This window comes from Marinobacter sp. B-12 (genome assembly GCF_056857915.1).
The window spans coordinates 1-57,671 of record NZ_JBSXOB010000046.1; the positions used below are offsets into that span (position 1 = coordinate 1).

Genomic DNA, 57,671 nt, shown 5'->3' on the forward strand with positions numbered 1-57,671 from the left:
AGGCCCAGTGGACTTAGAAAAGATCATCTATCTGGACAAATACACCAAGGTCAGCTCATAAAAAAGGGCCGATGGAAATATCCATCGACCCTCTTGCTACCCGGTCCGGCCAACCCAGATCCACTTTAAGTGAACGGCTTGGGTTAGCCTTCGGTTTTTTTGTTTGAGCAGGCTCCATATTGAGCGAAAACTTCGTATAGTTGTCGAGTAGTTGCCAGACATCAGGAGAGGAGAAGAACAAAATGATTGGATACGTTACGATTGGCGTCAGTGATATGTCCCGAGCCAAGGCCTTTTACTCGGAACTGTTGGGAGATATCGGCGCTAAGGTCCTTCTGGATATGGGCCGCATTGCGTTTATTGGGGAGAGTATGAAGGCGCCGATGCTGGCCGTGTGCACCCCTTTCGATGGCGAACCCAATCAACCGGGCAATGGCAATATGGTCGCCATTCACCCAGGGTCCAAGGAGGCTGTAGATGCTCACTACAAGCGAGCGTTGGATTTGGGTGCGAGCTGTGACGGCGAGCCGGGCCAGCGGATCCCTGACCAGTTTTACGGGGCCTATGTAAGAGACCCCGATGGGAATAAACTGGCCTTTTTCCACTTTGGTTAGTCAAAGTCCCTGATGCACGTTGGTTTCATGTGTCCGTCATCATTCTTCCTGCAGTGATGCCCATTTATTAAGCATTTTCACTAAATTGTACTTTGTCACTGGTTTAGAGAGGTAGTCGTCCATGCCAGCCTCCAGGAATTTATCCTGGTCGCCAGGCATGGCATTCGCGGTGAGGGCGATAATGGCTTTATTGCTCATTCGTCCGTCACCACGAATGATTCTCGTAGCTTCCAGGCCATCCATTTCGGGCATGAAGATGTCCATCAGGACAATGTCGTAGTCCAGTCTCTTGATAGCCTCGACGGCTTCCAGCCCGTTGCCCACTACGTCCGTGATGTACCCGGTATCAGCAAGCATGGCCTTGAACACTATCTGGTTGGCGGGGGAGTCTTCTGCAATTAATACCCTGAGTGGCTCCCTATCGCATGGAATCGGCGATAGATCCTCCTGATGCAGCTCTTCGTTGCCAAGGTAAGACGGGGACTCTGAAATAACCGAGAGCGGTATTTCAAATCTGAAGACCGCACCTTTGTCAGGTCTGCCCCGGGCTGTAATGCTGCCTCCCATTGCAGCGACAAGGCGTTTACAGATTGCCAGTCCCAGCCCTGTGCCTTCATGCCGTCGAGATGCCGTAGAGTCCAATTGGCTGAATGGTTGGAACAGCGCCTCAGTCTGGCTATCACAAAAACCGACTCCGGTATCCGCAATGCTGAATATAAAATGATCGGGCGTCGATCTGAATGCGCTGAGAGAGATGGATCCCTGATCAGTAAACTTGATTCCGTTGCTTAGCAGGTTCATGAGGATCTGCTGAATCCGTCCTGCATCCCCCTCAACGATCACGTTAGCCTGGTCACTGATTTCATCAATGAACGTCAGACCTTTCTGATGGGCTTTCGTTTCAGAGATTTTCAGTGTTTTTCGGATTAATTCGGCGAGATTGAATTGGCTCATTTCCAGCTCAACCTTGCCAGCCTCCATTTTCGACAGGTCTAGAAGTTCGTTCAGCAGGCTTAATAAGTGTTCTGCGGATTCGTAGGTCGTATCAATAAACTCCTGGTTCTTTCGATTCAGGTTTCCGCTGGTCTGAACAAGGTGAAGAAGACCGAGAATGGCGTTCATCGGCGTGCGTAATTCGTGGCTGACGGTGGCAAGAAAACGGGTTTTTGCCTGGTTTGCATTTTCGGCCCGGCTTTTTTCTTTCGCCAGTTCGTGTTCCTTGTTCTTTAACTCAGAAATGTCGGTATAGGAGATAATGGTACCGCCGGAGGGGACCCTGGACTCCTCGGCACGTAACCACCGTCCTGAGCGGAGGTGGAGTTCGATAACGCCAGAGGCAGGCTGACGGTGTTGTTGCAGTCGTTTGCCTATGTACTGTTGTTTGCCGTGGGGTGTATCGTCTTCCAGAACATAGCGGTTGGCTTCCACGCTATCTTTGAGCAGGTCCTCGAAGCGTGTCCCAAGTGATATCAATTGCTCAGGTACGTCAAAGAACTCACGGTATTTCTGGTTGCAGCGAACAAGTCGGTCATCACCATCGAACACCGCAAAGCCATCCGGTAATGATTCAATGGCATCCTTGAAACGGGCATTGCTGCGATTAAGGTCTTCCTTGGCTTTATCGACGGCGCTGGCATAACGAAAAGGCAAACGAAGCACAAAGTAAACCAGGCAGGCAACGACGAGTGCCAGACTGGTTGCGAAGACCCAGCGGGCAGGTGCGATGTCGTTCAAAGTTGTGGTCTCTGCGGCTGCAATGGCCATCTGCCAGCTTCCTGATGGTAAGGCAACATCGGCGCTGAGATTGTAACCATTAAAGACTTCTGGAGAGCCATAAAACACCTCTCCGCTGGCGCCCAATCCGTTTCGGCCACGGATGGCGATATTTCGGTCTGGTGACAGGTCATTAAACCCAGCCTCTTCCAGCAGGGGAGGCAGGTCTACCAGTACGGTTGCGAAACCCCAGAAGCTATCCGATCCAGATCCGGAGTCCGTGACGAAAATAGGACGACGGCCGATTAGAGCAGTGCCCCCCTGAAGGAGCTCCAGAGGGCCTGCAACCCACAACTGTTTGGTTTCGATCGCTTTTAACGCGGCGTCCCTTCGGTTCGGGTCCGCCAAAAGGTTGTGTCCAACCGCAGCCCGATTGGTCGGTTCGGGCCACAGATACGTGACGATGCCATCTGGGGCCAGTTGCAGGCTGCGAATACCCGTCAAGCTATTGCCCAGGTCTGCAGCGAAATTCTGAAAGCTATCTCCATCTATACGGGGGTTACCTGACCGCACATAACCTGCGAGTCCGTGTGTCAGGTGAAGGCGTGCGTTCACTTCGGTTTCCAGGCGCCCGCGAACGTTAAACAAGGTTTCAGACAACGACGCCTGCTTCTGGAGTCGTTTATTTTCAAGTTCATTCAGGAATTCTGCCTGAGCAACCAGCATAATGATGGAAAAAACCAGTGCGGAAATGACTAGTGCCACCGAGCGTCGGGAAATGAAGGAGCCAATGCGCTGCAGGATGCGGCCGAACTGCTCGTCTTCGGTTGGCCCGTCTAAATTCTTTGGTGGTTGCTCGCGGATCTCCTTATCAACCATCTCAGCAAGTTGCTTCAGAAGAAGACGATGATTCTCGTTAAAACGCCTGGGGTGCTGGTCAATTATGCAAATCGCTCCTACCGCATGTCCGTCCGGTGAATGGATGGGATGGCCAGCATAGAAACGTAAGTGCATGTCACCCGTGACCAGAGGGTTGTCTAGAAACCTGGGATCCCTGGTGGCGTCCTCGACGACCAGCATCATATCCGCAGCAACAGCATGGGCGCAGAAAGACACGCTTCTGGGAGTCTCGATCTCATCGGTTCCAATACTGGACTTGAACCACTGTCGATCTTCATCCACGAGAGTGATAAGTGCAATTGGCACATCGAATAGCGCTCGGGCGATTGCCGTCAGGCGATCAAAGCGTTCTTCAGGAGGACTGTCCAGCAACTCCAGTTGGCGCAGTGCCATCAATCTTTCCCGTTCATTGCTGTATGGAGAAGTTTCAGTCATTGGACATTTCCTATAGTGGCGCAGCCTTCTCGCGGAGAAACGGTCGATTTCAAGTGTCTGTGCAAGAGCAATGCCATAGATCAATATCCTGTTGCGGCTGCCGCATGTGTACGGGAAACCACGCACTTGCATTGCAATGTGGTTTGCATTTTGCGAATTGAAATGCGCGTTGGCGCAAATTAGGGAGCAATTTGTGTCGGAAACTGCGGAATACGCCCGGTTTTCGAAAGTTGGATCGAAACGTGCTTAGCAAACTTCGTTGAGTTGGTGGCTACGCTGCCATGCCCCTGTTGGAGTCGAAGTTATGAAGCTAGGTGTAGGATGGGTGGCGCCAATGATATTTGGTCTGTGGCTATCGTGTAGTGAACGTGCCGTGGCCGAGTCTGGTGAATTGTCGGTATTAACATTCGGCATTGTTCCACAGCAGGCCAGCGAAAAACTGGCCAGAGACTGGGTTCCCTTAATGGGCCTGCTTTCGAATGCCGTCGGGCAGCAGATTCGCTTTGCAACGGCCCCAAACATACCTGAATTTGAGCGAAGGCTATCCCTGGGGACCTATGATATTGCCTACATGAACCCTTACCACTTCATTACTGTCGGCCAGGAGGCGGGTTATCGTGCGCTTGTCCGCCAGAAAAACCATCAGCTTCGTGGAATTATTGTCGTATCGAGTGATCTTCGCTTCGAGTCTGTGAGCGAGCTTGCGGAACATTCAATTGCCTTTCCGGCTCCGATGGCCTTCGCCGCTACCCTGATCACCCGCTCCCATCTGAATACTCAGGCTCCCGGCTACAAAACAACGTTCGTCAACTCACATGATTCTGTTTACCGCGGGGTGGCAGATGGATTGTTTGCAGCAGGTGGTGGCATCGTCAGGACGCTTCAGGACCTTGACTCTGATATTCAGTCAAAACTTGAAGTGCTCTGGCTATCACCGGGCTATACCAGTCACGCGATCGCAACACACCCGCGTGTGTCTGACGAAGCGCGAAGCCAGCTCGTCAGTGCGTTTCTGGCTGTTGGCGACAGCGAGTCGGGACGGAGTCTTCTGAGTGCTATAGGAATGAGTGGCTTCCAGCCGGCCGATGACTCGGACTGGGACGATGTGCGGCAGTTGGATATCGGAAAGCGGTAACTTACTGGTTTTTAGTATCTGTGGCGATTTGGTGGGAGGCCTCTCAACATGTCTTTCAGATGGAAGACTATTCTGGGCATCGGTCTGATTGAGTTGGTCTTTCTGTCCCTGCTGATCTGGCAAGCCTCAAGCTATCTTCGTGAGTCCAATGAAGAGACCATTCTGGCGCGTGCCCGTGACACGCTGATGCTTGCAAGTTCTGTCATGACGAAATCGATGATTGCCTATGATCTGGCTACTCTTGAAGAACAGGCAAAGCAGATTTTGAAACTGGAAGACGTCGAGTATGTCCGCATCAAGGGATTTGATCGGGTTCTGGTGTCGGTCGGCATAGATGAGAACAGCGATCGCAAGCTGGACGATACCCTGGCGGAGGCCGAGGATGGTATTTTTGATCAGATCCACGAACTGATTGTTGCGGACCAGGTGTTCGGCACGCTTGCAATAGGAATGTCAGTTCGCGGTTTGAAGCAAACGCTGACACAGGCTCAACTCAGGTTTTACGGCATTGCATTGGCGGAACTCATTCTTGTGGCTTTGTGCTCCTGGGTTTTTGCCAATTACCTGACGAGCAAGCTCAATCGGTTGAGACGTGCAGCGCAAGCACTGGCGAACGGAGGATTCCGGAAGGCCATCACCGTCAAAGGTGATGACGAACTTGCCGAAGCGTTGATCGCCTTCAATACGATGGCGGAGGCGTTGCAGGATCGGGAAAAAGCGTTAAAAACCATGAACGGTGAACTGGTTGAGTCGAATCAACAATTGATTGCGCGGGAAAAAGAGTTGCTGGATGCAAAACACATAGCCGAGCGGGCGTCTCTGGCGAAATCCCGTTTTCTAACACATATGAGCCATGAAATCCGATCACCACTTAATGCCGTTCTGGGTTCGCTTGCTGTGATGAACGACCGTATTCAGCCCAATGACCCGAACGACCGATTTATCCGGCTGGCGCTTGATTCTGGCGAGTCATTGCTGCAGGTGGTAAATGAGGTTCTGGATTTTTCGAGAATCGAAGCGGGGAATGTCAGTTTTGATCAACATCACTTCTATATCAGGCGTTTGCTGGAAGAGGTGCAACGTGCGGTAGGAGTTCATCGTAACGACACGGAGGTCGATGTGAATCTGGTAGTCAACGAGTATGTACCAGATTCCATCATTGCAGATCGTGACCACTTGAGACAGGTATTGACGATTTTATTGGACAACGCGCGCAAGTATACGGGGGCTGGGAATGTCCTTATTCGGGTAGACGTGGAGAGAGTGCCAATGGGGTCGGTGACTGGATTGCTGGCGTTTGAAGTCCGGGACACGGGGCCGGGTATCCCACCGGATCAGGTTGATACTGTGTTTCTGGAGTTCGAACAGGTTGACCCGGCCCGTGACTCTGGCTTGGGCGGGTCTGGGCTGGGACTGGCTATCGCGCGACAGCTTACTGAGGGTATGGGAGGCACCATCCGTATCGAGAGTGAGGTCTCGGTTGGCACATCCTTCTTCGTGACAGTCCCCTTTTCGACATCAGAAACGCCTCATTCAATCGATTTGGAGACAGCACGAACCAATGACGTATCCGGGACCATTACAAAGCAGGATAGGCATACTGTGACCCAACAGAAGTTGTCTGTGCTTGTCGTCGACGACGTGGAGGCGAATCTGCTGATTGCGTCGGAAATGCTAAAAAGTATGGGTATAGAGGTGCATGCGGCCCGGGATGGCGTTGAAGCGGTCGCTATGGCATTGATAAGTCAGTATGACATTATTTTTATGGACATCAGAATGCCACGACTCAACGGATTGGAGGCGACCCGGCGTATCCGTGAGGGCGGAGGGATAAATGCCGTAACACCGATAATTGCGTTGACGGCCAACGCTGAGAAAACTCAAATTGGCCGTTGTAAAGAGGCAGGAATGGACGACTTCATCAGCAAGCCATTTACCCAGGAGCGTCTCGTGCAATCAATCCATCAATGTACTCAGGTAGCCGGGGCAATCGATATGAAACAATCAGCATCAGGCAAGACGGCTGAGTTATTGTCAGCGACTGTTTTACAACAACTCGCCCGGGATACCTCCGGCGAAGCAATTCCCAAGATGATTACGGTATTTCAGGAGGAGGTACGTAAACGGGTCAGTCTGATCATTAGTGTTGCTGATGATAGCGACCCAAGCGAGTTGAGGGAGCAGGCTCATGCCCTGAAAAGCTGTGCTGGCACGTTTGGCGGTCTGCGTTTGCGGGAATTGGCAAGGCTTCTGGAAGACGCGGCCAGTGCTGGCAATACCCAGAAGTTACCTGTTTTGATTGAGGAACTCGGAATAGTGGCGGAGCAGACTTTGATTGAATACGCTCAGTATAAGGCGGATCTTGGGCGTGCGTCCTGACTTTTTGGATCAACTTCATGGAAAGGAAAGTGTAATGGTGGAAAACGGTCGGCCCAGAGTGTTACTTGTGGAAGACAGCCCTTCCAATTCATTAGTCTACCAGAGCTACCTGGAGGTCACTTACGACGTTGATGTTGCTCATACCGGGCGCGAAGCTTTTTTCTGCCTGGGTAAGCATCATTACCAGGCACTGATAACGGACGTTCGCCTGCCGGACACCACCGGGTTGGATATTCTTGATCGCGTGCAATCAGACACTCCGGATCTGCCAGTTGTTGTAATCACTGCCCACGGCTCGGTGGATATGGTGGTGGACGCGATGCAACGCGGAGCCGCCGACTTCATTACCAAGCCGTTTGACAAAGCGAGGCTTGAAGTCACGCTTGCAAACATTTTCAAGAAGCAGCAACTTGAAGATGTTGTTGCTGAGTATGAAAAGTCTTTTGTTCGTGAGCAGTTCCACAGAATGATTGGTTCCTCGCTGCCGATGCAGAGCGTCTATCGGATTATCGAAAGTTCGGCGCAAAGCAGGGCATCTGTATTCATTACGGGTGAGAGTGGCACGGGCAAGGAGCTGTGTGCAGAGGCGCTACACGCTGAAAGTGACCGGTCGGACAAGCCGTTCGTGGCTTTGAACTGCGCTGCCATTCCCCGCGATCTTATTGAAAGTGAGATTTTCGGGCATTTGAAAGGGGCCTTTACCGGTGCATCGTCGTCACGTGAAGGGGCGGCTCTTCGAGCAAATGGCGGAACTCTCTTTCTTGATGAGATCGGCGAAATGCCCCTGGATTTGCAAAGCAAATTACTTCGGCTTATTCAGTCCGGAACGTTTCAGCCGGTTGGCAGTAGCAAGGAAATCGCGGTTGATGTCCGCTTTATCTGTGCGACCAACCGTAACCCTTTGATCGAGGTTCAGGAAGGCCGTTTCCGGGAAGACCTTTATTACCGCCTGCATGTCATCCCGATACAGATGCCACCTCTCCGGGACCGGGGCAACGATATCTTACTCATCGCCCGTTCGCTGTTGATCCAATACTCAGACGATGAGGGCAAGTCTTTCCGATCCTTCAGTCGGGAAGTGGAATCGTTCCTGGAACGGAGCCGCTGGCCGGGGAATGTGCGCGAGCTCAGCAATATCATTCGCAATGTGGTGGTTCTGAACGAGGGTGAAACCGTGACCATGGCGATGCTGCCGTCGCCGATATCCGCCGCATGTAACCCGGTTCCGGGAGTACAACAGCATATCGATACAGGGTTGTCCGATTCGGTTCAGTTCGTTGGTCACTCCATGTTTCCGGTACAGGGTGGTAGTGGCGAAAATACCGGGAATAATAGTGGAATACTGCCGTTATGGCGGGAAGAAAAACGCATTATTGAGGCTGCAATTGCACAATGCGATGGTAATGTGCCTAAAGCGGCGGCGTTTCTTGAAATCAGTGCTTCCACCATCTACCGGAAACGCCTGCAATGGGAAAAGATGTAGGTTTCCGACATGCAATTTGGGTTGCATTTTGCGACGACCTGAAAGGAGGTGGTGCGAAGATGGTGTTGTGGCTCCTATCTTTCTGATAAATAATGATTTTAATAGCTGGCACGTAATCTGCTTAGGTTGTATCAGGCGCCAGAAGACAAGGCTTCTGGCAATTGATGATTCATCAGTGGAGCACTGACATGCAAACCGCCATTTCGAGTAGTGATCGCCTATCTTCACGAGGCCCGGAGCCTTCCCGCTTGCTGGTTGTCGACGATGATTCCGCTATTCGGACTGTTTCGCGTCTTGCGTTGGAATATTCTGGATTCAGCGTTACCGAAGCATGTGACGGCTACACGGCCTTGAGTTGGCTAAAGTCTCATCGTTTCGATGCGATTCTTCTGGACGCTCGAATGCCAGGCATCGATGGATTTGAAACCTGCCGACAAATGCGCGAAAGACTGGGTATGGACCCTGTTCCCATCGTGATCGCTACAGGGCTGGATGATGATGTATCTATCCAGACCGCTTTTGACTGTGGTGCCACTGATTTTGCGCCCAAGCCTCTTAACTGGCAGATAATCATCCAGCGCCTGCGTGCTTTGATCCGCGCCCGTGAAGCCAGCATTCACCTCAATGGGCGAAGCCTTCAGATTTCCTCCATGTTGAAAACGTCTTCCGAAGCTGTCCTGACTATGGACCGCAATGCCGTAATTCAGGAACGAAAGCACACCGAAAAACTTCCTGAAGCGGTGAAAGAAATGTTTCGACCAGGATGTGCGTTTTTCGATGTATTGCCGGTTGAGTGCTCAGGGCGTGTTGCAAAAGCCTGGGAAAATGCAGTGAACGGCGACAGCATTGATGAATTCATTCTTCAGTTTGGTGCGAACGGTTCCGATATGAACATTCAGGGACGTTTTATCGCCGGTGTTGAAAACGAAATGCTGTGTCTGCTCCAGGATCAAACGGAAGCTTTTGTCACCGAACGGAAAATGTATGAACTGGCCTATGTTGATCAGTGCACAGGCATCGCTAATGAAAAGCGTCTCATTTCTGAACTCACTCTGCGGCTGAAACAGGAGAGGGACAATGGCCCCAGCACGGTGCTGATTCGTTGTGCCACTTCTGATTTTCAGGAGTTTGAACCACGACTGGGACGTTCCGGGCTTAATAAACTTGCCTGCACCATCGTTAGTCGCATTAATAGCCGTGTAACAAAATTCGCTAAAGATACATCATTGGTTCTTAGTGAGCCGCCGCTCGTCGCCCGTATCTCGGAATCACACTATGCGATTGCCCTTTCCGGAGATGGCGTTAGGGGAGACAACATCGAGGAATTGGCGCAGAGCATTCTCAGCGTGCTCACTAATTGTGTCGAAATCGATGGTTTTTCATGTCCAATGGACTGGAAGATTGGCATTGCAACCAGCACCGGAACAACCTCACCAGATGCCTTGCTGAGCGCCACCGCGTATGCCATCCAATCCGGTTTGGCGGTCAATGGAAACGATCGTATCCGTTTCTATAATTCCGGTGTTCAGGAGAACATTGGCAGGGCGATGGAACTTGAGAGACTGCTTCGGAAAGACATTGCGACAGGGGCACTTGAAGTGTATTACCAGCCAAAATTTGCTTTGTCTGATCGCTCGTTGATCGGTATGGAGGCGTTGGTTCGCTGGAACAACCTGGAATTGGGGCCTGTCTCTCCAGCGCGCTTCATTCCGCTGGCTGAACAGACGGGTTTAATCATACCGCTGAGTCACTTCGTCATTGAAACGGTTCTTGATCAGATTGTGTGTTGGCGCGAAGAGGGGAGCCCTGCCGTTCCCGTATCCATCAACATCTCAGGGCATCACCTCAACAGCCAAACGATTGTTGAGGAACTGATGGCCGGTATTGAGCAGCGGGATATTCCCTGCCATCTTGTGGAACTGGAAGTGACCGAAAGCATCATGATTGAGGGCGCTGGCAGAGCGCTGGCCAATCTTCATGAACTCCGGGAAAACGGAGTTCGCATTTCAATTGATGATTTTGGCACCGGCTACTCGTCTCTCAGTTACTTGCGCGAGCTGCCGATTGACTGTCTCAAAATCGACCGTAGTTTCGTGAATAGCATTGCCAATGACCCAACCGCACACGCCATCGCGAAGGCCATTATCACCGTGGGACACGAGGTGGGCCTTCATGTCATTGCCGAAGGTGTGGAGACACCAGAACAACTGACCTGCCTTAAGGACGCGCAATGCGATTCTGTTCAGGGGTACCTGACCGGACGGCCCGTAGACAGGGATCACTTTGACGTCTTTTTTGGGGGATATGTTCCTCGTTCAACCCACTGATTGACGTAACCCTCGAAATCTTTGCGACGGCCAGGGAAGGGCTGTCGTCAACCATCTGAAACACCAATCTCGTCAAGTCTCCAGGTCCTGCCCGGTGGGGAATCTCCCATGGCCCCAACCTTCGAACGTTTTAATCTCTCATCGCTAGGCCGGGTGCTGCAAGTAGCTTTGCAATTTGCTACCCAATCGGCATGTGTCGGTTTTTATAGTATGTGGATGCGCCAAAAAAACATATTAAGTCATTGATTATTAACAAAATAAAAAGTTGGCACTGAATGTGCTTTAAGAAGATTGTGAGACATACGTCACACCCAACTTAAAACCAGAGCAAAGTTTGAGGTAAATACAATGAAAAACATACAAGTTAGCAAGCTGTCACGTAAGCAAGCGGGCTTTGTGATGACCACCGAGCTGGTCCTTCTTTCTACTGTCATGGTTGTCGGACTTGTTGCCGGGATGGTGACGATGCGGGATGCATTGACCGCAGAAATGGAGGATGTCGCTGAAGCCATTGGTCATCTCGATCAGACCTACGCCTTTAACGGCATCGTAAATGGTCAGAACACCGCAGCCATTGAAGGTTCTGTATACGGCGACGCGACTGACACCAACGCGGGTGATGATGTCGAGTTCACCTTTGTGGCCGCAACGCCGCTTGAGGGTGCTTCGACCGCAGCGAGCCTGGGTGCCAGCTCCTCAGCAAATACAGGCACTGTAAACACGCCGTAAGCTGAAGATAGATGACACGCCGCGGCGCTTGAGGGTCGCGGCTGCTTTAAGTTCGAATATCGGGGGTGGATCATGAAAAAGAAACTGACCGGAAGTACTACCGCCGCCATCAGCATGTTTCTGATTTCCGGAGTGTTTGCCAGTGTGCTTGGGGCAAGGCAGTTTGAGCGCTTCACTACTCATGAGGTACTTGGGCTCAATGGCGACTGGCCGGCAGGTGTATCTCTGCAACCGGCAATGCTGAAAAAAATCCGGGTTGATAAAGAGGTATCCGGAATTCCAGACCCACGGAAGGTTGTGGGGCTGACATTAAATGCTGCCAAGAAAGACGGCGAAATCCTTCGGCCTGGCGAACTCAAGCGTGCGAGGAAATCATGGCTGGCGCAACAGGTTCCTGACGGCAAAGTCCTTTACACGATGGTTCCACAGCCAGGATCCATACCCTATACCCAGCTAAGAAACGGCGACTCGTTCGATGTTATTGCCACGGGGCGGGGAGGCGTTCGAACGGTAGCGCGAGATGTAAGATTGATCGGAGTCTCCGGTGGCCGCACTACAGGTAAGAACCCAGCGCTCGATCAGGGCGGTCTTTTCGGGTTGGCAAGCTCGAAGCCTTCACCCGGAGAGAAAAGTGTCGCTTTGGTGGTGGCGGTTGCGCCAGAGTACGTTTATCCGCTGGCACATATTAATCCGCAGGAAAAAGTATCCATTGTGCTTCATGGAGAAACGTCGGAAGTCTCTAGTCAAAGAGCACATATTGATCCCCAGCCGACCCATCGACAGATTGAAGTAGTGTCCGGATTGAAAAGGAAGACCATTTCAGTGGCGATATCGGACCCATAAATAACATTGTAGAACCGGGCGTTCTCCCTCGTTCATTCTCAAGATTTGCGGCCGATGTATCAGGCCGCTTTTTTTAATTTTCTTATTCGCTTTGCATTATGCAAATGCCTTGTGCAAAACGCCAAGTCGTTTATTTAATGATTCTTATCTTTCTGATTTTTAACCATAAAAATGATTTCACAATGTGGCACGCAACCTGCTATTCCCATGGAAGATGAGAACAACCAATAATTTCGGAGCTGTATAAAGTGAGGAGTCGTCACATGATGAAGCTCGGCTGTTTATGCCTAATGCTCTTTAGTGCCGGATGCGGACATTTTCATCCCGCCTTAGTTGACCTTCCGGAACAGACCCGGATTGAGGTTACCCAAGCCCGAAACATCGCGACTCACAGAGTCCTGGCGCAAGATATTGACTATCCGGATCGGGGTGGTATGGGGCAGCCTGTAATGGCCCGTCAATGGGTTGCTCCTGGATGTCGGCTTCAGTTCTATACGTTGAACCATAGCCGGGCGATGGATCACGAACCACCACTGCAACGGTATCTCAATGATGGGATAGGTCCTGAAGTCGGTTACCTGTCGACCTATCAACGCCACGTTATTCGTTCCACCTTTGAACCTGGGACGTCCATGCTTTCAGAAGCCCTGAAAGCAGATCTGGAATGGTTCGCTCAATCGCTCAAAGCTAACGCGGTTCTACCTCATGTTGTTGTTATTGGTCACGCCAGCAGCAGGGGTTCGGAAGGCTTTAACAGCGCACTTTCTGAAGACAGGGCTCTCAATACAACTCGTTACCTGATCCTGAACGGTATCTCTCCGGAGCACATCCATGTTGTTGCTGCGGGTGAGTCAATTCCACCGGCCTATGACCACCCGGTTGCGTTGCATGAACGTAGTCGCCGGGTTGAACTCGCTACCTTTATTCGCGCTCCTGAACCCAGGGGAGGCAAGTCGGATTGTCGCTCTCAATATAACAGTACGGTTTCCATCGCTAACTCAAGGGACGCATCATGAAAAAACCGCCAGTTTTCGCTGCCTGGCCCGGACTTCTGCTCTTGGCGCTGGCTTTGGTGTCGGTGTCCGCACAGGGCCGCCTTGTCTATCTTGAAGATGCGACTGGTCGCCATGCGTCGGAGAATCGATCCCTTATCCAATGGACCCATTCCCGGCTTGTATTCGATAGGGAAATTGAGCGGGTTGCCGTGGGCCAGACTAAAACCCTCGAAGTCGAGGTGCTGGGAGGCAGGGAGCTGCTTCTTTTGGCCAAAGAGGTTGGGCGAACCACGTTGATCGTATGGTATCAGGGTGGCGAGACTGAAACGTTCCTGTTCAGTGTAACGGAAGACCTGTCAGTACTGAGAGGCGCTCTCAGGGACATTCACCCGGATATCCGGCTTGAACTTGCACCGGACCGTCCTGCTCTGACACTGCGTGGTCGAGTACCCAGTGTCGATTTCAAGATTGCTGCTGAGGCTGCAGCCACTCACTATCTTGGCGCCCGTACGGACTCCAGGCGCCAGCATGGTCGACTGCCGGGAGTTGGCGGGCAGACACTGGATAATAACCCGCTTCACATTCTAAGCCAGGTACAACAGTCACCGGGTGATGCCTTCCGGCTGAATGCGGAACATCTTTCTCAAAACAGCCGGGTTGCGATTATCAATCTGATTCAGATAGAAGAGCTCCCTGCCACCTTCGAAGCAAAGATCCTCGAGGCTATCAGGCCAATGGGGGCTGGTAATGTGAATATCCGCCGGGTGGTGCGTGGTGTGGTGCCCGATGATGCGCAGGACACGTTCATTCTGGAAGGAGAAGTCCGTGACCAGGTAACGCTCACGCGCGTACTCAATGTTGCCTCGAAGCTGCTCCTGAATACCAGGGATGGTGCCGCGGCCAACGGAGCACTGGTTGCACTGACTGATGAGGCTGGAGGGCTTATAGGGACAGGTGGAGGCAGTGTTTCCAGCTTGTCCAGTACGTTCGGTACTGGTCTGGGTTCCTCTGCCGGAGGCGGCCAGGGCAATCGGATCAAGTCGAACGTAGGGCGATCAAAGTTGATTTCAGTGGGTAATGGCCGTTTGTTGTCGGTCATTGAAGTCGGGGATTTACCGCAGGTGCGGGTTGCCGTTCAGATACACGAAATCAATCGTAACCGCATGTTTCGCTGGAGGCCTGATTTATCGCTGGTGACTGAGGGCTATAACACCAACGGACTGTTCTCGCTTGGTGGCTTATCTTCTCGCGCCGCTGATAGTTCGATGGTCGAAAATGCTCTCCAGATTCTGGGTGGCACCTTGACCAACAATCTGCAAGTCGGTGGAAGTGATGCAGCATTTGATCTGTTGTTTTCACTGATGGAACAGGATGGTATCTCCAGAACGTTGTCACGCCCCAACCTGACGGTGATGGCGGGAGAATCCGCAGTATTCAGTGTGGGTGGCGAAGTGCCGGTGCCAACGGCATTTGCTCCTAGCGGCCTGAAGTCTGGCGATGAGGTGGCGGCCAATACCCCGGGTGTCTTTAGTGGCACATCGTTCAAGTCTTTTGGTGTTGAACTCAGTGTGCGTGCCATGGTGGATGAAGACGACCGCATTACGCTTGACATTAATCCGACGATTTCCGCGCCTGATACCTTACTGACGCAGCAAATCAGCCAGAGCACAGGCAGCAGTTTGAATTCCACCGCTTTCAACACGCGCAGTATTCACACCACCACCCGTTTGAATGACGGTCAGCCATTGATTCTGGGTGGCCTGATATATCGAGAACAATCGGCCCAGAACGATCACACCCCCGGCTTGCAGGATATACCACTGATTGGCCATCTCGCCGAAGCGACGTCAAAAAGTGAGCAGGACCGTGAACTGGTCATCGTGGTTACACCGACACTGATTCGGGAACCGAACGGGCTGATTCATCAATGGGCCTTCCCCGCGGTCACTGATATCGCTGATCGAACACTATCGTTGTCTTCGCATGGTTACCAGGAGAACTGACACCATGAAAAACGTATCGATATTGATCTTGCTATTGGTGACGTTGGCTGGCTGTGCAGCGCAGCCGCAAAAATACGTTACCGATGTGGTGGACCCAGGGCTGGAGGTGGATCGCCTGCTGGGACTGTATCTGGAAAACATGAGCAAAGGCCGGTCGTGTACTGGTGATCTGGGCAACGACTCCTTTCAGGAATGTGATGGAGTCCTTCGTCGCCTTTCCCAGATCTACGTGGCTTATCCCGACAATGAACGGGTGAATATGGCGATGGCTATCGTGAGCTATCAGTCGGGGCAGGTTGAGAAGGCACGTTTTGTTCTCGACCAGTTGCTGGCGAAAGGTCTTCCACGTCCAGAGGCCGCCGTGTTAAGAGCGAGAATTGCGCTGGAAGAGGGCAGTGTCAATCGTGCCGGGACCCTGTTGGAGGTACAGATACGCCAGAATCCAATGCACTTCGAGCTGCATGAAATGCTTGCGGCCACCCATTATGCAAATCGGAAATTCCCGGAAAGCATGACCAGTCTTGCGTTGGCAGAGCGGCTGGGAGCACCTGAATGGCGTATTGCTTACCACCGGGGGCTGATATTCGAAGCGAGAAAGAACCAACCGGCCGCCTGTGAGCAATACGTGACGTCGTACAGCCGAAATCGTGATTTTCACGCCCCCAGGGGGCGGCTGATGGCTCTTGCCGGGCACAAGGTTTGTTTTGAGCTGGCAGCCTTTGTAGAAGGAGACGCCTGATGCATCAAAGCACCGTTATGACGGATGATTTGGTGATCCGGCTCAGGCAGCACCTTCATCAACGGCTTATCGCTTCCGTTGAATCAGAGCCTCTGGTAATTGGCAATCCGGAACGGCTTAAAAAGCGGTTGTGGCATTTGCTGGAGTCGATCAAGACCGCTACCGGCCTGCGACTGAGCTCCGAACAGGGTGACGTTATCTGTACAGAGGTCGCTAACGAGGTCATCGGTTTTGGCCCGTTGGCCAAACTTATGGCGGATCCGGACGTAACCGACATTCTGGTAAATGGTGCTGATGCCATCTGGGTAGATCGCTCTGGGCAGCTTGAGCTGACTGACGTCCAATTCGATAATGAGGCGCACGTTCGAAGGTTTGTTGACCGTTATGTGGGAGCCGAAGGTAAGCACCTTGATTCCACAACCCCGACTGTAGATACCCGCCTCCCGGATGGCAGCCGCATGAATATTGTGATTCCGCCCCTGAGCCGCACAGGAACGATTGTCAGTATTCGCCGCTTTCGGCCGTCCCATTCATCGGTGGATGATCTGATCCAGTCAGGCATGTTGTCTCGGGAGATGGCAGACCTCTTGATTCTTGCTGTAAAAGCCAGGGTCAATATTGTGTTTGCAGGTGGCGCTGGGGCAGGTAAAACGACGTTACTGAACGCTGTTTCGGAGTTCATTCCTGATAACGAGCGGATCATAACCATCGAGGAATCGTCGGAGCTCGCGTTGAGGCACCAGCATGTCATTACGTTGGAAGGTCGCCAGGGGAACAGCGAGGGCCGCGGTAAAGTCGATCTCAGACTGCTGGTACGGAACGCCCTGCGTATGCGAGCTGATCGGATCATTATCGGGGAAGTCAGGGGCGATGAGGTATTCGACATGCTCCAGGCCATGAACGTTGGTCATGACGGAAGCCTGACCACCATACACGCCAACAACCCCTATCAAGTACTGAGGCGAATGGAAACGCTTGCCATGCTTGCCGATGGCCAGATTGCCAGAGAGACCGTTCGTAATCTGATCGAATCGGCGGTCCAGATCGTTGTACAGATTTCCCGAACAGCGGATGGCCATCGTCATGTGACGAGCATCTGTGAAGTCGGGGCGGGCGAGACGGGGTATCAGTTGACCGAGCTTTTCTGCACAGGGCGGGATGTTGAATCTTGTCAGAGTGATACCGGTCGCCGGCAATTCGTGTTCGAGGCAGGCTCAGTCCGACCTGGCTTTTTCGAAGGTATTTGGGAGAAGGGGTTGGAGGTACCAGCGTCTTTGAATACTCTCTGGCCTGTCCGGGAGTCGGAATCATGCTGAATGTTCTGGGAATTGTGGTGTCCGTGATTGCGTTTCTATGTTCCGCCCGCCTGGTTTATGTAAATCTCGTCAAGGAAGATCGTGTTGGTTCTGTGGATTTTGATAGGTTTGCCAGGGTTCGCCTCTCACCGTTGCGAAGGGTACTCAAAGTACTCGAGATCAATTTGGAGCCATTGTTCTTTATCGCAGGTATCGTACTGACGGGGACGGCTGTCTCTCTTGCATTCTCGACAGTATTCCCCGAACACCCGGGGCTTTCTGCGTTGGCCGGTATCAGCTTCCTGCCGGTATCCTATTTCATTCTCAAGGATCTGCTTCTATGGCGGGCCCAGCGATTTGAGCATGCCCTGGTGGATGTGCTGGACCTTATGACGGCCCTCAGTGCCAGTGGGGCGTCACCTTTGTATGCCCTGGATACTGCGTCGAAAGGCTCTCCAAAGTTCGTAAGTAAGCCCCTACTGGACATTGTCTCTCGCCTGAAACTGGGGGATACCGTTGAAAACGCAACGAGACCGGTATTGCATGCCTATCGAAGTGAAGGGGTTCGCCTGTTCATCATGGCGCTCAGATCCAGGTGGCATGACGGGCCGCATTTTGAGTCGCTGTTACGGGCCCTGTCCTCAACCCTCCGCCAGCGCCGCCGATTTATGGTCCAGATGCGGGGTCAGTTGTCAGGTGCCCGGTATGCCTTGCTTTTCGCAGCCGGTTTTCCATATCTGCTGATTCCGTTTTTTATGTGGAAGGAACCGGACTGGTTACTGCCTCTTACAGAGGCTTCAGCGGGCCCAACCGTCCTTTATACGGCGATACTTTGCCAGATTGGCGGGTTGCTTTGGATGCGAACCATCATGAGGAAGCAGGCATGGTGACGTCACTGCTTATCGATATCGGTCTTTGTATTGGTGTTCTATGCGGGATGGGGGGCGTTTATCTTCTCAGCCGTACCGAGCTTCGCCCAGATGCTGATGCAATATTAAGATCTTCGGGGGAGTATCGATGGCTCTATCCCGCGAAGCTAATGAGGCACGCCGGGATTATGCCGGCGGATTTCAGGTTTGTGTACTGGCCACTGAAAATATCCCTGGCGGTAACAATGCCCCTGGTACTCGCGGAGTTAAACACCGAAGCGCCGGTCTGGACATTGCTGTTGAGCTCTCTCAGTGCCTTCTTCACCCTGGATTTTCTTTTGTGGCAACGTCGTAAGCAGCGCCGCCAAACTCTTCAGGGCAACCTCAGTTTCTTTGTCGATCTGGTGAATGCGTACTTGCACTCTGGTGCTTCCATGGCGCGCGCCTTTGAATTGGCGGGGGAATTCGGTTTCGAGCGACGACACCCTTTGGCAATGGAAGTGCAGTTGGTCGCGATGGAGATACGAGCAGGGGAATCTTACGCCAAGGCATTTGAGCGCCTGTATCTCAGAACAGGCGTGCGAGAACTTCAACGGTTGGCCGCGGTGGTTACGGTAGGGCGCCAGGCAGGTGCTGCAATGACCGACACCCTCGCCCAGCAGTCCGACGTTATAAGGGACCGCCAGGATGAACTGAATCGAAAACTTATAAGCCAGAAGAGCATACTGCTTCTGTTTGCCATGATGGTCGTGGGCCTCCCTGTGTTTACGGTTATTGTGATCTTTCCGGCAATGATAAAGCTGGCTGAAATCTTTCAGTTGCTTAAAGGCATTCTTTAGTGGATTGCATGCATTCAGGAGTGTCTTCTCATGACTGGAACCAATAAGACGCGTCCATCTTTGACGCTTTCGAATCAGAAAGGCTTTGTGGTGACGGTTGAACTGATTCTGATCATAACGATACTTGTGCTGGGCTCGCTGGTGGGACTTATTGCCATCCGTGATGCGCTGTTCAAGCACTATGTGAACAAGCAATCGACGGAGGCGATTGTTGCCGATGCAACTGGAAAGCTGTTGGGCAAGGCTGTTGACTTCGACGAACACGACGCCCCCCGTATTTTCCTGTTTGACCGGACCCTGGGTGATGGCCAGACCCGACGGACCTTGATTGGAGTGCGGGATGATCGCTTCACTTCCAGGGAGGCGATTTATTACTCGCAACAGAACTGCAGCGGCACGCCCTGTATCAAGACAACCAGTGACGAGACTACAGATAGCGTGGGTGCTGATGCTCAGGCGGGATCTGGAAACGTCAGCTACTTCAACGCATTGCAGGGCTTTCCAAATTACGCCGTCGGGCGGGGCAGCGACGGGCTACCGGGTGCATTGTTTCGGGAAACGACCGAGGTATGCCCAGTCGACATTCAATCCCGCTGGGTATCGCAAAAGGTGGTTGCTGGCGAGCCTTGCGAGGCATTCAATGTCGATAATCAACCCACAGACCCCGCATACGCTGGTTGTCTGGCCAACTCAGTCGAGTCGTGCGAGTGTCCTGGCAGTTATGAAGACGAGTCTGATGTGCTGGATAATTATGTGCCGGAAATTGAGCGCTCGCTGAAACAAACGGTTGCTCAGGTCAATGCCAGGATTGGTCCAGCTCGATCGCTGGAGGTCCCATCTGATTTTACAGTTGGAACGCTCTGTTGCCGGGAGGCCTATGATCTGGACCCCGAAGGCCTGGTGGATGCGGTTGTGTTTGTTGCCACGGAGAAACTGATTGAAGAGCAACTCGATCTGAGCGATAGCCCTCTGGTTGAAGAAGCTGTGCTGGCAGTAATAGCCCCTCTTGAAGGAGACATAAACTGCACTTCCTTCATAGAGTTTCGGGCGGCTGAATCGGTGCCGGCTGCCGATAATTCTGCAGAGAATGCGCTGGAGCAATTTGAAGCGCCATTCTGGGTAAACGCGCCGAGTGGGCAGGCAGAGGAGGAGTGGTTTTCTACCGAGCCAACAGGTAGTGAAGGGCGTTGAACTATACTTTCCCGGCTTGGAAATGAAAAAGGCCAGTTCGAAGAACTGGCCTTTTTCATTTCCGTAATTGGTCGGGACGGTAGGATTTGAACCTACGACCCCTTGCACCCCATAAAGGTTCATAGCCATCCAATAGGGTCTAATCCAATCTAGCATAAAAACCTTTACCCCTGATTTAATTGATTTTTCCGTTTTGTGTTTTCCAACGGAATCCAATACCATCCAGTTTAAGCGATCGAGAAACGGTGACCAAACGGTGACGAGAATCCGGCCTTAATTGAGTGGGTGGTAATGGGAACGATTACAGACAAGCAAATGAACTCTAAGCCAGCGAAATCGGTCTGGTTGACTGAGGATGCTCCGAGGGGGTGTGGGCGTTTTATGGCTCGCATAATGAAAAGCGGAGACAGGCTGTTTTACTTCCGATATACAAATTCCCAGGGTGAACGGGTTTTCCTCCCAGTCGGCAATTACGACCAGTCCGGTAAAGATGGCTTAACTCTGCGAGAGGCGAGAACGAAGGCAGGTGAGCTATCTCGCTTATATCAGACTGGCATTCGGGATTTGAGGGAGTATCAAGAAGCGGAGGAGGATGCACGTAAGGCCACACATGAGGCAGAGATGGCCAGGCTGCGGGCTGAGCGAGAGGCTGCAGAAGCAGAAAAAGCACGCCAGGCCGCCCGTAAGACGGTGAAGGAGCTTTTCGAGCATTGGGCGGATATTGATCTGAAGAATCGGAAAGATTGCGGTGCAGAGGTTCGTCGGCTTTTTGAGAAGGACGTGCTTCCTAAGATTGGCCAGCTTGCGGTTGAAGATGTCAAAAAAGGCCATGTCACAGAGGTCGTTGATGCGCAGCTGAATCGGGGTGTGACCCGCATGGCGAAGCTAACGCTGAGCCTAATCCGGCAGATGTTTCGTTTTGCAGTCGACCGGGATTTGATCGAGTACGACCCCACAGCCAGTATCCGGAAGTCAAAAATTGGCGGCAAAGACGTTGAACGCGACAGGGTATTGAGTGAGGATGAAATAAAGGAACTCGCCAACCAGATACCGGATGCCCAAATGCTACCCTCTACGTCAATCGCAATCTGGATTATGCTGGCTACCTGCTGCCGGATCGGTGAGTTGATCAGGACAAGGTGGATTGATGTCGATGTGGAGCAGGGCATTTGGAAAATCCCTGCAGAGAATAGCAAGAACGGAAAGCCTCACGAAATTGCCCTTTCCAGCTTTGCTATCGCTTGGTTCAGAGATTTAATAAAACTGACTGGAGATTCTCAGTGGTGTTATCCCAACTCAATGGATTCTGCTCCAGTCTGTCCGAAATCTATCACTAAGCAAATCCGGGATCGTCAGTTACCCGTTGGGAAAGAGCCGAATAAGGGTAGGAGTTCGAAAGGGCAAGCTTTGATATTAGCCGGTGGCAAGTGGACGCCTCATGATCTTCGCCGGACAGGAGCCACGATAATGACTGCCCAGGGAGTTATACCCGAGGTGGCTGAGCGTTGCCTTAACCATACCGAAGAGAACAAGGTAAAGAGAGTGTACCAGCGTCACAGCTATGGTCCTGAAAAGAGAGAAGCGTGGGATCTTTTGGGCGTGTACCTTCGAAAACTTTTCCACACTGGCATCGGCTAAACGGTATTTCTCGTGAGTAATGACCAAAAAAAGTTAATCAGACTGCAGTCCATATCGTTAGATAAAGATGAACATCGTAAGCCTCTCCAGGAACTCTACTTAAAGACGGGGAAAAGGATATGGTGCATAGTCCCACCCTCCCAAGAAGTTTTTCTTCAAGAATCCACGGTGGACCGTTATGGTATAGAAAGCGGAAGGTCCTATTTTCGATTCTCAAAAACTAATTTGGTTATTTATTTGACACTCGACGAATCAAGACAGCTTATCTCTTGGGGCGCCTGCGATGTACATGAAATAATTGATTTGTTTCAGATAGATGAGGATCTTAATATACGTCGAAAGACTATCAAAGAGGTTGTTCTCTTCGTAAATCCAATTAATAAAATATTTAAAAGGGATAGTAATATAGGAAGATTTAGTGCTAACCCATTTATTCGAATGCACAGTAAGAGGCATAAATTTGTTGGTGGCTTATCGAAAAATATTGAAGGTGACTGCCTTTTAAAAAGAGATATGGAAGCGGTAAGCATTGCTATCAATCTAGATCATGTATTAATTGAAAAATCTGATCTCGATACCTATATAAAAGAATTACAAAAGACTGATCCTGAGTATATCAGACCCTCAACTATACTGTGGATGGGGTTGGGGATTCGTATAGTAAATAAAGTAGCCGAAGTAGTAGCATTAGATATCAAGAATGGGGAAAATCACGATAGTGACTCAATAAGATCAGAAATAAAAAATTATTATCAAAAATATTCTGGATTGGAACCATTCTCGCCTCAAAAACTTAATGATATCGTTAAAATAATTTCTGACGACGCAATTGTTTTTGCAAAGGGTTTTATAAGGCTATACAGCAGTAAATTAACGATGACTTTGTTAGATGTAGTGAATTTTTTGGCGCGATTCGATTATGAAAGTCAGACCTTTATTCAGTGTCGGAGTAGCTCGAGAAATCTTTCAGGTGATCCAAGGGGGCAGCTTCAAAGATTTGAAAATGAGAAAGTGGAAGATGTGAAAGAGCGATTATTACCCCATAGCGTCGATAATAGTAAAATGCTGGTTGAACTTTCAAAAAAGTCTAAGTGTATTTACTTTGCAAAAAGATCGAGAAATGCACATAACCATGCCAAATGGATTGAAGATGAGCTTGAGTCTTTAGGTTACAAGTCAGTATGGCATCTTTCGAAGACAATAAGTCAGCTGATCAGAATAAAAGAAAAGAAGTAAATTATTTATCTAAGGATCTTCCTTGGTCTCCCCATATTTTTCTTTGGCTGAGGCATATTACCTCGAAAAAACGTTCGATTGTCACCAATTACTGCTTGTAAAGAATAGTCCGTCTTTGCCAAATAGCGGGCTGCCAACTTGAGATTGGAAATTTTAACAGTATTCCAGTGATCTACACGTCCGACACCATAGTACTTATATCCGTATGGGTCCTTTGCATTACAGTTGTGGTAACCGCCTCTACCATTTGTTATTTTATTCTTCCAGTGTTCACCGATTAGTTGAGCAATTCTTATGTCCCTCTGGTATTTTGAGCCATCATAGATTAGCAGTACGTGGAAATGAAACCCTCTGTAATGCCCGTGTTCAAGAGAACCGACGAAGCCGGCTGGATTCGGTATGGATTTAGATTCATTCAGGTCTCGTCTGAATTGACCCCAGAACATTGTCATATCGGCTAGCAAATCTCTAGTGAAGTTTACCTGTTGTGGTTCGAGCCTTAAATGAAGATCTAGTCTTATGATTGTTAGCCTGGCATGAATGTTAATAAATGCATCGATGTAATTCTCTAAGCTTGACTCTCGTTTATTTTGAGACTTTCTCATTGATTTGGTGATTTCCTTGATGTTGGGCGTAGACATGTAGTCTATTAAAGAATTTTCGAATCTCATGTATGTCTCGTTCGATCTAATGTTGCCATTAAATAATTCTTTAATGTCTGAGAAAAGTAGTAAAGGCGATAGTGTTATCGATTTTGCCCAGAAGAACGCTGAAACATAAGGATTGGTTGAATAAAGTGGTGCTGTATCGGAAAAATAGTCTTCTGGTATAGATAAAAGTCGAATTATATTTAGCTTTGAATGGTTGTGTTTATTTTTTGGTATACCACCACATATCTTTATTGACAACGCCTCTATCGATTCTAGATCTTTTATGTTATCAATGGATTCGTGAATATATTCAATATTTAGGTTCATTGTAGGTTCCTGCTGTCTATCTCATACCACATTCATCTGATACTGGTTTATAACGTATTGCAATATCTTCCTTTGATTGTACTGGTATATATTCATCATGCTTACCTATAATAGAATAAGTACCAGAACTAAAGCGATTGGTTTTACTTAGTAGGGGCCTGAAAATATTGGTTTTCAGGCCGTTAAGTTAGTGTCCTATACTATGGGCTCAGTTGCGGCATTGTATCGATGTAAGTGGTTTTACCATCGTTGACGACTTTTACGCTTCCATTGAATAAAAGGTATTCGAGAGCGTTTCTAAACCGTCCAGGTTGTCTGATAGCTGAAGGAGCATATTGCCTTGCATGCCGTTTCGAGATGTATTGTCGGTTCTGGCTCCTGGCATTGGCCGTGAGCCAGTCATAGAGGATCATGGAGTCGACAATATGTTGAGGTGTTGAGTCGAAAACCATCATGTACTCCTTCGAAAAGAAAACGCATATGTGAATTGCTGTATTTAGTGTCTCAAGGCTGATTTCTCCATGTTCTTTATTGAATACATGCAGTATTCCGGCTACTCGGGCGATGTTCTCCATAAGCTTTGAGGCATGGTCAGTTGCGTTATGGTAGAGCCCGCCTGGCTGCATATACCTTTCAATTTCGTTAGCTGTATTGATGAATAGATCATGTGCAGGGGGTTCGAACTTTAGCGTGTGCTTCATGTTTACGGTTTACCTCAGCGGTTTGCACTTTTTTTGATAAGCTTTCTCATCCGGTCCATAAATGGCGCCGGATCAAAGCTATACCCTTCGTTAGGTAATATCTCTCGGTAGCCAATGGTGGATAAGGGGCCACAGACAAGCATTCTTGCCCAAAGACCTGAGGCCTTGGCTAAATCAGATTTTCGTTGACGGTATTCCTGGAAGGGGCCCGGTTGAATGGATATGAGCAAGGCCAGCCGTTGGTCCTGTAGCAGAAATGACTCTGATGTTTTCCGTGCGACTTTCAATGGCATGTTGCTCCAGCTGGAGTTCAGCATTGATAGTCCAGGGGTAACCAAGCGATTGAGAGTCCCAGTGCCTTCATCAGCAGACACGCATACATTTTTGGTATTTTGATGCATCCCCTGGACTAATGCCGGGTAGGTTGTGTCGTCATATAAAAGTTGAAATAGTTTTGGTTTTTTAGGCTTAGCTTGAAGATGTGCGTCAAGAAGCGCTTGCGCTTTTTCGATCGTGGATTTACTCATCAGTTGGTCCTTCTGCCAGAATCTGGTTGATGTTCTGTTCAATTGTCTTGCTGAGCTTCTTCTGGAGTTCTTTTTGGTGAATTTCCCAGATATGAATGTCACGTTCCCACTGGCGCAATTGCCTCTGATACTCTTGCTCGGCAGCGATGTCAGCATTGCGAATTGGCTTGAAGAAATAGTTGATTAGGCTGGATTTCCTTTCACCAGAATCCGCAATTAAAAGCCCGAATAAGGAAAGGGATGTAATACCTCCTGCTGGGCGTTCAACATTGCATAAAGGCTGTGTCACTGTGGATGCGGCAATTAGGGCGGTGAGCAATGTAGTAGCGTAAGGCGCCTTGATTTTTTCGCCAGCATCGCAGATGGCTTCACCGAGCAGTCCTAATTGCAACGGGTCTGGTAGCCCGGTGTACCGATCAAATAGGTTTGGTTGGCTGTGCCACCTTGTTGGAAATGGTCTATTCTGTTGCACTGATAATCTCCTCAATCCCGGACATTTGTTGATTTCGTGACTTCTCAATCTGAAGTTCCATCCAGTCGTCGAGCTCATACTCGATCCAAGCCACTGCGCCACCCCCGATCCTAATTTGCTGCGGGAAATCTGCGTCGAAGTACTTTGAGCCTTTCTTGAGTCGGTTGTAGATTGATGCGCGAGACAATCCAGTTTTTTCCATCACGGTTCTTAGCCGGATGAAACGGATTTTTTGCTTAGGTGTGTCTTTCATGGTTTGCCTCCTCATCAATCTGAGTAAAGGCTAAACCTGCATCGGGTTGCGACGCTCTTTTATGCCGGGAATATTCCGGAATATCCCTAGACTCAGATTAACTTTCAGGCGGGATAGGCCTGAACCACTGCTACTTCTGCTACGCGTAGCGGACGTAGCAGCTAATTCGGCTACTCCAAAAGATTTCAAACCTATATCACCCCGGTGAACAAAGGCGCTGACCGTGCCTTCTCTCCCAATTCACAGAGGTGATTTCCGATGTCCGAACAATGTCCTAACTGCCTGTCCATTCGGATTGGCAAGAACAACTACGGCAAGAAAACGGCCGGCGTGGTCGGCGCGTCTGCTGGTACTTATGGCGGCTACGCGGCTGCAACAGCTGGAGCTCAAGCGGGTGCGTCCCTTGGGGTTGTTGCTGGCCCGGTAGGCGCAGCTGTAGGTGGTATCGGTGGTGCTCTAATCGGTGCGTTGCTGGGTGGCGCTACCGGTGCATCTGCTGGCGTGATTCTGGGCGATGTCTTGGATGACCGAGTTCTCGACAACTACCACTGTCTTGAATGCGGCTATTCCTTCAGTACTGATTCTGACTCTCACGACGACATCCGTTAATTCCCCTCGCACATTTCAAAGGAGAACAACCATGGCTCATCTTATCGAGCAAATGGCCTACGTTGGCCAAACCCCTTGGCATGGCCTGGGGAGCGAACTGACTTCAAATCAGCCCTTGGAAGTTTGGGCCAAACAGGCTGGCTTGGATTGGCAGATTGAAGAAAGCCCGGTGCGCTTCGTCACCAATGCCGGTGGCCCTCTCGGAGAGATTTTGGCTTATCCGGATAGCAAGGTGCTGTATCGTTCGGATACCAAAGCTCCCCTGTCTGTTGTTGGCAACCGGTTCAAGGTCGTTCAGCCAGAAGAGATTCTGGAGTTCTACCGGGATCTGACTGAAGTCTCTGGTTTTGAGCTGGAAACAGCAGGTGTTTTGAAAGGTGGTCGAAAAATGTGGGCACTGGCGCGTACCGGTCAATTTGGTGTGCTGAAGGGCAACGACCAAACCAATGGCTACGTGCTGCTAGCCACAGCTTGTGACGGCACTATGGCAACGACGGCTCAATTCACCAGTATTCGCGTGGTGTGCAACAACACTCTTGCGGTTGCGCTGAAAGATGCCACGGCTACGGCAGTTAGGGTAAAACACAACACGGCTTTCGATGCGGATCTTGTGAAGAAGCAGCTAGGCATATCGGTTACCGCCTGGGATGACTTTATGTATCGTCTCAAAACGCTGAGCGAGCGCAAGGTCAAAACTACGGAAGCACGAAACTACTTCCTGAAAGTGTTTACGGAGGATGTGAAGGAGGGCGTGGGCAAAACCAACGAACGATCCATGGCCCGCGCACTCGCGCTTTATGAAGGTGAGGGCATGGGTGCCGCTTTGGCGTCGTCGGATGGCACGGCTTATGGAATACTGAGTGCGGTCACTGAATTTATCGACCACCACCGCAGAGCCAAAACCATAGATCACCGGGTAGATTCTGCCTGGTTTGGAACCGGCGCCGCCGTTAAGAACCGGGCGCTAGAGCAGGCCATGTCACTTGTGGCTTAACACCGCTTACTAAAACCAAAACGTCATAAAGCCCCGCTTGAGCCTATTGCTCTTGCGGGGCTTTTTTATGTCTGGAGGAAACATCATGGGCATGAGTGCAAAAGCAATTCAAAAGCAGCGCCCAGCTTTGCGGCTGGTCTCCACTAAGGATCTCAGCCGAGACGAATGGCTGAAGGTGCGCAAAAAGGGTATTGGCAGTAGCGATGCCTCTGCAGCCATTGGCATGAACCCATATCAATCCCAGCTTGAGCTGTGGATGGTGAAAACCGGGCGGGATGCGAGCTTACCAAAGCCGGATTCAGGCAATCCCAGCTCACCGGTGTATTGGGGCCATGTTCTGGAGCCAATCGTAGCTGAGCAATACAGCCAGCAGACAGGCCGCAAAGTGCGCCGAGTGAATGCGGTGCTGCAGCATTCTGATCCCGACAAGCATTGGATGCTGGCGAACCTCGATTACTCCGTAGCAGCCGATGACGAAGTGCAAATCCTTGAGTGTAAAACGGCAGGAGAGTTTGGGTCACGCTTATGGAAGGAAGGTGTACCCGACTATATCCAGTGCCAGGTGCAGCATCAGTTGGCGGTGACCGGTAAGCAGGCAGCGGACGTGTGCGTTCTGTTGTGTGGTCAGGAGTTGAAGATCTACCGCGTTGAACGGAACGACGAGCTTATCGAGGCACTGTATGTGCTGGAGCGCCAGTTCTGGGATTTCGTGGAAACGGACACGCCGCCACCCGTTGACGGTACCGATTCTGCCGAACGTGCCTTACGCCACCTGTACCCGGTAGACCGAGGGGAGACCTTGGACTTCAGCCAAAGTAAGGAACTGTCGGATGCGTTCGACGAGCTATTGGCCATCCGCTCGGAAATGGAAAGCCTCAAATCCACTGAATCCCAGCTGAAACAGCGAATCGAGAGTCAGATGGGCGAAGCCTCAAAGGCAACATTCCCCAGTGGCAGCGTGAGCTGGAAGCGGAGCAAGGATTCCGTGGGGCTCAACGTGAAGCAACTGCTGAAGGATCAGCCAGAGCTTCTGGATCAATACCCACTCACCAAGCCGGGCAGTCGGCGGTTTCTCATTCAAGCATAAAACCCCATTGGCCATGCGGGCGTGACGAGTGCCCCGTGGCCCTTTTTCAGGAGAGACATCATGATTAAAGGCTTAGCGATTACGCCGCCCGTGTTGGGGCGCATCAGTATCGGTCGGGTAATTGAGAAGAACGGCATCCGCTTGCCACAAAAAGACAATCAATTCACCATCACCTCGCAGATCCAGGAGAAAGATGGATGGGTGCTGCATCCCATGGACGAAGAGCTGAGAAAGAATGCGCCAAACGGCAAGTTGCGCACCATTCCGGTACGCATGTTGTTCAACGAGGCGGATCTCAACCTGCGGGCTGAGTACACCATGTTCGACCGCAAAAACGGGCGGCCCATGTGTGTCGGTAATGGCGACACCTGTAAGCGTCTGACGCAATCAGGAGTCCAGTCGTTGCCATGCCCGGGGCCAACGTTGTGTGAGTTCGGTAAAGGTGGTCTGTGCAAGCCGTATGGCCGCCTGAACGTGAAGGTCGGTGATGACGATGATCTCGGTACCTTCATCTTCCGCACGACCGGTTACAACAGTATCCGGACGCTTGCCGCCAGGCTGAGCTATTACCGGGCCGTCTCTGGTGGTCTATTGGCGTACATGCCGCTGGAATTGAAGCTGCGAGGCAAAAGCACGACGCAGAGCCATCGAACGCCAATCTACTACGTGGATTTGGTGATCAAAGACGGGATGTCATTGCAAGAAGCGGTGGCCGAGGCAAGGGAAAAAGCCAGGCAGATGAAGGAGGAGGGCGTTGATCAGGCTGCGTTGGATGCTGCGGCTGCAAAGGGGTTCGGCAATGCGCTGTTTGAATATGATGAAGGTGAGATGAGTCAGGTGGTTGAGGAGTTTTATCCAGTGACTAAAGATGCAGACAAGGGGCTAGTAGACGGTTCCTCTGTCGTATCGAAGCTAAAAAGGGGCCTCGAACCTGCCACGTCAGCTTCCGGATGAAATTAAACGAGTGGTCCTACATTGGCCACTCATCTGGTCGCTGCATGGTAACCGTCCGGCTAACCCATCTTGAGCCCGATGCCGAAGCCTTCAAGATAGTGTCCACTTATTCTTTAGTGGACACTATCTATGAACAACGTAAGCGCAACCCGCCCTTACCGAAAACGTCGCTGGCACGCTCCGGAATTTAAAGCTCGGCTGGTGGCCGAGTGCCATAGCCCTGGTGCGTCTGTTTCTCGTATTGCCCTGTATAACGATCTTAACGCCAACCAGCTTCGGCGCTGGATCAGAGAGTCGAAGCAAGTAGAGGGAAGCCAACCCCCAGCCTTTGTACCGTTTCGTTTGCCGGCTGCGGGCGGGCATACGACGAAGCCGGCTGATAAGGGTCACACCATCCGCATCGAGATTCCACGAGCCGGCGGCTCGGTTGTGGTGGAGTGGCCCGTCGATCAAGCTCATCAATGCGCGGCGTTTCTACGCGAGCTGATGCCATGATCCGCATTGACGAGATTTGGCTGGCCACCGAACCCTTGAATATGCGGGCCGGGCCAGATACGGCGCTGGCGCGTGTCGTCCATGTGTTCGGTTCAGCCCGACCTCATTGTGCGTACCTGTTTGCCAATAAACGGGGCAACCGAATGAAAGTGTTGATCCATGATGGCTTAGGCATCTGGCTCTGTGCCCGTCGGTTGAATCGTGGCAAGTTCCACTGGGGCGAAACCTGGCGTGGCAAGCAGCTGCTGTTAACGGACGAACAGTTGGCCGCGCTGGTTCAAGGGCTACCGTGGCAACGTCTCGGTGCTGCCGGTGTGATCTCGGTTTTGTAACCACAAGCTTGCCACCCAGACCCTCATCAGAATGGCGCATCGTCACGGTGTCCGTGGCTTGGCATACTATTTTGTATGTCACAACGTCCCGATCTTAACCAACTCGCTGCCGATCAACTCCGTGCCCTGGCAACGGAGTTGATGGCGTCCCTGGACGCCAAAGAACAGGCACTGAAACTGAAAGATCGAACGCTGGTGCATTGCGATGCGGTCATCGAAAAGCTGACCCATGAGCTGGCGATACTGAAGCGCCACAAGTACGCCCAACGCAGCGAACAACTGGACGCTGTTCAGGGCAAGCTGCTGGACGAGCTGATCGACGGCGACCTGGCCGCCATTGAAGCGGAACTGGCTCAGCTTACCGAGGATGAAACATCGGCCAAACCGAAAAAGCAGCCCAAACGCGCAGCGTTGCCGCCCGAACTCCCCCGTACACTGATCCATCACGAACCTGAAAACACCCAATGCCGCTGCGGCTGCCAGCTCAAGCGCATAGGCGAAGACGTCAGTGAAAAGCTGGACTACGTGCCGGGCGAGTTTACGGTAGAGCGGCACATCCGTGGCAAATGGGCCTGTGAGCAGTGCGAAACCCTGATCCAGGCACCGGCGCCTCCACAGGTCATCAATAAAGGCATTCCCACCGCCGGATTACTCGCTCAGGTGCTGGTGGCCAAGTACTCGGATCATCTACCGCTATACCGTCAGGAGCGCATCTTCGGCTGTGCTGGCCTCGCCATCCCGCGCTCCACTCTGGCGGAGTGGGTAGGCGCTTGCGGTGTGCAGCTGCAACCACTGGTGAATGCTCTCCGAAATGCACTGCTGGAACACGGCGTTCTGCACGCCGATGAAACACCGGTCAGCATGCTGGCCCCGGGCAAGAAGAAAACTCACAAAGCCTACGTCTGGGCCTACTGCACCACACCATTCTCCGATCTGAAGGCCGTTGTTTACGACTTCGCTCCAACCTGGGCGGGAGAGCACACTCGAACCTTCCTGGAAGGCTGGCAAGGCAAACTGGTCTGTGACGATTACTCGGGCTACAAGGCGGGCTTCGGTAACGGCATTACTGAAATCGGTTGTCTGACTCATGCCCGGCGCAAGTTTTACGACCTGCATCAGGCGAACCAGAGTCAAATAGCGGAACAGGCCCTGGAGTATATTGGCCAGCTTTACCGGATCGAGCGAGAAGCCAAAGAGCTGCTGCCGGATAAACGACAATCCATCAGAAATGAAAAAGCCCGGCCCATTGCCGATGCCTTGCACCTATGGATGCTCGCGCACCGACAGAAAGTGCCGGATGGCTCCGGCACGGCCAGGGCCCTGGACTACAGTCTTAAACGCTGGACACGATCCGTATGCCTATCTGAAAGATGTTCTGACGAAACTGCCGACGCAGAAAAACAACGCCATTGATGAACTGCTACCGCACAACTGGAAGCCGGTGAGCATTGGCAAGATGTGATGGGCGGACGCTTACAGTTGGTTAGCCGAAGAGTCTCAGAATCAGTTCCAAAAATCAGCGATAAGACGGCCACCTGAAATCGCGTAAAAGTAGCAATTTCCATGAAAAGATATGTGTGCTTTAAAGCGGAGAGTCCGCCGTCAAAATAAGGGGTATTAGGCACTCTATGGAACTTCACTCTCTCTGGAGCAATATGGCATCTAGAATACTTGCTGTTTGTGGGGAGTGTAACTGTCTCTAGCCTTTTCCCGGACGTTTTTCAGACAGAAAGCACGATCTCAGAAACTAGCTCGGCAACATTCTTCACACCGAACTTATGCATCAGACTAGCACGATGTGCCTCTACGGTGCGATGGGAAATAGACAGTGTGGCTCCAATTTCGCGTGATGTAAGGCCATTGACAAGGTGATGTGCTACCTCGCGCTCTCGCGAGCTTATTTTTACGGAGCGATAGGATTTATTAATGATTTTTTCAAGACTCCAGACCATCAGGGAGAAAGGGTATTCCGGAGTGAGTGTCATCCCCTTTGCACGTGCCCAAAAAATCTCGCAACCTTTAGTCTGCATAAAGCGTTCATCCTCGTAATAATTATTGCCAGTTGCAAGCATTCGGGTTTCGCATTTTTCACCTATTTGTTTGAAATCTGCGATTGTTGGGTAAAGCCGCCGCACCGAATGGTTCAAGACTTCGTCCCGGCTATAACCGAACAAACGTTCCACTGCTTTGTTCACCTCAACGACACGCCGATGACGCACGATGATTTGTGCAACTGGCGACTCCTGAAACCCAAATACTGCCATCTTCTGCCCTACAGATGCGTTCATGAGTATGAAGTCCCTTTATCTAGAGAATTGGGTAAATATACGTATTAAATTACGTGTTTTGACCGATATTATCAAATTTCTAGTGTGGCATTCTGAGTATGAAACACTAAGGTGAAAAGAATGAGCACAGGAATATCCATTGTCGGCAGTGGCCACACAAAATTCGGACGTCTCCAAGATAACCTTGAAGAGCTAATCATTGCTGCGACGCGCGAGGCAGTCGAGGAGTCCGGCATCGATCCTGCCGATATCGATGCGGTTTTTTTGGGCCATTACAACTCAGGTTTGGTATCAGACGGATTTCCGTCTTCGTTGATTCATCAAGCATACCCACAGTTACGATTTAAGCCAGGAATGCGGGCAGAAAATGCCTGCGCATCTGGCTCAGCAGCAATTCATGCTGGGATCAACGCGATTCTGGCTGGTAAGGCACGTACCGTTTTGGTCGTCGGAGCTGAGAAGATGACCAGCCGCTCGACCTCCGAGGTGACGGCAGCTCTGGCTGGTGCGGGCTACCAAAATAATCCCGACGAGGCAGCTCTGAGTTTTCCGCAAGTGTTTGGCGTAGCAGTCCGCGAATACGAGGCGCGCTATACTAGCCCATTGGACGCGATGGCGCGAATCGCGGTCAAGAACCATGCAAATGCAATGGCCAACCCATTGGCACAGATGCACAAGGAATTTACCTTTGAGCATTGCAGCACAGTTTCCAGCTCCAACCCCGAGATTGCGAAGCCGCTGCGGCTGACAGACTGTTCGCTGATCACCGACGGCGCCGCTGCGTTGGTGTTGACAACCAACGAGAACTCCAAGAGCTTCCCGAGATCAGTCAGTATTCGCGCAGCTACGCACATTAGTGATTTTTTGCCGATGTCGAGTCGTGATTTCCTGGCCTTTGAGGGACCTGAGCAGGCATTAACTAAGGCGATTGGTTCCGCAGGCATTGCGCTGGAAAACATCGACTTCGCCGAAGTGCATGACTGTTTCACCATCGCTGAGCTATTGATCTACGAGGCGATGGGGTTGACGCCAAAAGGGCAAGGTGCACGTGCGCTTGAGGAGGGTATAGTTTATCGAGAAGGTGCCCTGCCAGTGAACCTGTCCGGAGGGCTCAAGGCTAAAGGTCATCCAGTGGGGGCTACGGGCGTCTCCATGTATGTGCAGGCCTATCGGCAGCTGACGGATCAGGCCGGAGACATACAGAAACCAGGTGCCAATCTGGGGCTGGTTTTCAACATGGGCGGGGCGGCAGTGGCCAACTATGCCTCAATACTAGAAGCGCAGAAGAGTTGAACCGAGATGAATATTTCACACTGGCTCTATCAAACAGCGTTGGCTCGTCCATCTACACCAGCGATTAGGTTCGGTACTGATCTGCACGCAACTTATGGTGAATTTGCACAGCGTAGTGCAGCTGTTGGGCATTATCTGGCCAACACGCTGAATATAGGTCGGGGTGATAGGGTCGCGTTATTTTTGCGCAACTGTCCAGAATATTTAGAAGTTTTGCACGCAGTTTTTTGGATCGGCGCTATCGCCGTGCCGATTAACTACAAACTGCATCCGCGTGAGGCCGCTTGGATTATTGGCAACGCTGACGCCAAGGCGGTGATAACTGAAACAGGCAAGGTTTATTCTGATGCAGATGAGTTGGACGGTGAGTGCATCGAACTGGGTATTATGGACGTTGAACTGGTAAATGTCTCGCAGAATGCACCGCCAGCGACTCCGCCGGTCGATGCGGACTCTGACGAAGTCGCTTGGTTGTTCTACACCTCCGGCACGACCGGCCGCCCCAAGGGCGTTATGTTGACCCACCGTAATCTCATAATGATGTCAATGTCCTATGCGCTCGACGTAGATACGGCATCACTAAAGGACAATTCACTTTACGCAGCACCTATGTCACACGGCGCAGGACTATACAATTTTCCAATCGTTCGCGCGGGGGGCTGCCATATCGTGCCAAAGTCCTGTGGGTTCAATCCTGCGGAAATAGCCGGGCTGGCGCGGGATTTGGGTAATCTGGTGTTCTTTGCCGCACCTACCATGGTCAAACGCCTGATCACTCATGCCATCGAAAGCGGGTATGACGGATCCGGCATCAAGACCATCATTTATGGTGGTGGCCCGATGTATCAGGCCGATATCGACGAGGCGCTGAGCCGGTTTGGGGGGCGTTTCGTCCATGCCTATGGTCAGGGTGAAAGTCCTATGACGATCACGGTGCTGCCCCGCGATCTTGTGGCTGATACCTCACATCCCAATGCCAGCGCTCGGCGCGCATCGGTCGGATTTGCGCAGGCCTGCGTACAGGTGCGGGTGGTGGACAAGGCTATGCAGGACATGGCGCCCGACGAGGTGGGCGAAGTTGTAGTCGCGGGCGATACGGTGATGAAAGGCTATTGGCGCAACGACGATGCAACCGCCAAGGCGATCGTGGACGGCTGGTTGTGTACCGGCGATCTTGGGGTGATGGATCGGGATGGGTTTCTGACCCTGACGGATCGCTCGAAGGACGTCATTATTTCTGGTGGTTCCAATATTTATCCCCGCGAGGTGGAAGAAACACTACTGGCCCATGACGCAGTTTTCGAAGCTTCGGTGATCGGGGTTCCGTGCGCTGAATGGGGTGAGGAAGTCGTCGCATTCGTGGTTCTGGGGGCTGGTGAAGTATGTGACACCGTCGAGCTTGACGCTTGGTGCAAGAGCCAGATGGCTTCGTTTAAGAAACCAAAGCAGTATCATTTTTTGCAAGAATTGCCCAAGAACAGTTACGGAAAAGTTCTAAAAACTAGCCTGCGAGAACGTGCAGAGCTACTCTCCAAAAAGAAACCGTCGGTGTGAGCTGGCAGGAAGAATCGAGCCTAAACAAACACAAGTATCGTCAAAGGGTAGGTATCTATATGAAGCGCAGGACATTTATACAATCAGGTGCAGCCGTCGCGGGTGCCTTGGCTATTGGGCAGCCATCTTTGTTGTGGGCGGCGAGATCTCTGAAATACGATAGTTATGTGTCCGAAACCTCCGGGCCGTCGTGGATAGCACGCTGGTATTTGGACGAACTTGAAAAGCGCACAAATGGCGAGATGAAAATCCGCCGCTACTGGTCGGGGTCGCTTAATAAGGTGGGCGAGCATCTTTCTGCAGTGCGTGCGGGGACGTCCGAAATTACTCTGATTTCTCCGGGCTATTATCAGTCTGAATTGCCGGTGACGCGCGGTCTGGATTGGTATTTCCGAATGAATCGTGCTGATGCGTTGCAAAAAGTTTGTCGTGACGTTTATGACCAGTTCGACCCACTGCGTGCCGAGTGGGAACAACGGCACAATTCAAAAGTTCTTTATTGGACGACCTGGAATTATGCGCCGATGGTTATGCGTGAGCCGATTGATTCCCTTGAAGAGCTCAAAGGGAAGCGAATCCGGGCCTATGGCGTTTCAGCTGACGTGATCGAGGCATTTGGCGGTACGGCGATTCCCATGATTGCGCCCGAGGTTTATCAGGCGCTTGAACGCGGCATAATCGATGGGGTCTGTGGGTTCGACTTCGTGTCGGCCGTTGCCTACAAGCTGCATGAAGCTGCGCCTTATTTCTACGATATCGGCGATGGCCCGCATGGGCCATCGCCGATAGTCATGAACAAGCGAGTTTATGACGGGCTGTCTGATGACGTACGCAAAGTGTCGGACGAAATCACGAAAGAAATTTATGATAGCAAGACCACTGCGATCTATGAGGAAGTATTGGCGGACTACGTCAAAATTGCAGAGTCCGAAGGTGCAATTTTGGGCACTATGTCGGACGACCAGAAAGCGCTGGCAAGAGAACGCGTGCAGCCTGCTCAGGTTAACCGCTGGCTAGAAGGTCCGGCGAAGAAAGCGGGTGTAGACGGTGAGAAAATGCAATCGCTGATTGACGAGGCGATTGCCAAACACGACCCCAAGGGTACGCTTCGGCGCCCCTACGAGATCAGTCAGGCATCCTAACGGATAGCGGAGACCACACAAAAAGAAGAATTGGATGATGCAGATTCTCAATAGGATTCTTAACCTCGTTTCCGACGTGCTTGGTGCGGTCTCCATGCTATTTTTGGCTTTTTTGATGCTCGGAATTACGCTGGATGTGATCGTGCGCGCGGTGATCGGCCGTCCGATTTCCGGTGTGTTTGAGTTCACTGAAATCGCTCTGGTGATGATGGTATTTCTGGGCGCTGGTTGGGCACAGCGAGGAGATTCACATATCCGCGTGACCGTGCTGATCGACAAGCTACCCAATACGACCCGAAGCCGGGTCGTTGGTATCGGCTGGGCGATGGGTGCGTTGGCCCTCCTTCTACTCGCAATCCCGTCAACGAGCGAAGCGATCTATTCCATTTCCATCTGGGAATTTCGCTGGGGTCAGGTAAAGATTCCGATTTGGTGGGTCAAAGCAAGTCTGGCGGCTGGCCTGTGGTTCGCCTTCATTCAGATGGCTGTCCAGTCCATCCAGTGCTTTTTCTTCGGCGAGCCGGAACAGCAAACGCGCGCAAAGGCCGGCATCACCTAACTCAAGGAAAAATGATGGATCTCTTCAGTCTTGCTCCGTATATCGCCGTGGCGCTGATCTTTCTTTTTATGGCATTTGGGGTGCCGGTTTTTGCCGCGCTGGCCTTAGCCGGGGCGGCAGGAATCATCATGGTCGAAGACCTGCCGGTTCTGATGTCCCGGCTCCAGTCGATATCCTATTCAACGACTGCTGTTTACACGCTAACGATCATTCCGCTGTTTATCCTTATGGGCAGTTTTGCGCAAGAGGCTGGGGTGGGGAGGAAACTGTTTGACGTCGCCAGACGATGGGTTGGTCACCTGCCCGGCGGCCTGGCCATGGCGGCGGTTCTGACCAGTGCGGGCTTTGCCGCGACATCGGGGTCCAGCGTAGCGACGGCGGCGACCGTTGGCTCGGTGGCGATCCCCGAAATGAAAAAAGCCGGATATGAGGGCAGCCTGTCGGCTGGTGCGGTGGCCGCAGGTGGCGTTCTTGGCGTTCTCATTCCGCCTAGCGTCCTGTTGATCTTCTATGCCGCGTTGACCGGAACTTCAGCGGGCGAAATGCTGGTTGCGGGCTTTTTGCCTGGCCTGCTGACGGCGGCCATGTTTATGATCGGGATCTATTTCATTGCCCGATGCACGGCGTCGGGCAAAGCAGTGACGCAACGCGCCACCTTAGGATCCGCTATACGCGAAACCCGTAAAGCATGGCAGGTGGTTGTGCTGTTTCTGGTGGTTATGGGCGGGATTTACATTGGTTTTGTGACTCCGACTGAAGCAGGCGCTGTAGGGGCTTTTGTTGCGCTTCTCATGTTGTTGGCGCGCCGGGCCTGTTGGCCGGGTATGACGGGTCGAATCATTGATAGTTTTCGCTCGACCATCAATACCACGGTGATGATCCTGTTCACCGTGGTGGGTGCGGCGATTTTCAGCTATTTCTTGACCCTGATCCAGGTACCTAACCAACTGGCAGAGTTGGTGGTGGAATCTGGTCTGCCGCCCTATCTGATCGTTGCAGCGCTATTGTTGGTTTTAGTGCCAATGGGCATGTTCCTGGATGCGTTCTCAATGCTGGTTATCACTATCCCGATCATGTTTCCCACGGTACAGGCGCTGGGGTTCGACGCAGTTTGGTTCGGCATCCTCGCCATCAAAATGTGCGAGATTGGTCTGATTTCACCACCAGTGGGGCTGAACGTTTATGTCATCGCCGGGATTGATCGGGATACGCCGTTGCTTGAGATATTCAAGGGAGCGTCCTGGTTTGTTTTGATGGAGTTTATTACGATCTCTATTCTCTTTGCATTTCCTGCAATATCTACATGGCTACCCCAGATAATGTCCTCATAACACGAAACAAGGGGAGATCCTATGCTTTCATTGGCCGACACTTGACCACTACACAAGATAAAACGCTAAAGAAGGGCGGATGAGCGCGTTTCGGGATCGACCAGATGCGCACCAACTAAGAGGGAAAGGCATGAAAGAACTCGAAGGGAAAGTGGCTTTGGTTGTTGGCGCCGGTTGCATCGCAGACGGCATCGGAAACGGGCGAGCCACCGCCATCACATTTGCCCGTGAGGGAGCGACGGTGATCTGCGCCGACATCGACGCAGAATCGGCCGAGAACACCGCCAGGATGATCCGTGACGAGGGATTGTTGGCCACCTCCGTCCACCTTGACATCACCGACGAGAACAGTGTGGCTCGCGTTGTCCAGGGTGTCATGGACGAGCACGGCCGAATCGATGTGCTGGACAACAACGTTGGCATCGCCTCTGTGGGCGGAGTGACGAGTCTTGACCCCGATGAATGGGACAGGGTGTTTCGCGTAAACGTCACGGGTGTATTTAACACCATGCGCCATGTCATTCCGCACATGGCGGATGCCGGCGGTGGGAGCATCGTCAATATATCGTCGGTCGCCAGCATCCGCTGGAGCGGCGTTCCCTACGCCAGCTATTACGCGAGTAAGGCAGCACTCAACCACTTGACCCGGACGACCGCCGCGGAGTTCGCATCAAGTCACGTGCGAGTCAATGCTGTCCTCCCGGGACTGATGAGGACGCCGATGGTCACTAACGTGCCTGGTCTGGCTGATGCATACTCCAGTGACGATGTCGAGGAGATGATGCGCACGCGGGACCGCCAGGTGCCAATGGGACACATGGGCGAGGCATGGGACGTAGCGAATGCCGCACTCTTTCTGGCCAGCGACCGGGCCAAATATGTTACCGGCCTTGAACTGGTTGTCGACGGAGGTATCACCTTAGGCATCGGCAAGGTCGGCTGATAATGTACTTTTGTATTGCCATTGCACAGGTGAGAGGTGGGCACTATGAGACCGGACGTTCCAACCCACGTGTTGTGCGGCGAGGACTTGAGCCCCGGCGACCGTGCTGAACTCGGCAGCTATACGATCAGCACGGACGAGCTGGTGGCATTCGCCCGTCAATGGGACCCGCAGTTCTTTCACGTCGATGAGGAGCGCGCCGTCACCGACGGATACTTCGGTGGCCTCATCGCCAGTGGCGTCCAGACCCTGGCCATCTATCAGCGTCTAATGGTTGACAGTTTGTTCCAGCATTGGGACCTGATTGGCGGGGCGGGGATCCGTGATCTTCAGTTCCGCAAGCCAGTACGCCCCGGTGACACCCTCACCGGAACTACTGTTATTACAGACGTCCAACTCCAGCCCGGTCGAGGTCGTGCACGGATTGATTACGGTGGCGAGTTGACCAACCAGCACGCCGAGCAGGTACTCGTCCTGACCACGTCGGCCTACCTTCGGATGCGCACCACATGATCGCCCCTGTATCGACACCACTGGCCACCGTCAAAACCCCCATCTCCGGAGAAACATATGATCACTCGTGAAGCCGTTATTGTCGAAGCCGTGCGAACCCCGGTTGGTAGGCGAGGGGGGATGCTGAGCCAGTGGCATCCCGCGGACCTGCTTGGCCACACTTTGCGCCATCTGGTCGATCGCAGCGGCGTGGAGCCGTCCACGATCGACGACGTTATCGCCGGGTGTGTACTGCAGCACGATCAGCAGTCCTCCAACATCGCCCGGCATGCCGTGCTCTCCGCAGGTTTGCCCGAGTCCGTGCCCGCGGTGACCGTGGACCGCCAGTGTGGCTCTGGCCAACAAGCGGTCAGCTTCGCTGCCCAGGGCGTGATGGCGGGCAGCTACGACCTGGTGATCGCCTGCGGGGTCGAGTCGATGTCGCAGGTGTCCATGCCCGCGGCGTTCCTGCCTGGTGCCCCCCTGGGCCCACAGTACGGTCCGCTTGAACTGGAACGTTACGACGGGCGGCTGATGGCGCAGGGGCCCAGCTCAGAGCTCATGAACGAACGCTTCGAGCTCACCCGTGAGGAACTCGACGCTTTCAGCGTTCGCAGCCACGAACGGGCTCTTGCCGCTACTCGGGCCGGCGCCTTTACTGAACAGATGGTCCCGATCACCGCCGATCCTCATGATCCCGACGGTACCCGCATCGCAGCCGACGAGGGCATTCGCGAGCATCCCGACCCCGACAAAATGGCCGGCCTGAAGACGGTCTTCGCAGAGGACGGTCGTACAACGGCCGCGAACGCGTCCCAGGTTAGCGACGGCGCTGCGGCTCTGCTGATCGCCGATCGCGCCTACGCGCAGCAGCATGGCCTTACGCCGCGCGCCCGCTTTCGTGCCATGTCGGCTGCTGCGGCGGACCCCATCATCCAGTTCACCGCGGTGCTCGACGCCACCCGCAAGGCGCTCGAGGTGGCAGAATTGGACGTTGAGGATATCGATCTGTTCGAGGTCAACGAGGCCTTCGCCGGCGTCCCCCTGATGTTTCAGCGCGAGTTCGGCATCCCCGACGACAAGCTCAACGTCAACGGCGGTTCGGTCGCGATCGGGCACCCGCTCGGATCCACCGGGGCCCGCATGCTCACCGATCTGTTGTGCGAGCTCGAACGCTCCGGTAAACGGTTTGGCCTGCAGACCATCTGCGAGGCCCACGGTACTGCCAATGCCACTATCATTGAACGGATCTGAGGGACTGGTTATGAACACCACCGAGCCAACTGACACCTGCGTGAGTCAGCCATAGCGACAAGACTCAAACCCATGAGCCTCAGGAAAGACGAGGCACTTTCGTTGGAGCCCAATGACGATGACCCAAAACACCCAGACCGGCGCGTCTAGCCTGCTGACGCTCAAACCGTTGTATACGAATGCCTTGCACAAGTACGCTGAGCGCATAGCAATCAACTGCGATGAGAACACCCTGAGTTACCGACAACTGCTTGATGAAGGCTGCAGATTCGCTCATGGCCTGTCTGCGGTCGGCGTAACGGCGAATGTGCGGGTCGCTCTGCTGATGTCGAATTGCCTGGAATACGCGGTGGCAGATCAGGGAATCATCCAGAGCGGAGGCGTCAAGGTTCCGCTTAACGACATGCTGGGCGAAAAAGAGATTCGCTATATTATAGCGGACTCGAACGCGCGGGTGCTCGTGGTCGGTCCGGCGTTCTTCGATATCGTTGTGCGCAATCGCGATGCCTGGCCGGAACTCGAAATTGTGATCGGCATTGCACCGGGCGCGGATTGCCCAGATGGCTTTGAGCCGTGGGAAGAGTTTGTCTCGGGACAACCAAAAACACCGCCTGATGTTGCCAGCGACCCCGCCGATCTTGCGGTCATTGCCTATACCGGCGGCACTACCGGCCAGCCCAAGGGTGTGATGCTTACACAGCAGAGTATGGTGCTCAATGTGTTATCCCACGTCGTCGAAATGGAGTTGCTCGACGACGAGCGCCTACTTCTGTGCTCGCCGCTACCCCACAGCGCCGGCTTCCTGATGCTCGCCGGACTGCTCAAGGGGGCGACACATTTCGTCGAAAGTAACTTCCTTCCGGAAATCGTCGTAAGGCGGATCGAGAACGACGGTGTTACGCTGACGTTCATGGTGCCGACGATGATCTATCGGCTTATCGACTGGATCGGCGATACGCGTTACAACTTGTCCTCTCTGCGCAGCATCCTCTACGGTGCTGCGCCGATCACCTTACCTCGGTTGCGCCAGGGTCTGGCGCTGTTCGGACCCGTATTCATGCAGATCTACGGCCAGACTGAGGCGCCCAATTTCATCACTCGGCTACGCCGCCAGGATCATCGCCCGGATGACGATACCGCCCATCGGTTGGCCAGCTGTGGGCAACCGGTAGCGATGGCCGAGGTGCGTATTGTCGACACCGACAACCGGACGCTTCCGGTGGGTGAGGTCGGGGAACTCGCTGCGCGCACGCCTTATACCATGGCGGGTTACCACGGCCTGCCGGATAAGACTGCCGAAACGCTCATCGACGGCTGGTTACATACCGGCGATGTCGCATACCAAGACGCCGACGGCTACGTGTATTTGCTGGACCGCAAGAAGGACATGATCATCTCAGGTGGCATGAACGTGTACACCAAGGAGGTGGAGGATGCTATTCACTCCTGTCCCGGTATAAGCCAAGTGGCAGTGGTCGGGCTGGAGGATGCGGACTGGGGAGAAGCGGTGACGGCATTTGTGGTGGCAGCCGACGGCGTGCGGCCCGCCGAAAGCGACGTGATTGAACATTGTCGGAGCGAACTGTCGAAATACAAGCGGCCTAAGGCCGTGTATTTCGTCGATACGTTACCGCTCACGGTCTACGGTAAACACGACAAGAAAGCACTGCGCAAACTGCGGCCATAATAGGTGCCGATTCATTATCAATGATGTCCAATACTTCCATATTTTGGACATCATTGTTGTCCGCGCCAGAGAGCAATTTTGAGCCTGTTTGCAGAAATTCATGTGCTTAGCTGCTGATCAGATATTTGGGTTCTACCCCCGTTAGCATCCAATAAGCTATAAATAGTCGACCCTGCAAAAGCGCTGTTTTCAGATGACCAGCAATTCACGGGTGTCGGTTGGTTCATGCGGCAACACGGATATTGACCATAAAATAGTCAATATCAGGCGTAAATACCGTCCATTTTCATAAGGCCAAAGAAGCTTGGCGAGCCTTTTCAGAACCTTTCTCAGGTTCAGGCCAACACCACACAGAACGGCGTGTATTTTGTCGCCAGCAAACCCTCTGAGGATGTTCCGGAATAACAGGCCGTCGCTTTTCAGGTGCCCGATGATCGGCTCGATACTGTTTCGTCGGTGTTGTTGATCAGGATGGGCCTTGCCGCGTCCTTGCCGCTTGCCGGTGATATGAATTTTCGAGAGATAGGTGCTCTCGCTGCCACGGTAACCCCGGTCTGCCAGCAGATGCTCTGGCATTTTTCTGGTGTGCAGGAGCACTCGCTTGAGCGCTGCGTCTACGGTGTGGCCATCGTAGGGATTGCCAGCCAGAGCTTGGCAATCCAGTACAAAGCCCTCTTTGGCTGTGGTCACCACGCTGACCTTGGAGCCGAACTCATAGCGGGTGCGAGCCTTGCCCGTGGCGATACACACCACATCCGGTTCATGTAGGCTGTACAGCCGGGGTTTAACGCTGCGGTCGCCATATTGGCTCAGCAACCGCAAGGCTTGGTAGAGCTTGTGGTTCAGGCGCTCAGATCGTTGCTCTATTGTGCGCTGGTCAATGATAGCCTCACAGACCCTGGCCAGATTCCGGTGCATCTGGCGCAGCACCCTGTGCATCCGCTTGAATTGCCGAGCGTGGGCATAGCGCCCCACCTGCCAGACCATGCCGGGTAAGCCCTTGCAGAAGGTTTGGCGAAATTTGATGCCTTCATCCTTGGCCAGATCAACCAGTTGCCGGTGGCAACGGCCTGCCAACCGCGCACCACTCGGGTAAGCAATCGCCTTGGGCATGACTGTGGTATCGATAACCGCAACTTTCAGGCTTTCAGGCGCAATGACACCGGCATCCTGGCCCAGAGCGACGCTCATTTTCAACAGCTCACGGGCCCCATCTTCACCAATGCGATGTCGGAACCGCATCATGGTGGTTTCATTCATGGGGAGCCGGTGTTGAAAGATCACTTCACCGCAAAAATGTTGCCAATAGGGGTTCTCTACCCAGCGATCCAGAACATCACGATCCGACAGTGCAAATATGTGTTTGAGCAGCTGTAAGCCCACATGCAGCCGGATGGGCAACCCCGGGCGACCGGATTCCACCGCATATAACTGGCCGAAGTGGTGTTCACAGCCGGTTTAGTCGATTCGCTTTCCCATCTGCACCAGTTCGTGCCGGGTATTGAGGATGTCTTCGAGGTAGGTTACCAGAAGATCTCGCTGTGTTGCCTGGCGCTTACAGAAGAACTTAATAACTATGACAAGCAGTTGACCACTACAGGTTACGCTTACGTTGTTCATAGATAGTGTCCACTAAAGAATAAGTGGACACTATCTTGAAGGCTTCGGCATCGGGCTCAAGATGGGTTAGCCGGACGGTTACCAACGAATCCTATGCGGTTGACGATGGCCGTATTATCGCTGATTTCGAGACTTAATCAGAGTCTCCCTAGCGCAATCTTATACCCCCGCTTTTGGGGGGGGTGCCTTCAAAAAAGATTAGATATAGTTTGAGCATATGCAGGGGGACCTAGACGGCCCCGAAGTTTTACTCATACAGAATGAGGAATGTAGCGTTATGACCATGATAATGACAGAAGACCTGAAATTGGCCACCGACGGTTTGAGAAAGGTTCTCGATAATGAAATTGAACCGAAATTGCGAGCTCATGGTGAAGGCTTCATTCCCAAGGACATGATGAAGGGTTTCATCAAAACATTGACAGAGTATGGGCTTATTAAAGCGCCTTTTCCCGAAGAATGGGGCGGATTGGGCATGGATTGGGTTACCCACCTGCGCTTGTGGGAAGAGGTAGGTGTTAGTGCAATAGATCTGGCACTGCCTATCCTGATCAATGTTTCCGGGGCAGATATGTTAATAAGAAATGCCCCAGACCCTATTAAAGAAAAGTATGTACCTGGCCTGCTGTCTGGCGACATCTTCGTTGGCATGGGTATATCTGAGCCTGACGTGGGGTCAGATGTGGCTGCAGCCAAAACGCGTGCGGTGCGTGATGGAGACCACTGGGTCATTAACGGAGAGAAAACCTGGATCTCTAACGGTGAGCATATGGATATCTTCATTTGCACATGCAAAACCGGCGAGGGTGAATTAACCCATATTCTCATGGATGTAAATACGCCGGGGATTGAGATTCGTGGTATCCCGAAAATGGCACTGAATGGCCAGTCAACGGCTCAGATTTTTCTCGCCGATGTGCGTGTTCCCGTGGAGAACACGATTGGGGAAATAGGTCAGGGGCTGAAAAATACTCTGGTGACCTTTGAACGCGCGCGTTGCCATATGGCCGCGTGGGGATACTCGCTTGCCCGCCGAGCCATGGAAGAGTCAGTCAAATACAGCCAAGTCCGCTCCCAGCACGGAAAGTTGATCGCTGGCCATCAGTTGATCGCAGACAAAATCGCTGACATGGCCACCAAGATCGACGCCGCCAGGTTACTAACGCTGAGAGCTGCTGAGATGATTGATCAGGATTTGCGGTGTGACAAAGAGTGCGCCATGGCTAAATGGTACAGCACGGAAATTGCGGTCAAAGCTTGTCGTGACGCGGTTCAGATTCATGGCGGTAATGGCGTGACTAAAGAATTCATCGTAGAGAGACTCGCCCGCGAAGCGATCATAGGGCCGATTCCTGATGGCACAACTGAAATTCAAAAACTTTTAATTGCTCGCTCACTCACTGGTATCCAAGCCTTCAGATAAGGGCCTGTGTGGGCAGCTTTAAGTTGTGAGGGAAATAAATGAAGAACAAACCATTACTATTTGAACAAATCGGACCGGTCGCTTGGATCACCCTTAGCCGCCCCGAGGCAATGAACGCCATTAACCTTGAGATGTTAGATGGGTTTGAAGAGCTGTTGCCGCAGATTGCGAATGATACTGCGATCAAGGTTCTCGTTCTAACAGGCAGTGGGCGAGCGTTTTGCGCAGGCGCTGACCTTAAAGAGATTTTAGGATCAGCCCATCTACCGGATGGAGAGGCAGATTTCATCGATCGATTGACGGATCGGGTATTGAACGTACTGCGGGACTTTCCTAAGCCGGTTATCGCTGCTTTGAACGGTATTACAATGGCAGGAGGGCTGGAGACAGCAATGTGCGCAGACATCGTCATTGCTGCGGATTCGGCCAAAATCGGTGATGCTCACGCCAACTTTGGAGTCTACCCAGGGGCGGGCGGTGCCGCTGTATTACCCCGAATTGTGCCCCTTAACGTTGCAAAGTATTTACTTTTTACGGGGGACACTCTATCCGCCGAAGAAATGAAAACTTATGGCTTCGTGAATCGCGTGGTTAGTATCGACTCCCTGCGAGATGAAGCACAGAAGCTAGCGGAGTTGATTGCCGAAAAAAGCCCAATAGCTCTGCAGCGAATGAAAGTGGTGGCGAACGCAACCGGTGATAAAGCCCGTAACGATGCTCTGGAGCATGAGCAGGTACTGTTTCGTCGTCATATGCGGTCTTACGACGCGGCAGAGGGAATTAGGGCTTTTGGTGAAAAGCGTAAGCCTCAATTTATGGGTTGCTGATCCGTACGAATCATTTAGAGCACAATAAAAGAGACAGATCATGAACTTAGAAAACAAAATTGTCGTTATTAGTGGTGGGACATCCGGTTTAGGGCTCGCAACAGCGCGCTACATGGTTCGGCAGAAAGGCGCGAAGGTTGCGTTGCTTGATATGAATCAAGATGCGGGGGCCGCGGCAGTTGAGGAACTAGGCGATGACAATGCGCTTTTTTGCCTCACTGACGTAACGTCCGAGGCAGACGTAGATAAGGCTGTTGAGGCCATCATGGTCAAGTTTGGGGCTATTCATGCGGATGTCAACGCCGCGGGTATTGTCGCGCCTGCAAAAATTCTGGACAGAGACGGCAAGGCTTCTTCGGTAGAGAATTTCAAGGCAGTAATTAATGTTAATTTAATCGGCCTTTATACCGTCATGGCAAAATGTGCCGAAAAAATGTCATTAAACGAACCTGATGAAAAAGGCGAGCGTGGAGTCATCGTTAATGTCTCCTCTGGTGCTGCCTGGGAAGGTCAGATTGGCCAGAGCGCCTATGGCGCCTCTAAATCGGGTGTGAATGGAATAAATATACCGGCGGCACGTGAGTTTGGAGCGCGGGGTATTCGAGTTAATTCGATTGCACCCGGAATGTTTGCGACCCCCATGGTTAACGCGCTAGACCCCAAGGTTAAAGATGCATTAATTGCCATGTGTGAAGCCCCCAAGCGCATGGGCGAAGTAGATGAGTTCGCGTCTACTTGTGCATTTCTTATTGAAAACAGCTATATGAATGGTCGTTACATTCGCCTCGACGCCGCTACTATTTTGCAGTCGAAATAACGGTTCAACGTATGTGTGCCCTTGTGCCCCTCGCGGGGGGCTTTTTTTGAGGAAGTTAGCGAGCACTCTTAACGTGAGCCGAAGGCGAGGCGTGAATGGTTTAGGTGAAAGTATGAAGAAACAAAAAATTCACGACATTAATACACCCGATTTTGGCGATTGGGTGGCGATTATTGATGGGTTACTTTGGACGCGAATTACGATACCTGCAAAACTAGACCATATAAATATCTATCTTATTAGGGATGTAGATGGTTGGTTCGTCATTGATACCGGGCCTGACTCGACTAGAAACCGCGGATTGTGGAAAGCTCTAGTACCGAACTTGCCCGATAAAGCAAGGCTGAGTGGGATTTTGGTAACTCACTCTCATCCGGATCATATCGGTTTAGCGGGTTGGTTGCAGGAGTATTACGATGTACCCCTTTATATTTCTGAAAAAGAATACGTACAAGCAAAAAGGGAACAAAAGCACCGCTCTTGTAGGGATTATGACGAGCTTAACAAGTTTTATGGCCGCATGGATGTTTCTACAGAAGAATTAGATACCCTGAAAAAAGCCTGGGCGTACATGGACCCTCTTTACGGGCCTCTTCCTGAAAATGTAAACATAGTACGCTCCGGCGATACTATGGATATAGGAGGCGAATCCTGGAACCTTTGGTCGGGGTCGGGGCATTCTATAGAACATCTATGTCTACAAAAAAGCTCCCGAGAAGTTTTAATTTCCGGTGATCAGGTTCTATCTAAAATAACACCCTACGTTGGCTTAAGTTACATGAGCCAGGAGGTCGATCCTCTGGGTGGTTGGTTAAGTAGTTTGACGGATATGCAGAAATGGATAAACCCGAACGCGCTGATTTTACCTGCTCACGATGATCTATTTTTCGACGGTATTAAAAGAGTTCGAGAAGTCATCGATCATCACCATAAGGTCTTGGACAAGCTTCTGAGTAGCCTTGTGCAATGGCGCACAGTTCATGACTTGAGTTGTGTTTTGGGGTGGGGCGAGAAGCGTGGGTTTGCACGTTGTTTGGCGCTTGAAGAAACCCTCGCTCATGCAACATACCTGGTTAATACAGGCAAGGTCATATGTGATGAATCAGACCCAGGAGGCGTTTTACACTACCGTTTAGCGTGAGCAGGTCATGGGGGTTCGCTCACTAATGTTCAAACATAGAAACATGTTAAGACCAGAAGTTAAGTCAAGATGATCAGAGATATACGAAATTCTAGCGTAGGTATAGGAAGATAAGAATAAAACTACTATCAAGAGGTGGAAGATATGAACATTAATTTTAGTAATCACATAGAATCACTTGCAAATCGATTTGGCGATCAAGAAGCAATCGTAAATATCGAGCGTAATCGAAGGTACACGTTTGCCGAGTTTCACCTTCTGTCTAATCGGATCGTGAATATGATGATGGCCACGTTGGGGCTGGGTATCGGTGACCGATTTGTTAACATACTGGATAATGACAATTTATCCTTGATTCATGCCCCCACTATTTTCAAGGGTGGTGCGACAGGTGCTTTTACCAACTTTCGGGACTCTGTTGACGAGCACACGTGGCAGATAGAAGCGGCTGGCGCCAAGGTGGCGTTTATAGAAACTGAGCTTCTTAAAACTCACTATGAAATGCTTAAGGAACGGAATGTTTCAATCGTAGTAATGGATAAACCTAAAGAACAGCTTGATGGCGTCCATTATTTTTGGGATTTGGTTGATAGTGCGCCCGATCATAATCCTGATGTCGAGCTTGATGATCGTGAGCATTGCGCCATTATTCGATTTACCGGGGGTACTACCGGTAAAGGCAAGCCAGCAATGTATAATATTGATAACTGGCTGAGCTGTCGTGATACCGCGTTTGCCTTTGACGACAAAGATATGTGGATTGCAGAGCCACGATGCATACATGTAGCTCCTATTAGCCACGGCAGCGGTATGCTGGTATTGCCAACGTTCTATTCGGGAGGATGTACGATAACTCAGAATAGTCCGGACTTGAATGCATACTGTGCCAATATTGAACATGAGAAGGCCACACTCACTTTCTTGGTGCCGACCATTCTTTACCGCTTGCTCGACATTGAGTCTGACTTAAGTTCCCTCAGATTTGTGGTGTACGGAGCAGCTCCCATGAGCTCGGGCAAACTCAAACAACTCCAGGCGAAGCTTGGAAATATATTTGTACAGGGCTACGGTTCTACCGAACACTTTGGTTTTGCCTCAAATATGAGCACCAAGCAGCACATCATTCATAACGAGGAGGATGAAGTTAGGTTGGGTTCTGCAGGTCAACCTACACCGAGTGTTGAGTGTATTATTGTTGACGAGAAAGGTAACAAACTTCCGAAAGGTGAGACCGGTGAGCTTTGGGTGCGTTCCCGCAGCATTTGTCTGGGATATCTTAACGCGCCAGAGTTGACTGCTGAAGAGTTTCAAAATGGATTCTGGAAGTCCGGAGACCTGGGTTATATGGACGATAACGGGTTCATTTATCTGGTTGACCGGAAAAAAGATATGATCATTTCCGGTGGTTTTAATATTTACGCCAATGAAGTTGAATCCGCACTCAATAGTCATCCCAGTGTATTGATGGCCGCAGTGGTTGGAATTCCTCATGAAGAGTGGGGAGAGGCTGTTCATGCCGAGGTTGTGTTGCGGGGTGATGAGAATGTAACTGAAGCAGAGCTAATCAGTCATGTCAAAAGCTTGATTGGAAGCTACAAGGCTCCTAAAACCATTCTGGTTGTTGAACAGGTTCCTACTAGTGTCGTCGGTAAAGTACTCCGGAGAAAAGTTCGTGAACAGTATTGGAAAAAAGGGCGTCAAATTTCCTGATTAAAGTGGGCATTTTTGGAATGTAATCGCCATAGCGCCAGTGATTAATATTGATGACCTGGGGCAATTAGTCTGTAGTTGCATAAAAGGTAGCTGCTAAAATATTTTTAGTCTGGAGCACATACAGTATGAGCGAAATTTATATTGCCGGAATTGGTATGACCAAGTTTGGTCGACATCTCGATCGCAGTTATAAAGATCTTACCCGAGAATCAATTGAGCAAGCATTGACAGACGCAGGGGCCGAACTGACAGACGTTCAGCAGGCCTACTTTGCCTCTTGCGTGATTGGGTTTATGCACGACCAGCATATGATACCTGGCCATATCGCTCTGCGTTCAGTGGGCTTTGAAGGTATTCCCATATTCAATCTGGAAGGAGCCTGCGCATCCGCGAGCACGGCACTTCATCTAGCCGCCATGGCGATTAATAGCGGCTCTTGCGATATTGCTATTGCCGTTGGCACTGAAAAAATGAATGATCCTGACAAATCCAAAATGTTTGCGGCTTTTGATTCTGCCTGGGATGTTACGACCATTGAAGAAAACCGTGACACCTTGCTGAAAATGGGTGAGGGGGTTGAGTGTCCAGAAGGATCCCAATCTCCTAGGCCATATTCCATGTTCATGGATGTTTATGCAGCATTTTCTCGCCAACACATGAAAACGTTTGGAACGACGCAGCGGCAGATAGCAGCTGTGTCGGCTAAAAACCACTTACACTCTGTTCATAACCCGCGCTCTCAATACCAGGTCGCTTATACGATCGACGAGGTGTTGGCCGCTCCACCTATAACGTACCCGCTCACGCTGCCAATGTGTGCACCAATTTCAGACGGTTCAGCTGCTGCTGTGTTATGTAACGCTGAGGGACTGAAACGCCTTAAAGGGGACTCTTCTCGTGCGGTCAAGCTGCTCAGTAGCGTCGTCCGTTCCAGCTCAAACCGGGGCTATGAAGACTATAAAAACCACCTTACGGCATTGGCCGCCGCAGAGGCTTATGAAAAAGCAGGCATAGCACCCGCCGATGTGGATGTGGCGGAGGTTCACGATGCGACTGCGATGGGTGAAATCATTCAGGTAGAAAACCTCCAGTTGACGCCATACGGTGAAGCCGGTAGAGCTGCAGAGCAGGGCGACTTTACGATTGGTGGCCGTGTTCCGATTAACCCGTCTGGTGGCCTTGAATCGAAGGGGCATCCCATCGGCGCGACTGGGCTTGGGCAGGTTTACGAGCTGGTAACGCAGTTGCGGGGCGAGGCCGGAAAACGACAAGTGGATGGTGCCCGAATTGCGATACAGGAAAATGGCGGCGGCATTTACGGCGTTGAAGAAGCTACAGCCGCTATAAATATTTTTTCTAAATAAGCTGGAAGCTTTAACTCTATCGGGCGCAATGCTTATGCATTGCGCCCGATAGAACTGCGTATGCATCGAGCGATCAGAGAAAAACTCAGTCAATCAAACCGAGACCTTGTGCCTTTTTTAATGCTTGTGTACGGCTGGATACGCCCAGCTTGCTGTAGAGGTTTTTGAGGTGCCATTTAACGGTACCCTCGGAGATTCCCAAAGCAGTAGCTACCTCCTTGTTAAAGAGACCATTTCCAATTAACCCGAGGATTTCGCGCTCCCTCCCAGTCACCTCAGATATATTCAAACGCTCCAAATCTGAAAGCTTAGGGTTTGATGCGGGCTCTTCTCGTTCAGGTACGCCAAGGGATGCCTTAGGAGGTGTCATGGCATCGATTAAACATTTTAAATAAGGAGCTAGGCTACTTTCTTCTACCGTCAAATCAGAGGCGATTTGCGCCAAAAGCAGCTGCCCTCCCTGGACTTCATCGATAAAGGTACGGCAAAACCCTTGCGTCTCGCCCAGCTTCAACGCCGGCATCAAGGTTTGCTTGGCAGCCTTGAAATTGCCCTCGCCCCACTGAGACAGAGCTAACAACATTCTGAATTTGGCGCTGCGATGCAGAGCACCTTGGTGATCAAGGACCTGTATCCGCTGCGCCAATGGCTTGAGCACTGCAGAACCCTCTTGATGGAGATGTTCTACCCGGGATTTCGATATCAGCCAATCATCCTGAATGAATTCCCTGGCAACCAGGTCCAGGTCAACCTCAATCGTTTTAAGGTATTGCTCAAAGCGTAACAACTCGCCAGTCGCTGCGACGCTATCCCCCTGCAAAATATCAGACTGGATTCGCTCAAGGTAACAGTGAGCCTCCAGCCGTTTCCACCCCCTTTTCAATGCAATTTTTTCTAACTCTTCAAGTGACTCCCAGGATTCCGTCTTTGCCCCTTTTAAATTACTAATTCGTGCCAGTGTCGAATAGATACTTTGGGCTGTTATCAGCAAGCAGGCATCCAAGGGGGCGGTCATGGCTGCGGCTAGTAGCTCCTCTGTCTGCTCCAGGTCATTTTGCTCGTAGCACAGCTCAGCCAGACTGGCGATCGCCGTTACAGAGGTCATTGAGTGTCGCCCAGCTATTGCTTCTGCAGCGTTCAGCGACTCTTCAAGAAAGAACCGGGCCTTATCCAGGCGCCCTCGCCAGAACCAGGCCAAGCCTTCAAAGCTCTTTCGGTAAGCCGCACCAAAATGGGGCTTACCTTTTATTCGGGCCGCTTGCTGCTGAATCTCTGTTATTTGGTCAAAACGCATTTGGTGAAGGTATACATACCCCAAAATAAAAAAAACCACCTCAGAGTCGAACTCTTGTAGCTTTTCATGCTGCTCCACCAGAAAGCCCGTTGACAGCCGGACTTCATCCAGCCGATCCTCCAGCATTGCCAGAAGTGACGACGCTATCTTAAGCTGAGCCTGTACATATTCTCGCCGACCTTCCACATCTGCGTCATCGTCTCTCTGAAAATCTGATTCAATGTCATGCAGCAGACCTTGAATGGGTGGAAGCTCCATCATCAGCAGCTTCGCCTGAACCATTGCAAAGCGCAGATGAATATTCTTGCTCAGTCTGTTTTCAGGTAATTGCCGCCCCCAATTGAGCAGCCTGCCCCCACGACTCTGCCCAAGCATATCCCGCGCACAGTGTTCGATAAATTTCTGGGCAAGATCTGTATCTTCTATAGCCAGCGCATGGCTGACCGCCTCGGCCCATAGCTGTTGACCGGCGAACCAGTTGCATGCGGTACGGTGGAGTTTAACTATCTCATCATGCCCCAATTTTCGCAGATGCTCGCGGAGAAAATCAGAAAACAACCGATGGAATCGAAACCAATTATTTTGATCGTCAAGTGCGAACAAAAAAAGATTTAAGCTCGAGAGTTTTTCCAGCAGAGCCCGTCCGTCGCTTACCCCAGCCACCGCCTCACAGAGAGGGGCGTTGAATCGATCCAAAATTGAGCAGCGAAGCAGAGTCTGCTCAAGTTCAGGAGGCAAGAGATCCATTACCACCTCATGGAGATAATTCCGTAGATCTTTGGACCCGCTGGTAAACTCTTTAAGATATGTTTGAGGTTCTTTCTTGAGCCGAGGTGAAAGGGCTGCGATCTGCACACCCGCGATCCAGCCTTCGCTGATAGTGTAGAGCATCCTGACAACATTCTTGGGAAGTTCCAGCTCCACCACTTCAGTTATAAAATCTTCGAGCTCGTTAAAATCAAGCCGAAGATCAGATACATCTACCTTTAATAGCTGATTTTCCAGCTTCAGTCTTGACAAGTGCAATGGGAGATCGGACCGGGTTGCGATCACCAGGTGCAGGTTTTTGGGGCGATTTTGAAGAAGGTGCAACATTAGCTTGTGCACTTGAGGGTCGGTAATCAGATGATAGTCGTCTAATATAAGCACTATTTCCTCTTCACACGCTTCCAGCTCAGAAATCAGAACCGCCTCGGCAAGCTGAGTTGGGACTGATGGCCCGGAGTTGAGAGTTGAGCGGGCCCCATCGCATAGGCTTGGCCGAGCCGCAGAGAGTGCGGCAACCACATAAGAGAGAATACGGTGCGCGGAGTTGTCCTCTTCCGACAAACTGACCCAGGCCACAACCGCCCCCTCGGCAAGATGGGTTTCACGCCACTGGCTCAATAGGGTGGTTTTACCGTAGCCAGCTGGAGCCTGCACCCATGTCAATGCGCGCTCCATAACGACTGGAGCCAAATTACCTAAGCGGTTACGAGCCACCAGGTGCCCCGATACTTTTGGAGAAGATAGCTTGGTAGGTATCAGCGGCAACTGCCAATTAGCGCTCACTTTATCCCGCGCAGTTTGGCCAAGTTCTTTTTTTGTCACCCGAGACCCCTCCCTGACTATTACTAAACATTGAGTCCGGATTAATTCGTGAGGCCGACCGCCACTCCTAGCCTCAACGAGAATCAACCCTGCTGTTCTTAGCTTAACCGTTTTCGGCTTGGCGGAGCCAATCACATGTGGAATTCCCCGGTTTTCGGATACTTCAGAGCCTCGCTACCTTACCACTGCGACAATCGGGCAGTCCGTTCGCCCCCCACTTATGGGAGGGGGGTGATTTTAAAAGTTTTGATAAGGTCATCCACAGTCAATAAAAGTTCCGCTCGTTCAATTTAAAAATAAAAAGGACTGTGGCAGATGAGTGATCGGTTTGTTCTGGAGACCCAAGGCCTTGTCAAAGAGTTCAAGGGTTTTGTGGCAGTCGATGACGTAAACCTCAAGATTCAGCAGGACCACATCCATGCCCTGATCGGGCCCAATGGCGCGGGTAAGACTACGGTCTTCAACCTGCTCACCAAATTCCTCATTCCTACCGGGGGCAAGATTTTGTTCAAGGGTCAGGACATCACCTCGATGAAATCTGCTGCTATTGCGAGGAAGGGCGTGGTGCGTTCGTTCCAGATTTCGGCAGTCTTTCCGCACATGACGGTCCTGGAAAATATTCGTGTGGCGCTGCAGAGTTTCGCGGGGACTTCCTTCCACTTCTGGAAATCCGGCAACAGCCTGAACACTCTCAACGAGCGGTGTATGGAGTTGTTGGATCAGGTGGGGCTAGCCGAGTTTGCCAATACCATCACCATTGAGTTGGCCTATGGACGCAAGCGCGCTTTGGAGCTGGCGACTACCCTTGCCATGGAGCCTGATCTGCTACTGCTGGATGAGCCAACCCAGGGAATGGGCGGTGAAGACGTGGAACGAGTGGTGGAGCTGGTGCGAAAGGCTGCTCAGGGCCGCACGGTGCTGATGGTGGAGCATAACCTTGGCGTTGTCAGCAAACTGTGTGATCGCATCACCGTACTGGCCCGGGGCTCGGTACTGGCCGAAGGGGACTACCAGCAAGTTTCCGCCGATCCACGAGTGCGGGAAGTCTATATGGGCAGCACCTCGACCAGCGCCAGCGCGACACAGGAGGCTACCGAATGAGCCAGCCTTCGAATAGAGAATATGAACAGCTTCGGGTGGCCGGCTTGCATGCCTTCTATGGCGAGTCCCACATCCTGCATGGCATCGATCTGGTGGTGAAACGAGGGGAGCTGATTACCCTGCTGGGGCGCAACGGTGCCGGTCGTAGCACTACTCTCAAGGCTATTATGAACATGGTGGGGCGCCGTACCGGCTCTATCATGATCAACGGTGAGGAGACAATGTCATACGCCCCTCACCACATTGCCAGGTTTGGCGTTGGGTATTGCCCCGAGCACCGGGGCATTTTTTCCGCGCTCAGTGTTCAGGAAAACCTGACCCTGCCGCCGGTAGTGCGCAGTGGTGGCATGGGCCTGGAAGAAATATACAGCATGTTCCCCAACCTGTACGAACGTCGCTTCAGCCAAGGCACCAAGCTTTCCGGCGGTGAGCAGCAGATGCTAGCCATGGCGCGCATCCTGCGTACCGGTGCCAACACGCTGTTGCTGGATGAAATCACCGAGGGCTTGGCGCCGGTGATCGTCGAAAAGCTTGGCGAGGTGTTGATTAAACTTAAGGAGAGCGGCCTGACCATTGTGTTAGTCGAGCAGAATTTTCATTTCGCCGCACCGTTGGCAGATCGCCATTATGTGATGGAGCGCGGCCAGATTGTGTTGGAAGTCAGTGCCGGTGAGCTTGAAGCCAGGCAGTCGATGCTGAATGACTATCTGGGCGTCTGAATGACTGCCTGGGCTTATGGGGTCCGGTGGTGACAAAGCAATAAATCCCCATAGCAAACTAAGCAATGATAATAACGGAGATACAGCAATGACAATTATAAAAAAGCTTCTGACCTCAGCTGTTGCATCAGCGACGATAGTATGCAGCGCACAGGCTGAAATTTCGAATGACACCGTCAAAATCGGTTATCTGGTGGACATGTCCGGCCCCTATCGTGATCTGAGCGGCCCTAATGGCCTAATTGCCCTGGAAATGGCTGTTGCCGATTTTGGTGGTAAGGTTGGCGGAGCCAAGGTTGAAGTCGTTAGTGCCGATGATCGCAACAATCCGGACTCTGCCTCCAGTACCGTGCGTCGTTGGGTTGAGTATGAGAACGTGGACCTAGTCACCGGCTTTGTGGCCTCGTCGGTAACCTTGGCCGTCATCAATATCCTGGAAGAAAATGACAAGTTGGGGATTGTCAGCGGCTCCGCCTCGTCCAGCATCACCAACGAGCACTGCACGCCTAACCACATCCATTACGTGTACGATTCTTATCCGCTGGCCAATGGCACCGCCACCGCGGTCGTTAATGAGGGTGGCAAGAGCTGGTTCATCCTGACCGCGGACTACAGCGGTGGCCATGAACTGGAGTCCAACCTTATCCGTGTGGTCGAAGCCAGCGGTGGTGAGGTTGTCCAAACCCTGCGTCATCCGTTCCCGACGCCAGACTTCTCCTCGTTTATCTTGCAGGCCCAAGCTTCCGGAGCGGATG

48 protein-coding genes and 2 pseudogenes (1 of these 50 running past the window's edge) are annotated in these 57,671 nt (G+C 51.8%); 41 read left to right on the forward strand and 9 right to left on the reverse strand.

Translation table 11 applies throughout. The features are described from left to right. The first annotated feature begins 242 nt into the window (after positions 1-242). Positions 243-614, forward strand: coding sequence for a VOC family protein (locus tag AC13D2_RS07490; RefSeq protein ID WP_036204625.1), 372 nt, complete (start codon positions 243-245; stop codon positions 612-614). A 39-nt stretch (positions 615-653) separates the two neighbouring features. Here the strand turns inward: AC13D2_RS07490 and AC13D2_RS07495 are convergent, their stop codons facing one another. Then, positions 654-3,662, reverse strand: coding sequence for an ATP-binding protein (locus tag AC13D2_RS07495; RefSeq protein ID WP_300499642.1), 3,009 nt, complete (start codon positions 3,660-3,662; stop codon positions 654-656). 373 nt (positions 3,663-4,035) lie between these two features. Between AC13D2_RS07495 and AC13D2_RS07500 the strand changes: the two genes are divergently transcribed. From AC13D2_RS07500 to AC13D2_RS07570, 15 genes are all read left to right on the forward strand, one after another. After that, positions 4,036-4,797, forward strand: coding sequence for a phosphate/phosphite/phosphonate ABC transporter substrate-binding protein (locus AC13D2_RS07500; RefSeq protein WP_482938402.1), 762 nt, complete (start codon positions 4,036-4,038; stop codon positions 4,795-4,797). A 48-nt stretch (positions 4,798-4,845) separates the two neighbouring features. Then, positions 4,846-7,176 (forward strand): response regulator, encoded by a 2,331-nt coding sequence (locus tag AC13D2_RS07505; RefSeq protein ID WP_300499647.1) that lies wholly within the window; start codon positions 4,846-4,848, stop codon positions 7,174-7,176. 34 nt (positions 7,177-7,210) lie between these two features. Continuing rightward, positions 7,211-8,659, forward strand: a complete 1,449-nt coding sequence (locus AC13D2_RS07510) for a sigma-54-dependent transcriptional regulator (RefSeq protein ID WP_292048551.1) — start codon at positions 7,211-7,213, stop codon at positions 8,657-8,659. Positions 8,660-8,847: 188 nt separating this feature from the next. After that, complete coding sequence (locus AC13D2_RS07515) at positions 8,848-10,986, forward strand: putative bifunctional diguanylate cyclase/phosphodiesterase (protein WP_292048550.1); 2,139 nt, start codon at positions 8,848-8,850, stop codon at positions 10,984-10,986. A 348-nt stretch (positions 10,987-11,334) separates the two neighbouring features. After that, positions 11,335-11,715: a hypothetical protein gene (locus tag AC13D2_RS07520; protein ID WP_292048549.1), complete on the forward strand. Its 381-nt coding sequence runs from the start codon at positions 11,335-11,337 to the stop codon at positions 11,713-11,715. Positions 11,716-11,787: 72 nt separating this feature from the next. Next, positions 11,788-12,558, forward strand: coding sequence for a hypothetical protein (locus AC13D2_RS07525; protein WP_292048547.1), 771 nt, complete (start codon positions 11,788-11,790; stop codon positions 12,556-12,558). A 263-nt stretch (positions 12,559-12,821) separates the two neighbouring features. Next, positions 12,822-13,574: an OmpA family protein gene (locus AC13D2_RS07530; RefSeq protein ID WP_292048546.1), complete on the forward strand. Its 753-nt coding sequence runs from the start codon at positions 12,822-12,824 to the stop codon at positions 13,572-13,574. Then, on the forward strand, positions 13,571-15,556 hold the full coding sequence (locus tag AC13D2_RS07535; RefSeq protein WP_292048545.1) for a pilus assembly protein N-terminal domain-containing protein: 1,986 nt from the start codon (positions 13,571-13,573) through the stop codon (positions 15,554-15,556). Before AC13D2_RS07530 ends, AC13D2_RS07535 begins: the two co-directional genes overlap by 4 nt. A 4-nt stretch (positions 15,557-15,560) precedes the next feature. Continuing rightward, entirely contained in the window at positions 15,561-16,295 is a 735-nt protein-coding gene (locus tag AC13D2_RS07540; RefSeq protein WP_292048544.1) for a tetratricopeptide repeat protein, read from the forward strand. Further along, complete coding sequence (locus tag AC13D2_RS07545) at positions 16,295-17,611, forward strand: TadA family conjugal transfer-associated ATPase (RefSeq protein WP_482938403.1); 1,317 nt, start codon at positions 16,295-16,297, stop codon at positions 17,609-17,611. The genes AC13D2_RS07540 and AC13D2_RS07545 overlap by 1 nt, the downstream gene beginning before the upstream one ends. Next, entirely contained in the window at positions 17,605-18,480 is an 876-nt protein-coding gene (locus tag AC13D2_RS07550; protein ID WP_292048542.1) for a type II secretion system F family protein, read from the forward strand. The genes AC13D2_RS07545 and AC13D2_RS07550 overlap by 7 nt, the downstream gene beginning before the upstream one ends. A gap of 224 nt (positions 18,481-18,704) precedes the next feature. Then, a complete protein-coding gene (locus AC13D2_RS07555; protein ID WP_292048540.1) occupies positions 18,705-19,298 on the forward strand; it encodes a type II secretion system F family protein in 594 nt (197 codons plus the stop codon). A gap of 30 nt (positions 19,299-19,328) precedes the next feature. Beyond that, positions 19,329-20,489, forward strand: a complete 1,161-nt coding sequence (locus tag AC13D2_RS07560) for a hypothetical protein (RefSeq protein WP_482938404.1) — start codon at positions 19,329-19,331, stop codon at positions 20,487-20,489. A 291-nt stretch (positions 20,490-20,780) separates the two neighbouring features. Further along, positions 20,781-22,127, forward strand: coding sequence for a tyrosine-type recombinase/integrase (locus tag AC13D2_RS07565; RefSeq protein WP_482938405.1), 1,347 nt, complete (start codon positions 20,781-20,783; stop codon positions 22,125-22,127). A gap of 237 nt (positions 22,128-22,364) precedes the next feature. Then, a complete protein-coding gene (locus tag AC13D2_RS07570) occupies positions 22,365-23,363 on the forward strand; it encodes a hypothetical protein (protein WP_482938406.1) in 999 nt (332 codons plus the stop codon). A 5-nt stretch (positions 23,364-23,368) separates the two neighbouring features. On the opposite strand, the gene AC13D2_RS07575 is transcribed toward AC13D2_RS07570, so the two are convergent. The 5 genes from AC13D2_RS07575 to AC13D2_RS07595 all read right to left on the reverse strand — a co-directional run bounded on the left by AC13D2_RS07575 (position 23,369) and on the right by AC13D2_RS07595 (position 26,293). Continuing rightward, positions 23,369-24,340, reverse strand: coding sequence for a YagK/YfjJ domain-containing protein (locus AC13D2_RS07575; RefSeq protein WP_482938407.1), 972 nt, complete (start codon positions 24,338-24,340; stop codon positions 23,369-23,371). 200 nt (positions 24,341-24,540) lie between these two features. Further along, entirely contained in the window at positions 24,541-25,041 is a 501-nt protein-coding gene (locus AC13D2_RS07580; RefSeq protein ID WP_482938408.1) for a DUF3987 domain-containing protein, read from the reverse strand. Positions 25,042-25,055: 14 nt separating this feature from the next. Then, positions 25,056-25,568, reverse strand: coding sequence for a DUF3987 domain-containing protein (locus AC13D2_RS07585; protein ID WP_482938409.1), 513 nt, complete (start codon positions 25,566-25,568; stop codon positions 25,056-25,058). Beyond that, on the reverse strand, positions 25,561-26,040 hold the full coding sequence (locus tag AC13D2_RS07590) for a DUF3987 domain-containing protein (RefSeq protein WP_482938410.1): 480 nt from the start codon (positions 26,038-26,040) through the stop codon (positions 25,561-25,563). The genes AC13D2_RS07585 and AC13D2_RS07590 overlap by 8 nt, the downstream gene beginning before the upstream one ends. Beyond that, entirely contained in the window at positions 26,027-26,293 is a 267-nt protein-coding gene (locus AC13D2_RS07595; protein WP_482938411.1) for a helix-turn-helix transcriptional regulator, read from the reverse strand. Before AC13D2_RS07595 ends, AC13D2_RS07590 begins: the two co-directional genes overlap by 14 nt. 258 nt (positions 26,294-26,551) lie before the next feature. Here AC13D2_RS07595 and AC13D2_RS07600 point away from each other — a divergent pair, with 258 nt between their 5' ends. The 7 genes and pseudogenes from AC13D2_RS07600 to tnpC all read left to right on the forward strand — a co-directional run bounded on the left by AC13D2_RS07600 (position 26,552) and on the right by tnpC (position 32,226). Continuing rightward, positions 26,552-26,902, forward strand: coding sequence for a hypothetical protein (locus AC13D2_RS07600; RefSeq protein WP_482938412.1), 351 nt, complete (start codon positions 26,552-26,554; stop codon positions 26,900-26,902). Positions 26,903-26,933: 31 nt separating this feature from the next. Continuing rightward, positions 26,934-27,896, forward strand: coding sequence for a DUF932 domain-containing protein (locus AC13D2_RS07605; protein WP_482938413.1), 963 nt, complete (start codon positions 26,934-26,936; stop codon positions 27,894-27,896). 85 nt (positions 27,897-27,981) lie between these two features. Continuing rightward, complete coding sequence (locus AC13D2_RS07610; protein ID WP_339783479.1) at positions 27,982-28,983, forward strand: YqaJ viral recombinase family nuclease; 1,002 nt, start codon at positions 27,982-27,984, stop codon at positions 28,981-28,983. Positions 28,984-29,043: 60 nt separating this feature from the next. Beyond that, positions 29,044-29,937 (forward strand): recombination directionality factor, encoded by an 894-nt coding sequence (locus tag AC13D2_RS07615; RefSeq protein WP_482938414.1) that lies wholly within the window; start codon positions 29,044-29,046, stop codon positions 29,935-29,937. Between the two features lie 129 nt (positions 29,938-30,066). Further along, a complete protein-coding gene (tnpA, locus tag AC13D2_RS07620; protein WP_482938415.1) occupies positions 30,067-30,432 on the forward strand; it encodes an IS66-like element accessory protein TnpA in 366 nt (121 codons plus the stop codon). Beyond that, positions 30,429-30,764: an IS66 family insertion sequence element accessory protein TnpB gene (gene tnpB, locus AC13D2_RS07625; protein WP_482938416.1), complete on the forward strand. Its 336-nt coding sequence runs from the start codon at positions 30,429-30,431 to the stop codon at positions 30,762-30,764. Before tnpA ends, tnpB begins: the two co-directional genes overlap by 4 nt. A gap of 75 nt (positions 30,765-30,839) precedes the next feature. Then, positions 30,840-32,226: pseudogene (gene tnpC, locus AC13D2_RS07630) on the forward strand (IS66 family transposase). A 259-nt stretch (positions 32,227-32,485) separates the two neighbouring features. Here the strand turns inward: tnpC and AC13D2_RS07635 are convergent. Further along, complete coding sequence (locus AC13D2_RS07635; RefSeq protein WP_482938417.1) at positions 32,486-33,052, reverse strand: LuxR C-terminal-related transcriptional regulator; 567 nt, start codon at positions 33,050-33,052, stop codon at positions 32,486-32,488. A 120-nt stretch (positions 33,053-33,172) separates the two neighbouring features. Between AC13D2_RS07635 and AC13D2_RS07640 the strand changes: the two genes are divergently transcribed. From AC13D2_RS07640 to AC13D2_RS07680, 9 genes are all read left to right on the forward strand, one after another. After that, positions 33,173-34,345 carry an acetyl-CoA acetyltransferase gene (locus AC13D2_RS07640; protein WP_482938418.1) on the forward strand — a complete coding sequence of 391 codons (1,173 nt, stop codon included), beginning with the start codon at positions 33,173-33,175 and terminating at the stop codon, positions 34,343-34,345. Positions 34,346-34,351: 6 nt separating this feature from the next. After that, positions 34,352-35,899 (forward strand): class I adenylate-forming enzyme family protein, encoded by a 1,548-nt coding sequence (locus tag AC13D2_RS07645; protein WP_482938419.1) that lies wholly within the window; start codon positions 34,352-34,354, stop codon positions 35,897-35,899. Further along, a complete protein-coding gene (locus AC13D2_RS07650) occupies positions 35,896-37,041 on the forward strand; it encodes a C4-dicarboxylate TRAP transporter substrate-binding protein (protein ID WP_339783001.1) in 1,146 nt (381 codons plus the stop codon). Before AC13D2_RS07645 ends, AC13D2_RS07650 begins: the two co-directional genes overlap by 4 nt. A 34-nt stretch (positions 37,042-37,075) precedes the next feature. Next, the gene (locus tag AC13D2_RS07655; RefSeq protein ID WP_339783003.1) at positions 37,076-37,600 is read left to right on the forward strand and encodes a TRAP transporter small permease; all 525 of its coding nucleotides are present in this window, start codon (positions 37,076-37,078) and stop codon (positions 37,598-37,600) included. 14 nt (positions 37,601-37,614) lie between these two features. After that, positions 37,615-38,931, forward strand: a complete 1,317-nt coding sequence (locus AC13D2_RS07660; protein WP_482938420.1) for a TRAP transporter large permease — start codon at positions 37,615-37,617, stop codon at positions 38,929-38,931. A gap of 130 nt (positions 38,932-39,061) precedes the next feature. Next, on the forward strand, positions 39,062-39,874 hold the full coding sequence (locus AC13D2_RS07665) for an SDR family NAD(P)-dependent oxidoreductase (RefSeq protein ID WP_482938421.1): 813 nt from the start codon (positions 39,062-39,064) through the stop codon (positions 39,872-39,874). Positions 39,875-39,919: 45 nt separating this feature from the next. Further along, entirely contained in the window at positions 39,920-40,387 is a 468-nt protein-coding gene (locus AC13D2_RS07670) for a MaoC/PaaZ C-terminal domain-containing protein (RefSeq protein ID WP_482938422.1), read from the forward strand. Between the two features lie 57 nt (positions 40,388-40,444). Continuing rightward, complete coding sequence (locus AC13D2_RS07675; RefSeq protein ID WP_482938423.1) at positions 40,445-41,620, forward strand: thiolase family protein; 1,176 nt, start codon at positions 40,445-40,447, stop codon at positions 41,618-41,620. A gap of 112 nt (positions 41,621-41,732) precedes the next feature. Beyond that, positions 41,733-43,307, forward strand: a complete 1,575-nt coding sequence (locus AC13D2_RS07680) for an AMP-binding protein (RefSeq protein ID WP_482938424.1) — start codon at positions 41,733-41,735, stop codon at positions 43,305-43,307. A 189-nt stretch (positions 43,308-43,496) separates the two neighbouring features. Here AC13D2_RS07680 and AC13D2_RS07685 read toward each other — a convergent pair. Beyond that, positions 43,497-44,879: pseudogene (locus AC13D2_RS07685) on the reverse strand (IS5 family transposase). Between the two features lie 325 nt (positions 44,880-45,204). On the opposite strand from AC13D2_RS07685, the gene AC13D2_RS07690 reads away from it, so the two are divergent. The 6 genes from AC13D2_RS07690 to AC13D2_RS07715 all read left to right on the forward strand — a co-directional run bounded on the left by AC13D2_RS07690 (position 45,205) and on the right by AC13D2_RS07715 (position 52,212). After that, positions 45,205-46,350 (forward strand): acyl-CoA dehydrogenase family protein, encoded by a 1,146-nt coding sequence (locus tag AC13D2_RS07690; protein ID WP_339783017.1) that lies wholly within the window; start codon positions 45,205-45,207, stop codon positions 46,348-46,350. A gap of 38 nt (positions 46,351-46,388) precedes the next feature. Next, positions 46,389-47,177 (forward strand): enoyl-CoA hydratase/isomerase family protein, encoded by a 789-nt coding sequence (locus AC13D2_RS07695; RefSeq protein ID WP_339783019.1) that lies wholly within the window; start codon positions 46,389-46,391, stop codon positions 47,175-47,177. 40 nt (positions 47,178-47,217) lie between these two features. Next, positions 47,218-47,994 (forward strand): SDR family NAD(P)-dependent oxidoreductase, encoded by a 777-nt coding sequence (locus tag AC13D2_RS07700; protein ID WP_482938425.1) that lies wholly within the window; start codon positions 47,218-47,220, stop codon positions 47,992-47,994. Positions 47,995-48,106: 112 nt separating this feature from the next. Beyond that, positions 48,107-49,135: an MBL fold metallo-hydrolase gene (locus tag AC13D2_RS07705; RefSeq protein WP_482938426.1), complete on the forward strand. Its 1,029-nt coding sequence runs from the start codon at positions 48,107-48,109 to the stop codon at positions 49,133-49,135. 144 nt (positions 49,136-49,279) lie between these two features. Next, positions 49,280-50,845, forward strand: coding sequence for a class I adenylate-forming enzyme family protein (locus AC13D2_RS07710; RefSeq protein ID WP_339783027.1), 1,566 nt, complete (start codon positions 49,280-49,282; stop codon positions 50,843-50,845). A 128-nt stretch (positions 50,846-50,973) separates the two neighbouring features. Beyond that, positions 50,974-52,212, forward strand: coding sequence for a thiolase family protein (locus AC13D2_RS07715; protein ID WP_482938427.1), 1,239 nt, complete (start codon positions 50,974-50,976; stop codon positions 52,210-52,212). Positions 52,213-52,297: 85 nt separating this feature from the next. Here the strand turns inward: AC13D2_RS07715 and AC13D2_RS07720 are convergent, their stop codons facing one another. Continuing rightward, positions 52,298-55,096, reverse strand: a complete 2,799-nt coding sequence (locus tag AC13D2_RS07720; RefSeq protein ID WP_482938428.1) for a winged helix-turn-helix domain-containing protein — start codon at positions 55,094-55,096, stop codon at positions 52,298-52,300. 315 nt (positions 55,097-55,411) lie between these two features. On the opposite strand from AC13D2_RS07720, the gene AC13D2_RS07725 reads away from it, so the two are divergent. From AC13D2_RS07725 to AC13D2_RS07735, 3 genes are all read left to right on the forward strand, one after another. Beyond that, a complete protein-coding gene (locus tag AC13D2_RS07725; protein WP_482938429.1) occupies positions 55,412-56,197 on the forward strand; it encodes an ABC transporter ATP-binding protein in 786 nt (261 codons plus the stop codon). Continuing rightward, positions 56,194-56,916 (forward strand): ABC transporter ATP-binding protein, encoded by a 723-nt coding sequence (locus tag AC13D2_RS07730; RefSeq protein WP_339783035.1) that lies wholly within the window; start codon positions 56,194-56,196, stop codon positions 56,914-56,916. Before AC13D2_RS07725 ends, AC13D2_RS07730 begins: the two co-directional genes overlap by 4 nt. 88 nt (positions 56,917-57,004) lie before the next feature. Then, a protein-coding gene (locus AC13D2_RS07735; RefSeq protein ID WP_482938430.1) for an ABC transporter substrate-binding protein crosses the window boundary here: on the forward strand, positions 57,005-57,671 show its 5' portion. 548 nt of this gene lie beyond the right edge of the window; 667 of the gene's 1,215 nt are visible here — the first part of the coding sequence; the start codon lies at positions 57,005-57,007; the stop codon falls past the right edge of the window.

Bases quoted from the DNA above. Each gene is read 5' to 3' on its own strand.
- AC13D2_RS07490 (WP_036204625.1), top strand. From the start codon at position 243: ATGATTGGATACGTTACGATTGGCGTCAGTGATATGTCCCGAGCCAAG.
- AC13D2_RS07495 (WP_300499642.1), bottom strand. From the start codon at position 3,662: ATGACTGAAACTTCTCCATACAGCAATGAACGGGAAAGATTGATGGCA.
- AC13D2_RS07505 (WP_300499647.1), top strand. From the start codon at position 4,846: ATGTCTTTCAGATGGAAGACTATTCTGGGCATCGGTCTGATTGAGTTG.
- AC13D2_RS07510 (WP_292048551.1), top strand. From the start codon at position 7,211: ATGGTGGAAAACGGTCGGCCCAGAGTGTTACTTGTGGAAGACAGCCCT.
- AC13D2_RS07515 (WP_292048550.1), top strand. From the start codon at position 8,848: ATGCAAACCGCCATTTCGAGTAGTGATCGCCTATCTTCACGAGGCCCG.
- AC13D2_RS07520 (WP_292048549.1), top strand. From the start codon at position 11,335: ATGAAAAACATACAAGTTAGCAAGCTGTCACGTAAGCAAGCGGGCTTT.
- AC13D2_RS07525 (WP_292048547.1), top strand. From the start codon at position 11,788: ATGAAAAAGAAACTGACCGGAAGTACTACCGCCGCCATCAGCATGTTT.
- AC13D2_RS07530 (WP_292048546.1), top strand. From the start codon at position 12,822: ATGATGAAGCTCGGCTGTTTATGCCTAATGCTCTTTAGTGCCGGATGC.
- AC13D2_RS07535 (WP_292048545.1), top strand. From the start codon at position 13,571: ATGAAAAAACCGCCAGTTTTCGCTGCCTGGCCCGGACTTCTGCTCTTG.
- AC13D2_RS07540 (WP_292048544.1), top strand. From the start codon at position 15,561: ATGAAAAACGTATCGATATTGATCTTGCTATTGGTGACGTTGGCTGGC.
- AC13D2_RS07545 (WP_482938403.1), top strand. From the start codon at position 16,295: ATGCATCAAAGCACCGTTATGACGGATGATTTGGTGATCCGGCTCAGG.
- AC13D2_RS07550 (WP_292048542.1), top strand. From the start codon at position 17,605: ATGCTGAATGTTCTGGGAATTGTGGTGTCCGTGATTGCGTTTCTATGT.
- AC13D2_RS07555 (WP_292048540.1), top strand. From the start codon at position 18,705: ATGCCCCTGGTACTCGCGGAGTTAAACACCGAAGCGCCGGTCTGGACA.
- AC13D2_RS07560 (WP_482938404.1), top strand. From the start codon at position 19,329: ATGACTGGAACCAATAAGACGCGTCCATCTTTGACGCTTTCGAATCAG.
- AC13D2_RS07565 (WP_482938405.1), top strand. From the start codon at position 20,781: ATGGGAACGATTACAGACAAGCAAATGAACTCTAAGCCAGCGAAATCG.
- AC13D2_RS07575 (WP_482938407.1), bottom strand. From the start codon at position 24,340: ATGAACCTAAATATTGAATATATTCACGAATCCATTGATAACATAAAA.
- AC13D2_RS07580 (WP_482938408.1), bottom strand. From the start codon at position 25,041: ATGAAGCACACGCTAAAGTTCGAACCCCCTGCACATGATCTATTCATC.
- AC13D2_RS07585 (WP_482938409.1), bottom strand. From the start codon at position 25,568: ATGAGTAAATCCACGATCGAAAAAGCGCAAGCGCTTCTTGACGCACAT.
- AC13D2_RS07595 (WP_482938411.1), bottom strand. From the start codon at position 26,293: ATGAAAGACACACCTAAGCAAAAAATCCGTTTCATCCGGCTAAGAACC.
- AC13D2_RS07600 (WP_482938412.1), top strand. From the start codon at position 26,552: ATGTCCGAACAATGTCCTAACTGCCTGTCCATTCGGATTGGCAAGAAC.
- AC13D2_RS07605 (WP_482938413.1), top strand. From the start codon at position 26,934: ATGGCTCATCTTATCGAGCAAATGGCCTACGTTGGCCAAACCCCTTGG.
- AC13D2_RS07610 (WP_339783479.1), top strand. From the start codon at position 27,982: ATGGGCATGAGTGCAAAAGCAATTCAAAAGCAGCGCCCAGCTTTGCGG.
- AC13D2_RS07615 (WP_482938414.1), top strand. From the start codon at position 29,044: ATGATTAAAGGCTTAGCGATTACGCCGCCCGTGTTGGGGCGCATCAGT.
- tnpA (WP_482938415.1), top strand. From the start codon at position 30,067: ATGAACAACGTAAGCGCAACCCGCCCTTACCGAAAACGTCGCTGGCAC.
- tnpB (WP_482938416.1), top strand. From the start codon at position 30,429: ATGATCCGCATTGACGAGATTTGGCTGGCCACCGAACCCTTGAATATG.
- AC13D2_RS07635 (WP_482938417.1), bottom strand. From the start codon at position 33,052: ATGAACGCATCTGTAGGGCAGAAGATGGCAGTATTTGGGTTTCAGGAG.
- AC13D2_RS07640 (WP_482938418.1), top strand. From the start codon at position 33,173: ATGAGCACAGGAATATCCATTGTCGGCAGTGGCCACACAAAATTCGGA.
- AC13D2_RS07645 (WP_482938419.1), top strand. From the start codon at position 34,352: ATGAATATTTCACACTGGCTCTATCAAACAGCGTTGGCTCGTCCATCT.
- AC13D2_RS07655 (WP_339783003.1), top strand. From the start codon at position 37,076: ATGATGCAGATTCTCAATAGGATTCTTAACCTCGTTTCCGACGTGCTT.
- AC13D2_RS07660 (WP_482938420.1), top strand. From the start codon at position 37,615: ATGGATCTCTTCAGTCTTGCTCCGTATATCGCCGTGGCGCTGATCTTT.
- AC13D2_RS07665 (WP_482938421.1), top strand. From the start codon at position 39,062: ATGAAAGAACTCGAAGGGAAAGTGGCTTTGGTTGTTGGCGCCGGTTGC.
- AC13D2_RS07670 (WP_482938422.1), top strand. From the start codon at position 39,920: ATGAGACCGGACGTTCCAACCCACGTGTTGTGCGGCGAGGACTTGAGC.
- AC13D2_RS07675 (WP_482938423.1), top strand. From the start codon at position 40,445: ATGATCACTCGTGAAGCCGTTATTGTCGAAGCCGTGCGAACCCCGGTT.
- AC13D2_RS07680 (WP_482938424.1), top strand. From the start codon at position 41,733: ATGACGATGACCCAAAACACCCAGACCGGCGCGTCTAGCCTGCTGACG.
- AC13D2_RS07690 (WP_339783017.1), top strand. From the start codon at position 45,205: ATGACCATGATAATGACAGAAGACCTGAAATTGGCCACCGACGGTTTG.
- AC13D2_RS07695 (WP_339783019.1), top strand. From the start codon at position 46,389: ATGAAGAACAAACCATTACTATTTGAACAAATCGGACCGGTCGCTTGG.
- AC13D2_RS07700 (WP_482938425.1), top strand. From the start codon at position 47,218: ATGAACTTAGAAAACAAAATTGTCGTTATTAGTGGTGGGACATCCGGT.
- AC13D2_RS07705 (WP_482938426.1), top strand. From the start codon at position 48,107: ATGAAGAAACAAAAAATTCACGACATTAATACACCCGATTTTGGCGAT.
- AC13D2_RS07710 (WP_339783027.1), top strand. From the start codon at position 49,280: ATGAACATTAATTTTAGTAATCACATAGAATCACTTGCAAATCGATTT.
- AC13D2_RS07715 (WP_482938427.1), top strand. From the start codon at position 50,974: ATGAGCGAAATTTATATTGCCGGAATTGGTATGACCAAGTTTGGTCGA.
- AC13D2_RS07725 (WP_482938429.1), top strand. From the start codon at position 55,412: ATGAGTGATCGGTTTGTTCTGGAGACCCAAGGCCTTGTCAAAGAGTTC.
- AC13D2_RS07730 (WP_339783035.1), top strand. From the start codon at position 56,194: ATGAGCCAGCCTTCGAATAGAGAATATGAACAGCTTCGGGTGGCCGGC.